This window comes from Aquimarina litoralis (genome assembly GCF_019295435.1).
GTDB classification, from domain to species: domain Bacteria; phylum Bacteroidota; class Bacteroidia; order Flavobacteriales; family Flavobacteriaceae; genus Aquimarina; species Aquimarina litoralis_A.
Genome location: NZ_WEKL01000023.1, coordinates 57,672 through 105,980, shown reverse-complemented (window position 1 = coordinate 105,980; position 48,309 = coordinate 57,672). Strand labels below are relative to the sequence as shown.

Annotated in this window: 47 protein-coding genes and 1 pseudogene (1 of these 48 cut by a window edge); 26 read left to right on the top strand and 22 right to left on the bottom strand. The window is 30.5% G+C overall.

The annotated features are described in order from the left end of the window. From GBO31_RS13650 to GBO31_RS13605, 10 genes and pseudogenes are all read left to right on the top strand, one after another. Positions 1-297 (top strand): annotated as a pseudogene (locus GBO31_RS13650) (CoF synthetase); the annotation flags it as partial. Between the two features lie 255 nt (positions 298-552). After that, the gene (locus tag GBO31_RS13645; protein ID WP_219008914.1) at positions 553-1,158 is read left to right on the top strand and encodes a sugar transferase; all 606 of its coding nucleotides are present in this window, start codon (positions 553-555) and stop codon (positions 1,156-1,158) included. 24 nt (positions 1,159-1,182) lie between these two features. Beyond that, complete coding sequence (locus GBO31_RS13640; RefSeq protein ID WP_219008913.1) at positions 1,183-2,280, top strand: hypothetical protein; 1,098 nt, start codon at positions 1,183-1,185, stop codon at positions 2,278-2,280. Positions 2,281-2,305: 25 nt separating this feature from the next. Then, complete coding sequence (locus GBO31_RS13635) at positions 2,306-3,802, top strand: AMP-binding protein (protein WP_219008912.1); 1,497 nt, start codon at positions 2,306-2,308, stop codon at positions 3,800-3,802. A gap of 19 nt (positions 3,803-3,821) precedes the next feature. Further along, positions 3,822-4,067: an acyl carrier protein gene (locus tag GBO31_RS13630; RefSeq protein ID WP_219008911.1), complete on the top strand. Its 246-nt coding sequence runs from the start codon at positions 3,822-3,824 to the stop codon at positions 4,065-4,067. Positions 4,068-4,072: 5 nt separating this feature from the next. After that, positions 4,073-4,678 (top strand): sugar transferase, encoded by a 606-nt coding sequence (locus GBO31_RS13625; protein WP_219008910.1) that lies wholly within the window; start codon positions 4,073-4,075, stop codon positions 4,676-4,678. Between the two features lie 41 nt (positions 4,679-4,719). Further along, on the top strand, positions 4,720-5,364 hold the full coding sequence (locus GBO31_RS27320; protein ID WP_219008909.1) for a sialic acid O-acetyltransferase: 645 nt from the start codon (positions 4,720-4,722) through the stop codon (positions 5,362-5,364). 3 nt (positions 5,365-5,367) lie between these two features. After that, on the top strand, positions 5,368-6,942 hold the full coding sequence (locus tag GBO31_RS13615; protein WP_219008908.1) for an FAD/NAD(P)-binding protein: 1,575 nt from the start codon (positions 5,368-5,370) through the stop codon (positions 6,940-6,942). Positions 6,943-7,022: 80 nt separating this feature from the next. Next, positions 7,023-8,111, top strand: a complete 1,089-nt coding sequence (locus GBO31_RS13610; RefSeq protein ID WP_219008907.1) for a GNAT family N-acetyltransferase — start codon at positions 7,023-7,025, stop codon at positions 8,109-8,111. A gap of 26 nt (positions 8,112-8,137) precedes the next feature. Then, a complete protein-coding gene (locus GBO31_RS13605; RefSeq protein WP_219008906.1) occupies positions 8,138-9,292 on the top strand; it encodes a GNAT family N-acetyltransferase in 1,155 nt (384 codons plus the stop codon). A 6-nt stretch (positions 9,293-9,298) separates the two neighbouring features. Here the strand turns inward: GBO31_RS13605 and GBO31_RS13600 are convergent, their stop codons facing one another. Both GBO31_RS13600 and GBO31_RS13595 read right to left on the bottom strand, forming a co-directional pair. Further along, positions 9,299-10,267 (bottom strand): hypothetical protein, encoded by a 969-nt coding sequence (locus GBO31_RS13600; RefSeq protein WP_219008905.1) that lies wholly within the window; start codon positions 10,265-10,267, stop codon positions 9,299-9,301. A 28-nt stretch (positions 10,268-10,295) separates the two neighbouring features. After that, positions 10,296-11,747, bottom strand: coding sequence for an MBOAT family O-acyltransferase (locus GBO31_RS13595; protein WP_219008904.1), 1,452 nt, complete (start codon positions 11,745-11,747; stop codon positions 10,296-10,298). 696 nt (positions 11,748-12,443) lie between these two features. On the opposite strand from GBO31_RS13595, the gene GBO31_RS13590 reads away from it, so the two are divergent. The 4 genes from GBO31_RS13590 (at position 12,444) to GBO31_RS13575 (ending at position 18,749) form a co-directional block, all read left to right on the top strand. Beyond that, positions 12,444-13,577: a DegT/DnrJ/EryC1/StrS family aminotransferase gene (locus GBO31_RS13590; RefSeq protein ID WP_219008903.1), complete on the top strand. Its 1,134-nt coding sequence runs from the start codon at positions 12,444-12,446 to the stop codon at positions 13,575-13,577. Continuing rightward, the gene (locus GBO31_RS13585; RefSeq protein WP_219008902.1) at positions 13,574-15,502 is read left to right on the top strand and encodes a polysaccharide biosynthesis protein; all 1,929 of its coding nucleotides are present in this window, start codon (positions 13,574-13,576) and stop codon (positions 15,500-15,502) included. Before GBO31_RS13590 ends, GBO31_RS13585 begins: the two co-directional genes overlap by 4 nt. Before the next feature lie 90 nt (positions 15,503-15,592). Then, positions 15,593-16,384 (top strand): polysaccharide biosynthesis/export family protein, encoded by a 792-nt coding sequence (locus tag GBO31_RS13580; RefSeq protein WP_219008901.1) that lies wholly within the window; start codon positions 15,593-15,595, stop codon positions 16,382-16,384. A 7-nt stretch (positions 16,385-16,391) separates the two neighbouring features. Further along, positions 16,392-18,749, top strand: coding sequence for a GumC family protein (locus GBO31_RS13575; RefSeq protein WP_219008900.1), 2,358 nt, complete (start codon positions 16,392-16,394; stop codon positions 18,747-18,749). Here the strand turns inward: GBO31_RS13575 and GBO31_RS13570 are convergent. The 5 genes from GBO31_RS13570 to GBO31_RS13550 form a co-directional block, all read right to left on the bottom strand. Next, positions 18,746-19,534 (bottom strand): tyrosine-protein phosphatase, encoded by a 789-nt coding sequence (locus GBO31_RS13570; RefSeq protein ID WP_219008899.1) that lies wholly within the window; start codon positions 19,532-19,534, stop codon positions 18,746-18,748. The two genes, GBO31_RS13575 and GBO31_RS13570, sit on opposite strands and share 4 nt — an antisense overlap. A 120-nt stretch (positions 19,535-19,654) precedes the next feature. After that, positions 19,655-20,389 (bottom strand): head GIN domain-containing protein, encoded by a 735-nt coding sequence (locus GBO31_RS13565; RefSeq protein WP_219008898.1) that lies wholly within the window; start codon positions 20,387-20,389, stop codon positions 19,655-19,657. Between the two features lie 22 nt (positions 20,390-20,411). Beyond that, positions 20,412-21,515, bottom strand: coding sequence for a DUF4097 family beta strand repeat-containing protein (locus GBO31_RS13560; protein ID WP_219008897.1), 1,104 nt, complete (start codon positions 21,513-21,515; stop codon positions 20,412-20,414). After that, positions 21,496-22,059 (bottom strand): hypothetical protein, encoded by a 564-nt coding sequence (locus GBO31_RS13555; protein ID WP_219008896.1) that lies wholly within the window; start codon positions 22,057-22,059, stop codon positions 21,496-21,498. Before GBO31_RS13555 ends, GBO31_RS13560 begins: the two co-directional genes overlap by 20 nt. Further along, complete coding sequence (locus GBO31_RS13550) at positions 22,056-22,538, bottom strand: RNA polymerase sigma factor (protein WP_219008895.1); 483 nt, start codon at positions 22,536-22,538, stop codon at positions 22,056-22,058. Before GBO31_RS13550 ends, GBO31_RS13555 begins: the two co-directional genes overlap by 4 nt. A gap of 102 nt (positions 22,539-22,640) precedes the next feature. On the opposite strand from GBO31_RS13550, the gene lon reads away from it, so the two are divergent. Continuing rightward, positions 22,641-25,091: an endopeptidase La gene (lon, locus tag GBO31_RS13545; RefSeq protein WP_219008894.1), complete on the top strand. Its 2,451-nt coding sequence runs from the start codon at positions 22,641-22,643 to the stop codon at positions 25,089-25,091. A gap of 726 nt (positions 25,092-25,817) precedes the next feature. Beyond that, entirely contained in the window at positions 25,818-27,032 is a 1,215-nt protein-coding gene (locus tag GBO31_RS13540; RefSeq protein WP_219008893.1) for a class I SAM-dependent rRNA methyltransferase, read from the top strand. Between the two features lie 76 nt (positions 27,033-27,108). On the opposite strand, the gene GBO31_RS13535 is transcribed toward GBO31_RS13540, so the two are convergent. From GBO31_RS13535 to GBO31_RS13525, 3 genes are all read right to left on the bottom strand, one after another. Beyond that, complete coding sequence (locus GBO31_RS13535; protein WP_219008892.1) at positions 27,109-27,507, bottom strand: DUF2541 family protein; 399 nt, start codon at positions 27,505-27,507, stop codon at positions 27,109-27,111. A gap of 129 nt (positions 27,508-27,636) precedes the next feature. Continuing rightward, a complete protein-coding gene (locus GBO31_RS13530; RefSeq protein WP_219008891.1) occupies positions 27,637-28,473 on the bottom strand; it encodes a M57 family metalloprotease in 837 nt (278 codons plus the stop codon). Positions 28,474-28,717: 244 nt separating this feature from the next. Further along, positions 28,718-29,164 carry a hypothetical protein gene (locus GBO31_RS13525; protein ID WP_219008890.1) on the bottom strand — a complete coding sequence of 149 codons (447 nt, stop codon included), beginning with the start codon at positions 29,162-29,164 and terminating at the stop codon, positions 28,718-28,720. A gap of 235 nt (positions 29,165-29,399) precedes the next feature. On the opposite strand from GBO31_RS13525, the gene GBO31_RS13520 reads away from it, so the two are divergent. Then, complete coding sequence (locus tag GBO31_RS13520; RefSeq protein ID WP_219008889.1) at positions 29,400-29,588, top strand: hypothetical protein; 189 nt, start codon at positions 29,400-29,402, stop codon at positions 29,586-29,588. 106 nt (positions 29,589-29,694) lie between these two features. Here the strand turns inward: GBO31_RS13520 and GBO31_RS13515 are convergent, their stop codons facing one another. Continuing rightward, complete coding sequence (locus GBO31_RS13515; RefSeq protein ID WP_219008888.1) at positions 29,695-30,528, bottom strand: OmpA/MotB family protein; 834 nt, start codon at positions 30,526-30,528, stop codon at positions 29,695-29,697. Between the two features lie 335 nt (positions 30,529-30,863). Between GBO31_RS13515 and GBO31_RS13510 the strand changes: the two genes are divergently transcribed. Beyond that, entirely contained in the window at positions 30,864-31,838 is a 975-nt protein-coding gene (locus tag GBO31_RS13510; RefSeq protein WP_219008887.1) for a peptidoglycan DD-metalloendopeptidase family protein, read from the top strand. 13 nt (positions 31,839-31,851) lie between these two features. Here the strand turns inward: GBO31_RS13510 and GBO31_RS13505 are convergent, their stop codons facing one another. After that, a complete protein-coding gene (locus GBO31_RS13505) occupies positions 31,852-33,081 on the bottom strand; it encodes a response regulator (RefSeq protein ID WP_219008886.1) in 1,230 nt (409 codons plus the stop codon). A 246-nt stretch (positions 33,082-33,327) separates the two neighbouring features. On the opposite strand from GBO31_RS13505, the gene GBO31_RS13500 reads away from it, so the two are divergent. From GBO31_RS13500 to GBO31_RS13490, 3 genes are all read left to right on the top strand, one after another. Beyond that, the gene (locus tag GBO31_RS13500; protein ID WP_219008885.1) at positions 33,328-33,924 is read left to right on the top strand and encodes a hypothetical protein; all 597 of its coding nucleotides are present in this window, start codon (positions 33,328-33,330) and stop codon (positions 33,922-33,924) included. A 177-nt stretch (positions 33,925-34,101) separates the two neighbouring features. After that, a complete protein-coding gene (locus GBO31_RS13495; RefSeq protein WP_219008884.1) occupies positions 34,102-34,590 on the top strand; it encodes an RNA polymerase sigma factor in 489 nt (162 codons plus the stop codon). 6 nt (positions 34,591-34,596) lie between these two features. After that, the gene (locus GBO31_RS13490; protein WP_219008883.1) at positions 34,597-35,202 is read left to right on the top strand and encodes a hypothetical protein; all 606 of its coding nucleotides are present in this window, start codon (positions 34,597-34,599) and stop codon (positions 35,200-35,202) included. Positions 35,203-35,267: 65 nt separating this feature from the next. On the opposite strand, the gene GBO31_RS13485 is transcribed toward GBO31_RS13490, so the two are convergent. Beyond that, positions 35,268-35,696, bottom strand: a complete 429-nt coding sequence (locus tag GBO31_RS13485; protein WP_219008882.1) for a hypothetical protein — start codon at positions 35,694-35,696, stop codon at positions 35,268-35,270. A gap of 193 nt (positions 35,697-35,889) precedes the next feature. On the opposite strand from GBO31_RS13485, the gene GBO31_RS13480 reads away from it, so the two are divergent. Beyond that, positions 35,890-36,285, top strand: coding sequence for a Dabb family protein (locus GBO31_RS13480; RefSeq protein WP_246615869.1), 396 nt, complete (start codon positions 35,890-35,892; stop codon positions 36,283-36,285). 21 nt (positions 36,286-36,306) lie between these two features. Here GBO31_RS13480 and GBO31_RS13475 read toward each other — a convergent pair whose 3' ends face one another. The 4 genes from GBO31_RS13475 to GBO31_RS13460 form a co-directional block, all read right to left on the bottom strand. After that, positions 36,307-36,630, bottom strand: coding sequence for an ArsR/SmtB family transcription factor (locus GBO31_RS13475; RefSeq protein ID WP_219008880.1), 324 nt, complete (start codon positions 36,628-36,630; stop codon positions 36,307-36,309). Next, positions 36,620-37,048 (bottom strand): SRPBCC family protein, encoded by a 429-nt coding sequence (locus tag GBO31_RS13470; RefSeq protein ID WP_219008879.1) that lies wholly within the window; start codon positions 37,046-37,048, stop codon positions 36,620-36,622. The genes GBO31_RS13475 and GBO31_RS13470 overlap by 11 nt, the downstream gene beginning before the upstream one ends. A gap of 568 nt (positions 37,049-37,616) precedes the next feature. Beyond that, positions 37,617-38,981: a glycoside hydrolase family 113 gene (locus GBO31_RS13465; RefSeq protein WP_219008878.1), complete on the bottom strand. Its 1,365-nt coding sequence runs from the start codon at positions 38,979-38,981 to the stop codon at positions 37,617-37,619. A 129-nt stretch (positions 38,982-39,110) separates the two neighbouring features. Next, positions 39,111-39,995 (bottom strand): winged helix-turn-helix domain-containing protein, encoded by an 885-nt coding sequence (locus GBO31_RS13460; RefSeq protein ID WP_219008877.1) that lies wholly within the window; start codon positions 39,993-39,995, stop codon positions 39,111-39,113. Positions 39,996-40,122: 127 nt separating this feature from the next. On the opposite strand from GBO31_RS13460, the gene GBO31_RS13455 reads away from it, so the two are divergent. Together GBO31_RS13455 and GBO31_RS13450 are read left to right on the top strand one after the other, a co-directional pair. Next, positions 40,123-41,115: a YceI family protein gene (locus tag GBO31_RS13455; protein WP_219008876.1), complete on the top strand. Its 993-nt coding sequence runs from the start codon at positions 40,123-40,125 to the stop codon at positions 41,113-41,115. Between the two features lie 128 nt (positions 41,116-41,243). After that, positions 41,244-42,794 (top strand): DEAD/DEAH box helicase, encoded by a 1,551-nt coding sequence (locus GBO31_RS13450; protein ID WP_219008875.1) that lies wholly within the window; start codon positions 41,244-41,246, stop codon positions 42,792-42,794. Here GBO31_RS13450 and rlmF read toward each other — a convergent pair whose 3' ends face one another. Next, complete coding sequence (gene rlmF / locus GBO31_RS13445) at positions 42,795-43,655, bottom strand: 23S rRNA (adenine(1618)-N(6))-methyltransferase RlmF (RefSeq protein WP_219008874.1); 861 nt, start codon at positions 43,653-43,655, stop codon at positions 42,795-42,797. 754 nt (positions 43,656-44,409) lie between these two features. Here rlmF and GBO31_RS13440 point away from each other — a divergent pair. Further along, entirely contained in the window at positions 44,410-45,018 is a 609-nt protein-coding gene (locus GBO31_RS13440; protein WP_219008873.1) for a matrixin family metalloprotease, read from the top strand. Between the two features lie 335 nt (positions 45,019-45,353). Here the strand turns inward: GBO31_RS13440 and GBO31_RS13435 are convergent, their stop codons facing one another. Both GBO31_RS13435 and GBO31_RS13430 read right to left on the bottom strand, forming a co-directional pair. Beyond that, complete coding sequence (locus GBO31_RS13435) at positions 45,354-45,773, bottom strand: DUF2147 domain-containing protein (RefSeq protein WP_219008872.1); 420 nt, start codon at positions 45,771-45,773, stop codon at positions 45,354-45,356. 161 nt (positions 45,774-45,934) lie between these two features. Next, a complete protein-coding gene (locus tag GBO31_RS13430) occupies positions 45,935-46,147 on the bottom strand; it encodes a hypothetical protein (RefSeq protein WP_219008871.1) in 213 nt (70 codons plus the stop codon). 114 nt (positions 46,148-46,261) lie between these two features. Between GBO31_RS13430 and GBO31_RS13425 the strand changes: the two genes are divergently transcribed. Then, positions 46,262-46,609, top strand: coding sequence for a hypothetical protein (locus GBO31_RS13425; protein ID WP_219008870.1), 348 nt, complete (start codon positions 46,262-46,264; stop codon positions 46,607-46,609). 236 nt (positions 46,610-46,845) lie between these two features. Here GBO31_RS13425 and GBO31_RS13420 read toward each other — a convergent pair whose 3' ends face one another. Continuing rightward, positions 46,846-47,955 (bottom strand): hypothetical protein, encoded by a 1,110-nt coding sequence (locus tag GBO31_RS13420; RefSeq protein WP_219008869.1) that lies wholly within the window; start codon positions 47,953-47,955, stop codon positions 46,846-46,848. Positions 47,956-48,110: 155 nt separating this feature from the next. Then, positions 48,111-48,309, bottom strand: partial view of a LytR/AlgR family response regulator transcription factor gene (locus tag GBO31_RS13415; RefSeq protein WP_219008868.1) — the final stretch only. The gene runs 473 nt beyond the window's last position; 199 of the gene's 672 nt are visible here — the last part of the coding sequence; its start codon lies off the right edge, out of view; its stop codon occupies positions 48,111-48,113.

Here is a 48,309-nt window from a genome sequence, read left to right as displayed (position 1 = left end):
GGGAGAAAAATGGATATGATTCGGAATACATCTGGAGAAATCTTATCGACTAGTATTTTGTTGGTTATCAATAAATATAAGCAAGTAAAACAACGACAAATTATTCAAAAAGCTGAAAAAGAATATCTTTTTAAATTAAAAACTGAAAGTAAGGTTTTTGATAAAGAATTTGAATTTATAAACGAATTCAAAGAATATTTAGGCGAGGATGCAGATATTAGAATTGAATACGTTTCTGAGATACCACTACTAAGTTCAGGAAAACAAAGAGCTATTGTTAATGAATTTACTGCTTAAATCTTCTTAAATTCTAGAGGTTAACTAAGAGTTCTTTTTGTTTAAAAAGAAGTTAATTTTAGTTAAAAAAATAAAATATAGATTGTATATTTGCCACCGATTCTAAACATAGAATTATAGATATGATGATCACTGCGTTCCCCTTGTCAGATATTAGTCATTTATCTATCTCGTTTCCCCTGTATTTTAAAAATAGAAGTATAGTCAGTTTTTACTGTGCTGTAAATTGTTGTTCGTCATTAAATAAAAGATAAAGTGTATAGACATTTTTTTAAAAGAATATTAGATTTTGGTGTAGCTTTTATGCTACTACTATTCATTTCTCCTTTATTTTTTATAGTAATTGTTTTTTTAGCTGTTGCAAATAATGGCAAACCTTTTTTTGTGCAAAGACGTCCAGGAAAAGATGAAAAAATCTTTAGTATCATTAAGTTCAAAACTATGAATGATCTAAAGGATCAAGAAGGGAACTTATTACCAGATAAAGATAGGATGACTCCTATTGGAACTTTTGTTAGAAAWACATCTCTTGATGAAATTCCGCAGCTGATCAATGTATTAAAAGGTGATATGAGTTTAATAGGCCCAAGGCCTCTGATCATAGAATATTTACCTGTCTATAATGAAACTCAGAAAAAAAGACATAATGTAAGACCTGGAATAACAGGATGGGCTCAGGTAAATGGTAGAAATTCTATTTCTTGGACAAAAAAGTTTGAGTATGATGTTTGGTATGTAAAGAACTGCAGTTTTTTGCTAGATCTGAAAATAATTGGCCTTACACTAAAAAAAGTAATAAAAAAAGAAGATGTGAATTTATCTAATGAGCTTACGTCAGAATGGTTCAACGGTACTAACTAATTAATCGAATTACAAGAATATAGAATGAGTAAAGATTTACAAGTTATAGGCTTAACAAAGAAAATGTTAAGAGAAGCTATTGATAAAAATACTTATTGGAAAAATGATCTTGCTCCTTTACCAAAAAGTAAAGCTATATGGTTAGTAGCAAATAATAGAATAGAAGATGACGACTATTGTGGAGTTTTAGGGTATGAAGGAGACAAAATGATTTCTTTTATTTTTATGTTTCCAGATTTATTAAACGCTAATGACGATCAGCCCAAAAAAGTATATTGGATGATATCTTGGTGGGTTCATAAATCCTATAAAGACACTGTTTTAGGGACATATATTTATAATGAAGCTGTTAATCTTACTGGAAAGCAAGTATTGATTAAATCATATGCAGAAAATGTAACTACGTTTTATGAAAAGCAACCTTTTAAAGTAATTGCATCTCGATTAAGGCATACAATATTCTTCAGTTTAGATGCATCTATGTTAATAGGCAGATTTAAATTTTTAAAATCATTTAAATTTATTTTAGATCGATTTGATAGTGTTGTTGGTTCTATGATTAGATTTTTTAATAGATCTAAATTAAAAAGTAGTGTAAAAGAACTTGCTTATGAGTATGTAAATCAATTAGATAATGATACTTGGCGATTTATAGCGCCATTATGCAAGAGTGATTTAATATATAAAACTAAAGAATATGTTGATTGGCAAATTGATGCTAGCCAATATTTACAGACACCAGTACCAGAAAGACACCCGTATAAATCATTGCAGACAGGAATAAGTAATAATATTTATCTGCACAATCTCAAGATTTTAAAAGATGATGAGATCATTGGATTTTTATCTTATGTCGTAAATTATAATGAATTTAATGTGAAATATTTCCTTGTAGAAAAAGAAGAGAATTACGATATCTGTGTGGATGCACTTATAGAAAATTTTATAAAGCAGGGAACTACTTTTATATTTACTGACGATACAAAATTGTCTGACAATATTACCAAAAGATTTAAGACTATTTTTACCCATAAAGTGACTAAAAAAGGCTTAGCACATAATGATACTAAAGTCGAAACAGAGCATTTTGAAATGTTAAATCGAGATGGACATTTTTATTAATTAATTGCATAACCAATCAAACCATATGGAATTTGTAAAAAGACTTCAGGAATCAATAGAAAAACATGCAGATCATAATGTGTTATGTATCAATAGTGTGTTTTATAATTATCAGAATTTTGCTCAGGAGATATCTAATATAAGAGCAGCAGTAGTTGATACAATTGATGATTCTGAAAAGCTAATCGGTTTGGTAACTAATGATGATATTCAGACTTATGCAAGTATTTTAGCATTATGGTTAGAAGGAAAAGCATATGTTCCGGTAAATCCTGAAGTTCCTTTTGAGCGTAATGCCAAAGTTTTTGAACAAACAGGAACACAATATGTTATCGATTCTTCTGAAAAATCTGTTTATACAGACTACACAGTAATTGCTTCAAAAGAATTATCAAATACTGAAATCAATTTAGTTCCGAAAGATTTTTCTGGTGATGAATTAGCATATATCTTGTTTACTTCAGGTACAACAGGTTTACCTAAAGGAGTTCCAATTACTTTTAATAATGTGCAAGCTCTAGTAGGTGCCATTGATGCCGAACCTACTTTTAATTTAGTTCCCGAAGATAGATGTTTGCAGATGTTCGAACTTACATTTGATTTTTCTGTGGTCACTTATTTATTTCCTTTATTAGCTGGATCATGTATGTATACAATTCCTAAAGGAGCTATCAAATATTTCTACATTTTTAAATTAATAAATGAAGAAAAGTTAACGGTTCTAACCATGGTACCATCAATTATTAACTACTTAAGACCTTATTTTGGAGAGATCAATGCACCAGATGTTAGATATTGTAGTTTTGGAGGAGGAGCTTTGCACAGTGATATAGCAAAAGAATGGAGTGACTGTTTGCCAAATTGCAAAATTTTCAACTACTATGGTCCAACTGAATTTACGGTGTATAGTGGTTTTTATCCATATCACAAAGAGACAGCAACAAAATCTCACAATGGTATCATCGCTATTGGTACACCACAAAAGGACACTTTGTATTTGGTTGTTAATGAAAATAATGAAGAAGTTCCAGTAGGAGAGACAGGTGAGTTGTGTTTAGGAGGACCACAAATTACACCTGGATATTGGAAAAATGAGGAAAGAAATGCAAAAAGCTTTTTCAATCGAGAAGTGAATGGGAAAAGCATAAGATATTACAAAACAGGAGATCTTTGTCTAAAAGATGAAGAAGGGGATTTTCTATATGTAGGTAGAGCAGATTTCCAGGTAAAAATAAGAGGATATAGAGTCGAATTAGCGGAAATAGAGTTTCATGCCAAATCAAAATCAGAAAAGAAAGTGAATATGGTGGCATTAGATATCACCAATGATCTTGGTAACGCAGAACTTGGATTAGCGATAGAGTCCGAAGAATTTGACACCGAATATATTTTCGATCATATGAAATCAATGATGCCTTCTTATATGATTCCAATGCATGTGAGGTTTGTAAAAGAATTTCCTCATAGCATTAATGGTAAAATAGATAGAAAAGAACTAAAGAAACACTTTAACTTAAAATAAAAACTAAAATAACCAATAGATGAACAGAGAAGAGATTTTATCTAAAGTAAGAACAGCATTTATTAGTGTATTAGAACACGAGAATTTCCAACTTTCTGATGAAACCACTGCAAACGATGTTGATGGCTGGGAATCAATAACACATATGATGATCATTACTGAAGTAGAAAAGAGTTTTGGTATTAAATTCAAATTAATGGATCTTATGAACATGAATAATGTTGGAGATTTACTTAATTGTATAGAATCAGAATTACAAGCATAAATGTTATGTATCAGTGGTTTATAAAACGTTTTATAGATTTTACGCTAAGTTTTTTAGGAATATTTTTTTTATCGCCAATTATTCTTTTGTTAATTGTTTTATTAGCAATAGCTAATGATGGAAAACCTTTCTTTTTTCAGAAAAGACCCGGTAAAAAAGAAAGAATTTTCAAAATCATTAAGTTCAAGAGTATGAATGACAAGAAAGATGAGAAAGGAGAATTATTACCCTTTGAACAAAGAATTACTAAAACAGGTAAATTTATAAGGAAATATTCATTAGATGAAATCCCACAATTATTTAATGTTTTGAAGGGTGATATGAGTTTAATTGGTCCGCGTCCTCTTTTAGTAAAGTATTTACCATTATATAACGACGTTCAGAAAAAAAGACATGATGTAAAACCTGGAATAACTGGATGGGCACAGGTAAATGGAAGAAATGCAATTTCTTGGGATGAAAAATTCAAGCTAGATGTGTGGTATACAGAACATATTAGCTTTAAACTAGATCTAAAAATTATCATCAAAACTATAAAGAAAGTTTTGTTTAAAGAAGACATTAATAGTGGCGAAAATGTAAATATGCCTACTTTTACGGGAAACAATTAACCAAACTAAATAAAAACAACTAAAAACTATATTATAAAGAAGTGAAAAATGCGGTAATCATTGGTGCAGGAACACAAGGACAAGTATATGCATCTTACCTAAAAGAAGCTGGGATAAATATCATTGGTTTTATAGATGATAATTCAGAATTAGTAGGTAAAGATGTTATTGGGATACCAGTAATAGGTATGTACAAGGATTTGTTTACAGACGAATTTAAAAATAAAATACAGGATGTATATTGTCCGATTGGTGTGAATGCCGTAAGAGTARAATACTTATCCACACTTAAAAAAGAAGGATATGGTATACCAGGTTTTTTACATCATACCGTTTCTATTGCTCCTGATGTAACAATCGGAGAAGCAGTGTATATGCTTGCAGGAAATATTGTAATGCCACATACAACTATAGGCAACTATATCATGATTAATATGGATAGTACCATTGCGCATCATGTAACTTTAGAAGATGGAGTTTTTATGTCTTCAGGAGTAAATATTGGAGCATTGATCAATGTTAGAAAAAATGCCTACATCGGTATGGGGGTTACGGCAATGACTGGAGTTAAAGAAATTGGAAAAGAAACATTAGTAGGGGCAGGGACAGTTATTATAAAGGACGTCCCAGAATACACTACAGTAGTTGGTAATCCAGCTCGTGTAATAAAAACCAAACAACCATAGGTTATGGATTTTAAAATTAACCACACAGATATCACTTTTATTGGATCAGGAATTTCATCCTCATTCTCTATTTTGAACTTTCTTGATCTTTTAGAAAAGAAACCAATTAAAAAGAAAATATCGCTAACCATTATCGATAAGTATCCGGAGTTTTATACAGGAATTCCCTATGGAATTAGATCTGGATATTCCGTTTTGTTGATTACCTCTTTGAAAAACTTTTTACCGGAACCTGAATTAAGTAAGTTCATAAAATGGCTTAATTCAAATAAAGAACAGCTGCTAGAAGAGTTTAGAAAAGAAGGAGGGCAACTGTCATCAGAATGGTTAGCAACACATAAAGATAGACTTAAGAATAATGAATGGGATGACCTTTTTATTCCACGTCGGTTTTTTGGATGTTATATCGAAGAAAAAGTTAAAAGCACTATTGAAAAATCCGAGAAGGAAAACCGAGTATCGGTGAATTTTATAAATTCTGAAGTAATTGATTTAGAACAAAATGATGGTATTTATAAGCTGTCACTTTGTGATGACAAATTTCTTACTTCCGAAAAAGTAATTGTTTCAGTAGGGTCGCTTCCTACTTTTAAACTATGGGAAGATGAAGATTTAATTGAAAAGGATAATCTAATGTTCATTAATAATCCTTATAAACCAAGTTTAAAAAAGGTATTAAAAGATTTAGAGATCTTCTTGGAACAAAAGAAAGATCATACAATCAATGCTCTAATTGTAGGAGCTAATGCTAGTGGTCTAGAAATGTTATATAAACTAAATGATTTAGATGCGATTTCCTCTAAAATCAATAAGTTTACAATGCTATCTACCCAAGGTCTTTCTCCTGATTCTATTATAGACGAAGAAGGTAAAAAGAAATATCAGCCAAAAAACCTATTGGCTCTTGCAGAGGCTGATCATCTTACAGCAAAGCAAATCGCAGATGCTACCTATAAAGATTTAGACTTGGCTGACGAGATGAAGTTAGGAGCAGCATCAACTGTAGATATTATATCGAAAGCCTTCGGTTCATTGTTGAAAAAATTGGACCAAAAGGAATTAAAAGAGTTTGCTTGTTTATATGGAAATGACATTGGAAGAAGACAACGTTGTGCTGGTTATCATTATTCGAAAACCATAGAATCCTTAAAAGAAGAAAATCGTTTTGAACATATCGCTGGTAGATTTGTAGACATAAACTTGGGTGCTAATGATGAATATTTCTTAAAATATTTAGATACAAAATCTAAAGAAAATGTAATTAGTGAAGATTCAGTTCATTTGGTGTTTAATTGTATTGGGAGTACAAATTTTAAAGCTACCGATATTCCTAAATTGTTGACTAATCTTATCGAAAAGAACCTATGTGTACCAAACGTATCTAATATTGGTTTTGATGTTAATGAATCTTTAGAAGCTAAGAATAACCTACATATAATGGGACCGCTATTGGCAGGTAATATCTTTGAAGGTAATGCTGTATGGCATGTAGAGCATTGTGGTAGAATTATTTGGCTTTCGAATGTGTTAGCCAGTAAGGTCTACGAATATTTTAAGTTATTAGAAACTGAGAAATGAGTTGACTAAAATAATTAAATCTATATACCCCTAGATTGAGAGTATAATAAACCGAAATATCCATACCAAATATTTTTGCATTGAACAACTATAAAATACAAATAAAAGAACTGAATGATTCTGTAGCAATACAGAGTTATAAAGATCTACTTACAAAAAAATGGGGAAATAATGTGTATTATTCGATAGAGCATATACGTTATTTTGGGAAAGAAACGGATCAGTTGAAATGTTTTTTGTTAGAAAAAGATAATGTTCCTATTATTTTGATGCCTTTTGTACTCCGGGAAATTAAGATTAATGAAGTAGATTACCCTTATTATGATGTGATAAGCCCCTATGGTTATAATGGACCATTGTTTAACGATGATGTGACTTCAGAAGATCTTTCTGAGTTTTGGAGATTAGTGGATATTTGGTATAAAGAAAATAATGTAATATCTGAGTTTATTAGGTTTAGTTTAAATTCAAACCATGAAAATTACTCTGGAACCTTAATCAAAACTTTGTCTAATGTAAAAGGTGGATTGCTAGATCAATTTGAAGATCAGTGGAATGCATTTCTTCCAAAGGTTCGAAATAATTATAGAAAAGCGATTAATTATGATCTGACTTTTAAGGTTTTTCATAAAAAGGAGATCAATAAAGACATTATAAAAATCTTCCATAGCATATATGAGGATACGATGACTAGAAATAATGCTGATAAGATTTATTTTTTCTCTAATAAATATTTTGAAGATTTGATTTTATCCAATCTTAATAACTTCTCTATCGTTGTTGTTTATTATAAGGAAATCCCGATTTCTGTAGAACTAATTATTAATTATAATGACATTATTTTCGCTTTTCTAGGAGGGACAAATGCAGAATACTTTAGTTATAGACCGAATGACTTTTTAAGAGTAAAAGTAATAGAATGGGCTATAAATAATGGTAAAAAGTATTATGTTCTTGGAGGAGGAATGAAAGATGGAGATGGATTGTATAAGAATAAAAAATCTCTTTTCCCTAAGGATGAGGATGTAATGTTTTATACAGGTAGAAAAGTTATTAATAAAGAGGTGTATAGCGAGTTATGTTTATCTTCTAGTAAGGAATATGCAGATTTAGATAAAGAGGATCTTGATAAATACTTTTTTCCATATTATAGGCTTAATAATAGATAGTAACAAGGATCCCGAAATTTTAAAGTGTGAAAAAACAGCATATAGATTATTTCTTCGAGCTTTTTGAAAAATGCTCAATACCTAAAATATTTTCAGGAGTACTATCTGAAGGCTCTAATGAGGTTTTAAAAAATCAGAATCATGATCCTTCTTTAATTGAAAGTCCAAGTACTATTTACTCGGTTTTCTTTATTCCAGATTATCTTAAACCAAATCTTGATGACACCAATTTTGTTGTTAAAAAAGTCCCTCAGTTTTTCAAAGGATATGCAATATTTTTGGATGGTTTTTCAAATGCAGATGCGTATATCAAGCATCGTTTTAGAAGTAATGCAAAAGGAATTAGAAGAAGAATTAAAAGATTAGAAAACTGTTTTAATATTTCCTACAAAACATATTACGGTAGTATAGATCAGAATGAGTATGATCAGTATATGGATCAGCTTGAGCAAATGCTAGTTCGTAGATTTGAACAACGTAATGATGTTAGTCAAAGTCTTTTGCGATGGGACTATTATAAGAAAATGTATTTCTCTTTAATTAATGAAAAAAAAGCGTCTATGTTTGTTGCTTTTGATGGAGATCAGCCAATAATAATCTCCTTAAATCATCATTTTGAGAATAGATTATTTAGTGCGATTTCTTCTTATGATATCGATTATTCTAAATTTAGTTTGGGTAGTGTTGAGATTTATAAAAAATTAGATTGGCTTATAGAGAATGATCATGTATCCTATGAAATGGGTATGGGTGATCTAAGTTATAAAAGAGAATGGTGTAATCATATTTATAATTTCGAACATCAAATTATATATCCCAAAAAATCTTTTATAGGAGCTATAAAAGGGAATATTGAATATTGCAAAGTGCTTCTTAAAGAATTCGTTTTTAAAATAGCTTATGTTCGTTATAAAAAGTATAAAGCTAAACGAAAAGAAGTATCTCAAACACCTTCAATACGATATGAAGTTTCCCCAATCGAAGATTTGAAGTATGATGAAAACCTTGAAATAATAGATTATAATTCTGTTGAATATAAGGAGTTAAGAAGAAAAGTCTTTGATTTTTTATATACTAGTATAGATAAGGTTTCAAATGTTAGGGTTGTAGCCCTGTCAGAACAAAAGAAATCATTTTTGATACTAGGTACATCAAAAATGCAAAAGGTAGATATTAGATAATATTGATTACTCCATAGTATCTAAACTCTTGATATAATCAGATATTGATTTTGCGATTAGTGTTCTTCCGTTATCATTCCAGTGCCTGTCATAAATTAGTGTAGTAGACTTCTTGCTTTTCTCAAAATAACTAGAAAAATCAATATATCTAAAACCTTCTTTATTTAGAAATGATAGGAAATAATCACTGGTGATTCTTGAATCTAATAATAAAGTAAATCGATTTTTATCATAACCATACTTAGCAACTAAACTTTGAAAATTTGCTAAATATTTTTTTTCTTTTTCTTTTTGTAAACGTGTTTTTTCTTGTTCATCTATTGTTTTGCTTGGGGCAGGAGGGTTAAGGATATTTTTTAAGCGATACAATAACCTCTGCGGAGGATCGAGAATACCTATACTTTTGCAATAAACAAGTAACTTACTTTTTTTGAGTAATCTATTCATTGGAGATTCTAAAGCTAATCTTCCAGTAACAACTTTGTATTCACCTCTGGTAAGGTCATTGGAGAATTTGATACCCAAAATAACATGATCTATAACTTCAAATTTTTCTTTGTACTCGTATATTAGATGCAATTGATCTGCAAAATCATATCCCGCATATCCATATTCGTAAACTTCAATACCTGGAATAGATGTTTCTATTTTTTTTCCAATAGAATTGTAATAATTTTGATGAAAACCTTCTATAAAAGAATCACCAACAAGAGCTACTTCATACTTGTCTTTTGTGGGAGTAAATTCTCGATAAGAATTAAAACCTGAATTGTTTATATGATATTCCGAAAAATTTTGCCTCCTATTTCCAGTAACTGAAAAACCTTGTTGATTTGGAAGCCATTTCTCTACTTTATGATCATCTAATATTCTGGTTGGAGTATCTTTTCCTAAATGAAACACGCGTACCAGCAATTCTAATGAAATGAGTATCATAAAAAAATACAAAGCACTTTTGAGAATAAGTTTTTTCATATGGTTTATAAAAGTTTAGATAATCATTTTAGAACTGAAAATAAATAAAAGATCGATCTATATTATCATCAAAGAATAACAACATAGCTAATATTATCAATGTATATGCAACAAACCGCACGATTTTCGACTTGAACTTGAAGGGTGACCTTTCATCTCTTCTAATTTGATATTCATAAAGTACAAAAAGCACTAACAAAACAAAATAATCTATCATTCTATATCCTAATGGATGTTCGTAAATCTCGAATCCAAAATTACTATATATCTGTTTGAGAAAACCAAGAGCATCTGTAATGGATTCTGATCTAAAAAACACTCTGGAAAATGTTATTAATGAAAATGTTAATAGGATTTGTAGTATTTCTTTGATAGAAGGGAACCAACTGTTTTCAGCAACTACCGTATTCATATAAATTCGATTACGCCCCATCAAAAAAACTGGAATATATAGAAGTGCATGGATAGCTCCCCAAATAACAAAAGTCCAATTAGCACCGTGCCAAAAACCACTCACTAAAAAAATGATGATAATATTTCTAACAGATTTTAATTTACTCACTCTGCTTCCTCCAAGAGGAATATATACATAGTGTCGAAACCATGTAGATAAAGAAACATGCCATCGCTGCCAATATTCTGCCACATTTCTGGAAAAGTTTGGAAACTTAAAATTTGACATTAATTCTATTCCAAAAAGTTTAGATGTTCCAATGGCAATATCAGAATAACCACTAAAATCTCCATATACTTGAAAACTAAAAAGAGTTACTCCTAATACAAGGGTAGAAGCCGAATACTCGGTATAATTTGCAAAAATATCGTCCACAATGGGAGCAATGGCATCGGCTATTACTACTTTCTTAAAAAGACCCCAAATAATAAGTTTAAGCCCTTCTTTGCATTGAGAATAACTAAAGCTTCTCTTTGTTGTTATTTGTGAAAGTAAATTAGAAGCTCTTTCTATAGGACCTGCTACTAATTGAGGGAAAAAACTAACAAACGTCGCAAAAGATATAAAATCTTTAGTAGGGGCAAGTCTCTTATAATAGATGTCTAACGAATATGACATAGTTTGAAAAGTGTAGAATGATATTCCAACAGGTAATATAATCTGAAGCGTCCAAGAACTATTCATTTCATAACCGAAGATATTGACGAAATCAATCCAAGAATCAATAAAGAAGTTATAATATTTAAAGAATCCTAAAAGCCCAATATTGAAAATAACACTTATCCACAACCATCTTTTTCTTAATGAATCCGATGTAGAACTGTGTATGAGTTGTCCAGTAAAAAAATCTACCGTTGTACTCGCTATAATAAGGAACAAAAAGCGCCAATCCCACATAGCATAAAAAAAATAACTAGCAATAAGAATAAAAATATTCTGGAGTTGTAAGTTTTTTTTGAAAAATAGCCAATATGTAACGAATACAATTGGAAGAAAAATAAAGAAATCTAAAGAATTAAATAACATGAATACTCATTAATATGAAATTCGGGGAAGGTTAGTTTATAATTACTACAGTTGTTATACTGATGCATTTTGAAGGATATAAATTTTGTGCAATTAATTCAATAAATCAAGGATAATCCTATTTTTTTTTATAAAATCCTGTAAATGTGTGGTTTCGATTAGGAGTTTGTAGCATAACAGGGGCAAAACCCCTACATAGAAATAGTTCATTTCCTTGATTGTCGTGCAAAAAAATCTAATATTATTGCAAAACAGTTCTATGAAATTTTGTAGGTAGGAAATTACGGGTAAAACTTTTTGTAATTTTTGGTTAAAAAACGTTAAAAAATGAATTTGAGCATCCATAAATGAATAGTCAACTTAATTTTGTAGGTAAATACTTGAAGTCTATGTAAGAATATATAGTAATTTTCTTACGGTATTTCCCTTGTTTTAATTGCTATTTCGAAATAGTTATGCTGTTAAACGCTTTTTTTACGTATTCTATCTAAAATATTAATTTTTCTAATGATATTAACTCTAACTAAACTATTTTAGCATTGGTTAAAGCAAGTAAGAGTAAAATACAAAATTGGAAGTACTACCCCCTTCTTCCTTACATTTTATTAGATTGTCATGAAAAAGAATCTGGCATTTGTTTCAGTTTGGAGCAATTGTTGAGGATAAATTATTGTTCAATAATTAATGGGGAAAATTATGAATGCAGTAGAATCCAAAAAGATATGGCTTTCTTCACCGCACATGGGGGGAACAGAGCAGGATTATGTCAAACAAGCATTTGACACAAATTGGGTAGCACCGTTAGGGCCAAACGTAGATGGTTTTGAAAATGATATTGAAAACTATCTTGGAAACAATAGTCACGTAGCGGCTATAAGTTCTGGAACAGCAGGGTTACATTTAGGTCTTCAACTTTTAGGCGTTTCACATGGGGATGAAGTGTTATGCCAAAGCTTGACTTTTGCAGCTTCTGCAAATCCAATTACATACTTAGGTGCAAAACCGGTTTTTATTGATAGTGAAAGAGAAACATGGAATATATGTCCAGAGCAATTGGAAATTGCAATAAAGGATAGAATTTCAAAAGGAAAAACGCCAAAAGCTATCATTGCAGTTCACTTATATGGTATGCCATATTTAGTTGAAAAAATTCACAAGGTTGCATCTGATTATAACATTCCTATTTTAGAAGATAGTGCAGAATCTCTAGGAAGTTCTTATCATGGAATTAAGTGTGGAACTTTTGGAGATATCGCAATTTTATCTTTCAACGGAAATAAGATTATAACGACTTCTGGAGGAGGTGCTTTAATAGCTAAAAGCTCAGAATTAAAAGAAAAAGCAATTTTTCTATCTACTCAAGCTAGAGATAACGCTCCACATTATCAACATTCTGAAATCGGTTATAACTATAGAATGAGTAATATCATTGCTGGTATAGGACGAGGGCAGATGGAAGTATTAGAAAAACATGTAGGTTACAGGCGTAATAATTTTGATTATTATAAAAAGAATCTAAGCGATTTGTCAGAAGTAAAATTCTTGGAAGAGCCAAAAGGGTTTTATTCTAACAGATGGCTAACTTGTATAGAGACCACTTCTTACGAAGTTAGAGAAAAATTAAGATTAGCATTAGCTAAGGAAAATATTGAATCACGACCACTATGGAAACCCATGCATCTTCAACCTGTTTTTGCAGATTGTGATGCTTACCTCAATGGAATTTCCGATGATCTATTTGATCGTGGACTTTGCCTACCCAGCGGGTCCAATCTTGAAGAAGAAGATTTATTTAGAATTGTATCGGTAATTAAAAACGAATTGAGATGATAAAGGATTACATAATAAATAACTCACATAAGCATGCATCTAAATGGCTTGTATTATCTATTGATATTGCAATTACCATTTTTAATTTCTTTTTAGCTTATGTAGTTAGATTTGGTATTACCTTCGATTTTGATCTGACCAATTTCGTATACCAAATACCGGTCATGACAGTGTTAGCAGGAATTAGTTTTTTGCTTATAGGTTCTTATAAAGGTGTAGTTAGACACACAGGTATGAGAGATGCCTATAATTTATTTTTGGCGGTGACTGTTTTAATAGCACTAAGTGGTGCATTAATGGTTTCAAGTAGACTGTCATTAATTCCTGAACTATTAAATATACCTGTATCTATAATATGTGTGCATTATTTACTTAATATCATTACACTAACTACTAGTCGTTTGATTTTTAAGTATTGCTACCTTTATGTAAAATCAAAATTAGGTGATTCTTCAAGAGTGATGATTTATGGTGCTGGTGATTCAGGATTAATTACACTAGCTGCTATTACCAATGATTCTCATAAATCTGTTACCGTAGTTGGTTTTATTGATGATAATCCGCAGAAAACAGGAAAAACAATAAACGGAATTAAGGTATATCGTTCTCAAGCGATTACTCAAAATTACATAGCAAAACATAACATAACTGAAATAATTGTTTCAATTCCTCATATTGATAAACAACGTTTGTCTGAGATATCAGACAACCTACTTAAATTATCTGTTAAAGTTAAGATTATACCAGCTATTAATGATTGGATTGATGGAAAGTTAAATGTTTCGCAAATTAAGCAAATTCAAATTGAAGATTTGTTAGATAGAGCGCCAATAGCCCTGGAGAATCAAAATATAAAAAGAGAATTACATGATAAAGTAATCATGATTACTGGTGCTGCTGGATCTATTGGAAGCGAGATAGTTAGACAAGCTTCTTTCTATAGTTATAGACATTTGGTTTTGGTGGATCAGGCTGAGTCTCCTTTATACGATTTACAACAAGAATTATTAAGTAAGGGAGTAAGTAATTTTACACCTATTGTTGCGGATATTAGAGATCATCAACGTATCGAAACTATTTTCGAAAGGTTTAGACCAAATATGGTTTTTCATGCAGCAGCCTACAAACATGTTCCGTTGATGGAAAATAATCCTTGTGAGGCTATTAAAATTAATGTTTTAGGAACAAGAAAACTTGCTGATTTATCTTCTGAATTTGGAGTAGATAAGTTTGTGTTTGTTTCTACGGATAAAGCTGTGAACCCTACTAACGTAATGGGAGCTACCAAAAGAGTAGCAGAAATGTATATAAAGTGCCTTCATAGAACTAGCAAGACTAAATTTATAACTACCAGATTTGGAAATGTCCTTGGTTCAAACGGTTCTGTGATTCCACTATTCAAAAAGCAGATTGAAAAAGGAGGGCCGCTTACAGTAACACATAAAGATGTTACACGTTTCTTTATGACAATACCAGAGGCTTCTCAACTAGTTATTGAAGCAGGTACAATGGGTAACGGAGGAGAGATTTTTATATTCGATATGGGCGAGTCTGTTAAAATATTTGATCTAGCTAAAAAGATGATAAGATTATCAGGATTGAACTATCCAAATGATATTGATATCGAAATAACTGGTTTGAGACCAGGCGAGAAGTTATATGAGGAACTTTTAGCTGATACGGAAAATACATTACCAACTTATCATAAAAAAATAATGATAAGTAAGCATGATGAAGATGATTGTCCACTTATTATGGACAAAATAGATGATTTATGTATTATGAATCTATTGAATCAGGATCATAAAATTGTAGGTAAGCTTAAAGAAATCGTTCCAGAATTTATTTCTAAGAATTCTACATTCGAAAGTATAGACATTAAAAACAAAGAAACTGATAAAAAAAATCAGAAAGTTTTAGTTTAGTCTTCTTGCTAAAATAATTGTATTAAACAAGAATATTATTCTATTTTTGTTTAACGATAGAAATGCCCTAAAGAAAAAGAACTTAAAAATATGCGTTCATACAACATTTTACTATTATTAGTAATAACAGCCTTTACTTTTTCTTGTAAAACACCAACAAATGTTGTGTATTTTCAGGAATCACAAGATTTGGAAAAAATTAAATCTGCCAATTCATTTACACCGGTTTTTAAAGTTGATGATGTGGTAAGTATTATGGTTTCAGCAACAGATATGGATGCTGCCAGACCATTTAATTTAATGCAAGGATCAAGTTTGCCAGTAGCTGGTGATGCCTCTGGTGCAGGGTCTGCAGCTAATGGTGGAGGAGAGCCAACTTATTTGATTGATGAAGAAGGAAATATAGATTTTCCGGTTTTGGGTAAATTAAAAATTTCTGGTTTAACTAGGGTTCAGATAAAGGATATGATTAAGGAAAAACTTAAGGTATATATCAAAGATCCAATAGTAAATGTTAGACTGAAAAATTTTAAAATTACGGTGATAGGAGAAGTAGGCCAGCCTGGATCTTTTACAATTCCAAATGAAAGAATTACTATTATAGAAGCAATTGGCTTAGCGGGAGATTTAACAATTATGGGAAAACGCGGTAATGTAATGGTAATCCGTGAAAATGATGGTGTGAACACATATCATAGAGTGGATCTTACTTCTAAATCTATTTTTGACTCTCCTGTTTATTATCTTGCACAGAATGATGTGTTGTATGTAGAGCCAAATGAGGCTAGGGTGAAAAATTCCAAAGGTAACGATAATACTGTAGGAGTTGTGTTAAGTATTATAAGTGTTGGGCTCGCTGCATTAGCACTTATTTTAAGATAGATAGCGTATGATTTCAAATAATAGTACTGATAGCAACAACACTTTTGCTAATAATGCTCCTAAATCTAGCTTTAATTTTAGAGATGAGATCCTAAAGTATGTAAGAAAGTGGTATTGGTTTTTGATTAGTGTTGTCATTTTTGGAACACTTGCCTATGTACATATTCGCTACACAATTCCTCAATACAATGTTTCAGGGACTATTTTAATTTCTCAGGAAGAAAGCGTAAGCGAATCCGAATTATCAGCATTTAAAGATCTTGGATTATTGGATGATTCTCAAAATAAGATCGAAAATGAGATTCAGATTATGAAATCTAGGACACTACTAACCAATGTAGTGAATAATCTAAAGCTTAACGTACAGTATTTTACTAAAGGTAGAGTATTAGAAACGGAAAACTATCCTAAATCATTAGTAGAGATCAACTTTTTATCGGCAGATTCTATTGTTCATACAAAATCTAAAGATTTCCGAGTATTAATCAACTCAGAAACCTCTTTCTCTTTTGTAGATAAAGAAGGTCAAAAATTAAGTGATCATTCTTTTGGAAAAACAATTAATACAAGTGTAGGTGATATTGTTATCACACCTAGTATTGAAGATATAGAAACTAATAAGGGCGATGTTATTCATATAAAGATTACTCCGGTAAATATCGTAGCACAGAGCTATCGAAATAAGTTATCTATTATTACGATTGGTAAAGGATCATCTATAGTTAAACTTTCTTTGAATGATCCTGTAAAAGAAAAGGCTAAAGATATTATCAATAATCTTGTAGAAGAATATAATAAGTCTACTATCGAAAATAAAAAGATAACTTCTGCTCGTACAGCTGGATTTATTAATGAGCGATTAGAACTTATTTCTGGAGATTTATCTGCGGTTGATGATGAAGCAGCAGGATATAAATCCAAATTTGGATTAACGAATGATGTATCTGCTCAAACGCAAAGAGTAGCGGATATAGATTCTAGAAATATTCAGGAAATCAATCGGTTAGAAACTCAATTAAGACAAATTGAATCCACTAGGCGTTTTGTGTTAAGTCAGGATGGGAAATATGACATACTTCCGTCTACACTTGGATTTGATGATCCTTCTATTACTTCTACCGTAGCTCGTTACAATCAATTAATTAGTCAACGAAAACGATTATTAAAATCATCTAGTGAACAAAACCCAGTAGTTGTAAATATTGTAGAACAGATTAATTCACTAAGACAAGGCTTAATTGCTAGTTTAAATGGAGCTAAAAGCTCCATCAATATAAATTTAAATAGTTTACGTACGCAGGATAAGTATTTTAGTGGACAACTATACAATGCTCCTTTAAGACAAAAAGAACTTACTGCAATTGGTAGAGAACAAGGAATTAAAGAGCAATTGTATTTATATTTATTACAAAAGCGGGAAGAGGCAGAAATCACAAGTCATATAACTTTATCTAATGCTCGTGTTATCGATAAAGCTTCTACATTGGGATCTTATCCAGTATCTCCAAATAAGAAAATGATTTATTTTGGAGCGATATTTTTCGGTTTTGCGCTTCCATTTTTGACAATTTATTTATTAGATCTGTTTAATACCAAAGTAAACTCTAGAGAAGATTTAGAAAGATCGTTGTCAATGCCTATTTTAGGAGCGATACCTAAAACAAAAAATAAGAAAAGTAAAATTATTGTTTCTAGAAACAGTAGATCCTCAGTGGCAGAGGCATTTAGAATTTTAAGAACGAATCTTGGATTCTTAATGGCTGGTACAAATAAGGAAACTGGCAAAGTAATCTTTGTTACTTCTACAATTTCTGGAGAAGGAAAGACTCTTGTCTCATCTAATCTTGCAAAAACATTAGCAATATCAGGAAAAAAAATCGCGTATTTGGGAACAGATTTTAGAGATCCTAAATTCCATAATTTTTTCGAGCTTCCTAAAGGTAAGGATACACCTGGATTTACAAATTTTATAATGAATTCAGATATTAAACCAGAAGATGTGATTTATGAACAAGGAGAGCATGATCCTTTGTTTGTAGTTCCTTCTGGAGCAATCCCTCCAAACCCTGCAGAATTACTTATGAATGATAGGGTTAAGGAAATGTTTGAATACTTAGGAGAGCACTATGATTATATAGTCGTGGATACTGCACCAGTAAGCCTTGTAACAGATACTTTGTTAATTGGGCATTTTTCAGATTTAAGTATCTATATAGTTCGTGAAAACTACTCTGACAAACGAATCTTACAAGTTCCTGAGAACTTCTATAGAGAAAAGCGCTTGCCAAATATGGCTGTATTATTAAATGCTGCTGGTGATAAAGTAGGATACGGTTATGGATATGGATACGGTGCCAAAGATTAATGAAAAACTGAATTGTTTTGCATTAACTGATTGACTTTATCTGCATGTTTTGGTAAAAACCCTTTTTCTAAAGCTTCATATTGTTGATAGTTATGCACATCAGAACCAGCAAAATCAAAAAGATGCTCTGAAAGAAGTTTAATAGCTGTATTTTTTACTTTTTCTCCATAATATCCAGACATGGAAAGCAAATTGAGTTGAAATAAAAATCCAGACTCCTTCAATTCTTGAAATTTAGTAAGGTCATTTTGATAATAACTATATCTTTCTGGATGAGCCAAAATAGGAGTGAAGCCTTTTAATTTAATTTCAAAAAGAAGTTCGTTAAGGTTAATTGGTGGATTAAACGTTGACATCTCAACTAAAATGTAGTTCGTATGCAAAGGAAGAATATCTTCTTTTTGTATTCTGTTATAAAATAAATCATCTAGCATATATTCTGCACTAGTCTCCAACTGTATTTCAATATCTAATGAAGATAGTACGCGCTTCATTTCCATATGCTTGTTTTGTATGACATCACTTGTATTGGGCCATACTTCATTCATGATATGCGGAGTGGTAATGATTTTTGTAAGTCCTAATTTTTGAAACTGCTCGATAATATAGGCGGATTGATAAACGGTTTTTACACCATCATCGATACCTGGTAGTAAATGAGAATGTATATCCACATAACCTTTAGGTAGGATATCTTTAAGATGAATTTCTTTTTTTGATAAAAAATGCAACGTGTTCGTTATAGTTTTGGGGTTATTAAAGTGATATACTTTAATATAGCTCATAAGTTTCCCTTATTAACTTATATCAAGCTACTTACAAAAGTAAAAATTATTATATAAAAAAAACTGCTCAAGAAGTAAAACTTCTATAAGCAGTTTTCGGATTATTGAAATATGCTTCGTTTAGTGTCTAGTTATATCACCAGATCCTGACACTTTTTTATCTTCTTTTTCTGGATTTCCTTGATAATCAATATCTCCAGATCCTGTTACTCTTGCTTTTAAATACGAAGTAGAAGTCACTTTGATATCACCGGATCCCGTAACAGATGCAACTACATCTTTAGCTTTTAAATCATAAGCTTTTAAATCACCAGATCCTGTAACGGTACATTCAAGATTATCTGCAGTTCCTTTTAAAACTAAATCTCCACTTCCTGAAACTGAGCTTTCTATGGTATTAGCTTCTACTGCCAATCTCACATCACCAGATCCTGAGACGCTTGTCTTAAAATTGGAAGCTTTGATAACATCTTCACTGTATACATCTCCTGAACCAGTAAGACTTACTTTACTTAGATCTTTAAAAGGTACTGTGATAACTAACTTTTTGTTTCTACTTACTTTAAGATAATACCCTTTTTCTACATAAATTTTGAGAGCATCTCCGTCAACTTCTGTCACTACATATGGAATAAGATTACTTTCTCCTTCAACTGTGATTTTTCCTTCAGTGCCAGATATAAGAGAAACATCAAGACTTCCTTTTACTTTTACCTGATCATAATCTGATAGATTTCTTGTTTTGGTAACCATATTACCATCACCTACTACTTTTTTGCCGTTTCCCCACCATTGTGCGTTAACTGTAGTAATACTGCACAAGGCTAAACTTAAAATGATTGTTACTGTTCTCATAATTGATTGAATATTTGAATAATTAATTTTTTCTTAGTTTGACACTACCATAACTAGTAGAAATATCGATTGAATTTCCACTATTTTTCTGACCATTATAACCACTGTAATTTTTATCGGTATTTTCTTTATTCTTTTTCATGATATTTATATCATCATCTAGGCTTATTCCTCCGTATGAAGTTCTAATAGAGAAATCAAAATTGAAATTTGGATTATACCTTATACCAACACCAGTATAGTCGGTTCTGATAGTGACACTTTTTGTAGTTGGTTCTAAATTATCTATAGATATGGATCCGTAATCAGAATTAATACTAACACTTGTACTTACATTGCCAATTTTAGTGTCAAGATAGTCTCCATTTCCTTTAAATACTCCAACGTTTTCTACTTTTAAACTACCATAATCACAATTGTAATTTAATTCTTTGATCGCTTTTATTTTAGATTTGGTATAATCTGCATTAAGAAGTATGTTTTCACCATTTTCTAATGTAAAATCCGAATAATCAGCACTAATTTTTCCAGCTTTCATATATTTAATAGTGCTATTGTGTGTATAGTCGAAACTTAAATAGTTTTCATCACCCATTAATTCACCAACAATCACTTGACCATAATCACAACTTAGTTTAGCATTTCCTTTAATTTTATCAAGAGTAATACTACCATAATCATTGCTTAATTGCACATTATTAGTGGTTGGAACTTTAACATTATAATTAATCTCCATTTTCAGATTATTTCCATTCCAGCCATCAGAAAACTTAGACCACCATGATTTTCCTTCTTTATTAAATGTAGTTTTAGCACTTACTAACGAGGCACTTGATTCAAAATCTACATCAATACTTTCTAGTTTTTTGATAACTTTTTCTTCATCGTTACCATTAACTTTAATGGTAATCTCCATTACAACTTTATTTTGATCCCAAGAAGTAATATCTAGATTTCCGTAATCATTACTAATTTTTAATAAGGCATCGCTATTTACGGAAAATTCCTTCTTTAACGATTTTTCCTTTGTATACTTTCCTTTTCTTCCATTAACACCATTATTTGCTAGTACCAGAGTCGGAATAAGAAACAAAAAGCATAAAATTTTATAGTATGTTGGTTTCATTTTCAGTTAATTTTAATTTGTTGATATTGTTCATTTTTTCAAGTACATTTTCTAAAAGAGAAGCACGTTGTTGAAAATTCTTAATCATCGCACTAATAACTCTTTTATCATTATTACTTTCTACCAGATCTTTTTTCAAGATTTCATAGCTAGCTTCTAATTTTTCTAATTGCTCCATTGCATCTGCAACCAATGCTTTTGTTTCTGCTGATGAATTGTTATCAATTTCTTCTAATTGTGCCTGGATGGCTACTGTAAAGAAATTTTGGGTTTCCTCCATTTGAGGAGAAACACTTGCTAATTCAGCTTTGTCATTAGTTTGAAAGATAGGAGCAATCGACATCACGCCAACCAATATTGCTATAGATGCAGCAATAGCTAGTGGTTTTATCCAATTTCGTTTTTTAGGTTTCAAAGCAATCACTTGATTTTGTGCTTGTAATTTTTCTAAGAAACGAAGTCTATGATCAGCTGATGGTTCATATACATCAAGTTGATTTTCCATACGTTCAAATAATTTGTCGATTTCATCTTCAGTATTCATGCAACTACTAATTTTTTTCGTAAACTTTCTTTTGCGCGGGAAATTAGTGTACGACAGTTAGAATAAGATATATTCAATATTTCGCAAATTTCCTCGTAATCATACCCTTCAATTAAGTGCAATGACAACGCTGTGCTATAGCTTTCTTTTAATTCTTTCAATGTTTGTAAGACCGCATTTGCTTTTACACTTGTTAAATCTTCTCTTACAACCCCTTCTGTTTCATCTGTAAGTGCATACGATACGGCTTCTAAAGGGACCTCACCATAGGTAGTACGCTTACGAGATATTGTAAGACTAGAATTAACCACTATTTTTTTTAACCAAGAACCAAATAATTTACTATCCTCTAACATAGATAATTTGGTAAAAGCAGTTAGAAATGCTTCTTGCATAATATCTTCGGCTTCTGCAGAATCTTTTATAATCCTAAAAGCAGTATTGTACATAGCTTTATAATAGCGATTATAAATTTCCATCTGCGCTCCTTGATCTTGTTTTTAGATTTGATAGTTAGATTTAATTAATTTTTACAATAATGTCATTTTGTTCAAATGACAAAATGACTTTGATATATACTTATGACAAAATCCAAATTAACAACTCTTGACAGTTTGTCATGTCAAGGAATAAATGAAGATGCAGAATTAATTCCTTTAATGACACCAGAAGATGAAGAGGAAATTGACAAAGAAGATTTACCGGAAGTCCTTCCAATATTGCCTTTAAGGAATACTGTTTTATTTCCTGGAGTGGTAATTCCTATAACTGCGGGTAGAGATAAATCCATTAAACTTTTAAATGAAGCAAATAATGKAAATAAAACGATCGGGGTCGTTTCCCAAAAAGAAGAAGATGTAGAAAACCCAGGTTCGAAAGATATAAATGATATTGGTGTTGTTGCGAGAATCTTAAGAGTTCTTAAAATGCCTGATGGTAATACTACGGTTATTTTACAAGGAAAAAAGAGATTTAAGATCGATAACATTATAGAAGAAGATCCTTATATCAAAGCAAAGGTTATCGAGGTTCCTGAAACGAGACCAGCGAAAGAAAATCAAGAATTTAATACGATTATTGATTCTATTAAGGACCTAGCTTTGGAGATTATTAAGGAAAGTCCAAATATTCCTTCTGAAGCATCTTTTGCTATAAAAAATATTGAGAGTAATTCTTTTCTGATCAATTTTGTTTCTTCAAATCTTAATTTGCCAGTAGAGGAAAAACAAAAAATATTAGAAATTGATAGTATTAAGGATAGAGCGCTTGCCACTTTGAAATATATGAATCTTGAGTTCCAAAAGTTAGAACTAAGGAATGATATTCAAAACAAAGTGCAACATGACATGAGTCAGCAACAACGTGAATACTTCCTTCATCAACAGATGAAAACTATTCAAGAGGAGCTTGGAGGTGTATCGCATGAGGATGAAATTGAGGAGATGCAAGCCCGTAGTAAGAATAAGAAATGGGACGATAAAGTACAAAAGCATTTTGACAAAGAATTGGCTAAAATGCGACGTATGAACCCTCAGGTTGCAGAGTATTCTATACAGCGCAATTATCTAGATTTATTTCTGGATCTTCCTTGGAATGAATTTAGTCAGGATCAGTTTGATCTAAAGCGTGCAAAGAAAATTTTGGATAGAGATCATTATGGATTAGATGAAGTAAAGAAACGTATCATTGAATATTTAGCAGTGCTAAAGCTTAGAAATGATATGAAATCTCCTATCTTATGTTTGTATGGACCTCCAGGAGTTGGAAAAACTTCATTAGGTAAATCTATTGCTGAAGCATTGGGTAGGGAATATGTACGAATTTCTTTAGGAGGATTAAGAGATGAAGCCGAGATACGTGGACACAGAAAGACATATATCGGAGCCATGCCAGGTAGAATAATTCAGAGTCTTAAAAAAGCAGGTACTAGTAATCCAGTGTTTGTTTTGGATGAGATTGATAAACTATCTGTAGGAAATCAGGGAGATCCCTCTTCGGCTTTGTTAGAAGTGTTAGATCCGGAACAAAACTCTGAATTCCATGACAATTTCTTAGAAATGGGATTTGATCTTTCCAAAGTAATGTTTATTGCTACATCTAATAGTTTAAATACTATCCAGCCAGCACTACGTGATCGTATGGAAATTATAAATGTTACGGGATATACAATCGAAGAGAAAGTAGAAATAGCAAAACAGCATTTATTACCAAAACAATTAGTAGAACATGGATTGGATAAATCCCATCTTAAGATCGGAAAAGTTCAATTAGAAAAAATTGTTGAAGGATATACAAGAGAATCTGGTGTTCGAGGATTAGAAAAACAAATTGCTAAAATGGTTCGTTATGCAGCTAAAAACATAGCAATGGAAGAATCATATAATGTAAAAGTGAATAATGATGATGTTTTAGAAGTTCTTGGAGTTCCTAGATTAGAAAGAGATAAGTATGAAAATAATGAGGTAGCTGGAGTAGTAACTGGTTTGGCTTGGACCAGCGTTGGTGGTGATATACTATTTATAGAATCAATCTTATCAAAAGGTAAAGGAAATCTCACTATTACTGGTAATCTTGGTAAGGTGATGAAAGAATCTGCAACGATTGCAATGGAATATATCAAAGCAAATGCAGATGTTTTAGGAATTAATCCTGAAATTTTCAGTAACTATAATGTCCATATTCATGTTCCTGAAGGAGCAACTCCAAAAGATGGTCCTAGTGCAGGAATTACGATGCTTACATCTTTAGTTTCTTTATTTACTCAAAGAAAAGTAAAAAAGAGTATTGCAATGACTGGTGAAATTACCTTAAGAGGAAAAGTATTACCAGTAGGAGGAATTAAAGAAAAAATACTTGCCGCCAAAAGAGCTCACATTAAAGAAATTTTACTTTGTGAAGACAACAAAAGAGATATTGATGAAATAAAACAGGAGTATCTCAAAGGATTAAAATTTCATTATGTAAAAGAGATGAGCGAGGTTTTAGATTTAGCATTGACTAAGACAAAGGTTAAAAACGCTAAAAAGCTATAAATCAAATAATAAAAAACTATTACAATCATTTCCTTTTCTTAAGGAAATGATTTTTTTATACTTTTTTTGAACTGAAAGATGTTGATTTTACTGGGGTTTTAAATTTTTAGTGCTTTTTTTATGAAAATTTTAATAAAAGAGTGTAACAAATTTTAATTACATACGTCATATAAGTGTAAGCAGTAGAGAAATCAACAAAATCTATTACTAGATAAAACGGAAGTTGAATTGAATACTATAAAGAGGGTAGATCCTGATACTTCTTGGGATGTATGCTTTTTAGAAATAGGCAGGATTCAACCAACAATCAAAAAGCGAGATTTGCTTTACTAGATATTTACAAGTTCGAACAATACTTTTTTGGGCGTTTATCCTGATACTTCTTGGGATGAGCGCTTTCTTTTTTTGAGCCAATAATTAACTTTTTCTTCCACTTTTTTTGAGGTTTAGACGCAATAATAAATGGTTTAATTGTCTTACTTTTATAAATAATAAACCAGACTTTGATTAACATTCGTGTTAATTATTAACCAACAAATATATTATACGCGAAATACTCTTAAATCTAAATGTAAGATGTCACACCTATTACACGTCTAATCTGACTTTTCCGATATAGGTTACACTTTAAAAAGTTTTGGTTAAAACGGGATTGTTAGCACATGCAGTCCCGTTTTTCTATATAAAACTCTTATAAACTAAAAAATATTGTTATTCTTGCAGAATATGAATTTTATTCCAGATATCAATTTTCAACGAATCGCAATAAAGCTAAGACCAGCCGCCGAGAAAATGGTAAAAAAAGGGCATCCTTGGATTTTTGAAAATAGTATTATTAAACAAAGCGCTAAGGGTAATGCTGGGGATTTAGCTATCGTTTACGATAATAAGAAGAATAAAATATTGGCAATAGGATTATATGATCCATATTCACCTATTCGAATAAAACTGATTCAATATAAAAAAGCAGCTCAAATAAATAGTGACTGGTTTTTTACTAGAATTCAACAAGCATATCAGTTAAGAAAACCGTTACTGGAGACTGATACTGATAGTTATCGATTCATATTTGGTGAAAATGATCAGATGCCTGGTTTTATTTCGGATGTATATGATAATGTTTTAGTAATAAAATTGTATTCTCATATTTGGTTTCCTTACCTAAATTGGGTTATTCCACATTTAATAGAACAATCAGGATGTAAAACCGTGGTATTACGATTAAGTAGATCTTTACAAAATACTGGTGAAACGTATAATTTATATGATGGTCAAGTTATCTATGGAGATTTAAAAAATGAAGTTGTTGTATTTAAAGAACATGGTGTTCTTTTTTCTGCAAATGTTATAAAAGGGCATAAAACCGGATATTTTCTTGATCATCGACATAATCGAAAGAGAGTAGGGGAATTGGCAGAAAATAAAACGGTTCTAGATGTGTTTTCGTATGCTGGTGGTTTTTCGGTTCATGCTTTAGCAGGAAACGCAACTGAAGTTACCAGTTTAGATATTAGCAGGCATGCCTTAGAAATGGCAAAGGAAAACGCATTGTTAAATATACATTCTGGAAATCATACTATTATGGCGGTTGACGCTTTTGATGGTCTACAAACATTGATTTCTGACAAAAAGAAGTTTGATATTGTGGTGATTGATCCTCCATCTTTTGCGAAAAGAGAAAGTGAAATTTCAAAAGCAAACAATAGTTATGCAAGATTAGCAAGACTTGGAGCACAGTTGGTTGTAAAAAAAGGGATTCTGGTATTGGCATCTTGTTCCTCTAGAGTACAATCAGACGATTTTTTTCGAATCTGTGAAGAAAATATCTCCAATAGCGGAAGGATTTTTAAAGTGTTAGAAAAAACATTTCATGATATAGATCATCCAATTGCATTTCCAGAAGGAGCATATTTGAAATGTGGATATTATCGATTGAATTAGAAGATTGAAAACAATAAACTTGGCCGAGTATTTTAGAATTCATTAGTAAGCATTTCGACCAAGTTTGTTAGTATATTTAGTGTTTACCAAATACATGTACTTTTGCTCGTTTTCTAGAGAAATTTTTCGTGTCGTAGAAGAAAGTAATATCCCTAATAATTCTTTTATTACCTTTTAAATCAATAAGTCTGGTTGCTCCACCTTTAGCAAAATTCTTTTTTACTTTAATCTCTTGTTTATCCCCATTACCATATTGGACAACAACTCTATGCATATTTAGTGAGCCATTGGTAACCTTAATTTTTAATTTCTTAAATCTTCCATCTTTAGCAGTTACTTTAATAACATCTCTATCTATTTTGTAATTTACTGTTCTAGCTCCTAGATGTTCCCATTTAAGAGGCGTAATCGTAAAACTACTTCCTACTAAAAAGATAATAATTAAGAATGGTAATGCTATTTTTGAAGTTTTCATAGTATCAAATTTTAATGTTCAATGATAAGACTAGTTGAATTTTAAAAGGTTTAATTTAAAATCCCTTTTTTATAAAAAAGCTATGTACATCAAAGTACATAGCTTTTAGGTTTTAAGGTAATTAGCTGATTAATAGAGTATATTTAATGCTGTTCTGTCTGTATCAGTAAATTCTCCGTCTTCACTATTCCCAAAACAAGCTAGCATAATGGAATCGGCATTAGGAGAAGTTGGAGTACCAGGGATCCAAATTGCTGGTGGTTCTGCTGGTACAAGTCCTACATTTCCACAACTTTGACGGTTAAACCAGTCTTGGTGTCTTAGACCAATACAATGACCAATTTCATGTGTTATTATATGTTCATTTACGTTGGTACTAAAAGCTTCTGTTCCAGAATTAATTCTAATCCATGGATAAGGTTCTCCTAAAAAATTAGGAAACCCTGCACTTCCACCACCGTTTGGTTCGTTAATACGAAATACAACAATATCTGCAGCTCCTATATTGGCTCCAAATGAAAGATTGAAATTAAGACTGTTAGAAAGTGCATTATAGTTGTTTACAGCCCATCTAAGTGCAGTTTGCATTTTTGAAGTTAATCCTGCACTACCTCCAGTAAATCCAAGAATATTAATATTTCTGTTTGGAGAAGAAACAATATTGATATCACGATACTGCTTATTACCATTTTCTAACGATTCTAGTACTGCATAAGAATCTAACTGTGACATGGGTACCATAATGTCTCCGGAAACTAAGTAAGTGTCAGTTTTTCCATCAAGCATAGTAATTTGTTGAACAGAAACCTCTTCAATATTTATTCCCATGTTGTATAATTTGTCGAGTTGTTCTTTGGTAGGTTCCTGAACTATTTCCTGCACTTCTTCAGTGATCTCTTTTCGCTTACAAGAAAAAACAGTAAGTAAAATGACAGTACATAATGTTGAAAATCTGATAGTTTTCATAAAAATATATTTAGTTTAGTTATCTAATTGTTTATCATTTACATTACTATAATGGGGAATTATTTCAGGGAAACTCAACTATTTTTAAGGTATATGTAAAATAGTTAATTGGAAAAGGGGAAGAGTTTGTATGTTATTGATTCGATGGCAAATATATTTTTAAATGGCTCATAAAAAAAGGGGATTATAACCCAATTAAATAAGTTATAATCCCTTTTGCGAATTTTAAGTAAGACAGATAAGTTTATTCTACTTTAATATAATTCTCAGACTGTAAATAGTGCCCGTTTTCATCAATTGCAATTTGTTGGTATGATTTTTTATCCATAACCAATTCGAATTTAAAAACCTGTGTGGTGTCAACTATTTTCATCATTGGTCCAGAAGCATATTCTAATCTTTCTTCTAAAATATTACCTTTTATCGTATACGTACCATAACCAAACCATTCGTTGCTATCAGAAGGGTCAAATCGGGTCCACATTACTTTCCCTTTGCTATACATTTTTACCTGTCTATATCCATTAATATTGGTAATAGTATCAGAGATTTCATTCTGATCGTATAAAAATTGATGTTTTAGATCCCAAACACCTTCAAGATTGTAGGTTTCAATTAATTTATTAGAAGTATTATTATGAATTGTATTTGTGGAGAATAAGCCGAGTATAATTAAAAAGAAGAGTTTCATGATGGAGTAATTTAATGTTTGAACATCAATAAGTTACGAAAAAAACTCGACTTTTTTTAATTAAAAATGCACTAATAATATTGTTTAGAGAGAATTGTGAATAAGAATTTAATAACAAAAGCAGTCCACTAATAAAAGTACAGAAGTTAAAAGGTAAATTTGAGCAATGAATAAGAAATAGTGTAGTTTGTTTGATGATAAAACTATCTACTATTATCTAAAATAAGAACGTGATATGACGGAGTATGTTTTACTAACTGATGAACAAACCTATTTTGTTGAATATCTAATAGGTGAGTTAGTATTATCTAATAGTATAAGCGAAGCGATGAAATTTGATGACGAACATTTAGCTTTAAAATTCAAGAAAATGCTGCATAGTTCCTGTAAGCTAACAACAAGCGTGAATACGTATATTGAATAGTAGTAGGAATTTTATCATAGTTCAAGGATAGCATTATAATAACAAAGTACAAATAAAAAAAAGGGATGTTTTGAACATCCCTTTTTTATTAAATTACTTTAATTTCTTAGTTAGAAGATAACATCGCAAAGAATTTGTCAAGATTTGGTAATAAAACGATTCTTGTACGTCTGTTAATTGCCATATTCTCTTCAGAATCATTCTCTACTAATGGCTGATAGCTACTTCTTCCTGAGGCGATTAACTTAGCAGGATCTACATCATATTTGTTCTGTAATAATCTAGTAATCGAAGTTGCTCTTTTTACACTTAAATCCCAGTTATCCTCTAAAGCAGGAGTGCTAATTGTTCTAGGATCTGTATGTCCTTCAATCATAACATCAAGACTTGGCTCAGAATTAATTACTTGCGCAAGTTTTTCTAGGATATCATTAGCTTTATTACTTACTCTATAACTTCCACTGTTAAATAACATTTTATCAGATATAGAAATCATAACTACAGTATTATCGATATCAATAGAAATATCATCGTCTTCTTTCAAACTATCATCTAATGAACTTTTCAAATTATGAGAAACAGCAAGGTTCATTGAGTCTTGAAGAGTTCTAGCTCCTTGTAGTTTTTCAGGGCTAACTTGAGCTAGCGTTTCATTCATTTTCTTTTTGGTATTGTTAGAGATTACTGCAAGATCATCTACCATTACCATTTTTTCATTATTAGAATCTCTCAATGAGTTGATTTTTGCGTTGTAATCAGCGACTCTAGCTTCAATTTTTGCAAATTTAGACTCTAATTCCTCTTTTTCTACTGTAGTTTTTTGTAATGTACTACGCGTATTGTTTAGGTCTTGTTCTAAAGCCAAATACTTCTTCTTTGATACACAAGAGGTAGTCATCAAGGCTCCTGATAATGCGATTAGTGTGAATACTTTTTTCATGGTTATTTAATTAATCTTTTATGTTACCTAAAACTACTCGTTGTCTGTTTTATTATAATTTTACCTACTAAACTTTTCACATTAAAATCTTAAAAATTGTTAAAAAAATATTTATTTAAAAGTATCCCGTACCCTTTTTACGGTAAATATATCAAGGATTTTTTTTTAATATTTTGACTTTCATTGGTTTGTGTATTTTAACATTTTAAAAAATGAATACTTGTTATTATGTGAATAATTAATAATATTGTAACGCCTAAATCAAAATATCGTCTTACTACTAAATGCAATGCTTTGGATAAACTTTACTTTAAAATTTATAATTTTTAAAATTTATGTTCTTACATAAAGGAAGACTAACATTTTTAGTAATTCTAATCGGAATATCGACTTCTAGGTTATTAGCACAACAGTCCAAGCAAGATGAAACTAAAACACTACTGGATTTTAAAGAGTTAGTACTAGATGGGAAAATCACTTACTTACCTATATATAAGTTAAACAAACAGAACATTTATATTCAAGATACTGAGGAAGATGTTTTGGAAGAAGAGACTGTGACCAGTGTATATAATGAAAATTGGAATACCACTGTTTTTAATACCTTCATAAAAAAGAAATTTCAAAAACAACCTTTTTTATTACATTTTAAGGATTCGGTATTTTCTTCTCCTGTAGAACATAAAATGGTGGTTACTTCAAGATATGGATGGAGAAGAGGAAGAGCACATCAAGGTATTGATATTGATCTTCAAACTGGAGATAATGTTAAAGCTATGCTTAGTGGTAAAGTTAGATATGTAAGACGACATTCTGGTCATGGAAAAACTATTGTCATAAGACATGATAATGGCTTAGAAACAGTATATGCCCATCTTTCTAAGTATTTGGTCAAAGAAAATGATGTGGTAGAAAAAGGCCAGATAATTGGTAAAGGAGGAGTTTCAGGAAATGCCAGAGGAAGTCATTTACATCTAGAAGTTCGTTACGAAGGTAAAAGTATCCACCCAGAATATCTTTTTGATTTTTCAGAAAATACTAAAGTGAGATCTAAACAAATCGTGGTAACTAAAAAATGGATGACACCAAGATCTCATCGTTCTACCCGTAAAAGTAAGATTGTAGTTCAAAAAACATTAGAAAATGCAATTGATGAAACACCTACAAGAAGTATTTATATAGTTAAAAAAGGAGATACGCTATATGGTATCGCAAGAAAACACGATATCGCAGTATCAGAAATATGCAAAATCAACGAAATAAGACATAATTCGGTATTAAATATTGGACAAGAAATCGTTATTTACTAACAACTTAATTTGTTTAATTCTGAATATGCTTATGTATCATTTCCAACAAAATACTTTTATCGTAAGGTTTCAGTATATAATCATTTAAACCAGCTTGCATAATTTGCCTATTTAACTGAGTGACATCAACTGCTGTTAAAGCAATTATAGGAGTTTTAGGATCAAATTCTCGAATTCTTTTGGTAGTACCTATCCCGTTTAACTTAGGCATATTTATATCCATTAGGATAATGTCATAAGAATTATCCTTAGCAAGTTCTATAGCATCAAATCCATTGTCAATAGTAGTACATTCAAAATTTTCCTTGGATAAAATTTTGTTGGCGACTAACAAATTAAGTTTATTATCATCAACAATTAACGCTTTCTGCTTTTCGTTTCCAGAAATTTCATTACTCCCAGTATTTTTATGATTTACCGTTTCCAGATCTACAACAAAAGCATATTCGGATCCTGCTTGTGAATTATTCTGTAATATAATTTCTCCTTCAATAGATTTGGCTAATCTTTTTACAATTGTAGAATTAAGACCTGTTCCCAAGTAGGAATTCTTAACCTTTTCAATATCGATAAATTCTTGATAGATGGATCTTTCATCTTCTTTAGAAATCTCGTTTCCATCATGTTTAATTTTAAACGAAATATTATTGATACTCCCTTTTTTATGAATCAAATTAACAGAAAAAACAATATTTCCGTTTTTAGTGAATCGTAATGCATTACTAATTAGATTCATCAATATTTGCGACAGTATAGAAGAATTTCCAACTAATATTTCGGGTATTTCATCGTCAAATTCTAGATCTAAGGTATTACCACTATTCTCTGTAGCATAACTAAAAGAATTCACAATGTTTTGTGTAAGTTCCTTTAATTGAAATTGTTTTTTATCAAACTCTATAGTTTCTGAATCCAATATATTCACTTGTAAAACATTATTTATTAAGGTCAATAAATAATCACCTGAGAACTTAAGAGACTTAATATTTTTATTACCTTCTAATTCTGGATGTTCATTTGCAAGAATGTTAGTCAATCCCATAATACCATATAGAGGAGTTCTTAGTTCTTGACTTAGAGAAGAGATAAATTCTTGATTTTTTTGAACTTTAAGTTCCGTAGAGTTTTGTAAATCTTGTAATTCACTATTCTTATTTTTTAGTTTTTTGGATACTACAAAATATCGATAACCTAAAAAGATAACTACGGCTAATAGTAAAATTATTATAGGGGAATAATACATTGGATGTTTTTTTATAACAAAATAAGAGATATCGGATTTATCTTACAAATTTAACTCGTTGTTTTTTTCGTAAATCATCATTTTTTTCTGATTTAATTATGTTATCTATAGTTTGGTAGAGTTTTTGAATCTAATTTGTAGAAAAAAGTAAGGGATTAGTTATCTTTAACGACTATATACGATAAAGGAAGGATGAAGACGAAATCAACGGTTATATCTATATTATTTATAATGTTTGTGTGTTTTATGAACGCACAAATAGAGAAACCTATTTCATCTTTAAAAGTTGATGATAATAGTAAGTTAAACACAAGTACTTATAAGCTTACTCCTGGTTTAACTAAACCTAAAAATGACTTTTCTCTTTATAGTAGTTTAGAAGATTCTATAAGATTTAATAGAACACAAAAGCCTTTTGACATGACTGGGGATAATGGTCTTTTAAAACCAAATTTTAAAGTTGTTCCGAAATGGTTTCAAAAGGATAATGAAATAAAAGAAGAATACAAATCAGATCAGTACTTAGGAGATTTTAAAAGTAATTCTGAATTTGTTTATTTGATATATCGAGACCATCAATCTGTAGATGGTGATTTGGTGCGAATCTTTTTAAATGATGATGTTATAAGATCTAGTGTTTATTTAGATGCTACTTTTCAAGGTTTTCAAATTGATCTTATAAAAGGATTCAATAAAATTGATATTCAAGCACTTAATCAGGGAACTTCTGGACCTAACACTGCTGAATTTCAACTTCATGATGACCAGGGAAATGTTATTACCGCTAATGAATGGAATCTTACTACAGGTGTAAAAGCAACTTTGATTGTAGTCAAAGAATAAATAATCCTTAATCCATTCTTATTTTTCTTGTTGCTTATTAAGTAATTGTTTTTGAATTAACTATGTGCTATTTTTTGTAGTTTCTACAAAGGTTTTTTCATCGTTAGTATATTTTTTTGTCAAAAAATGTGATTTTTTGATAACATGGAATACTAATAATAAAAATTATAGTACAACATGAGTAAGGAAGAAGAATTTACTCACATTATAAAAGAAAATGAAGGTGTTATTTTTAAAATAACCACCGTGTATACTGATCACTCTGAAGATCAACAAGACCTATATCAGGAAATAGTTTATCAATTATGGAAAGCCTATGATAATTTTAGAGGAGATGCTAAGATCAGTACTTGGATGTATAGAGTGGCGCTAAATACAGCAATAACCAGATTAAAAAAAGAAAAAAGAAAAGGGAACAAGGTAGGAATTGATCAGGTTATACTAAAGCAAACAGAAAACTATGATACACTGTTCGAAGAAAGGTTGAAAGTTGTATATGCGCATATCAAAATGCTCAATGATTTAGAAAAGGGACTTATCCTTTTAGTTTTGGAAGGTAAAAAATATGAAGAGATAGCAACGATTACCGGATTGTCGGCTTCTAATGTAGGAACTAGAATATCAAGGATAAAACAAAAATTGAAAACGCAAATAATTAAAAAATAAATGGGGATGGAAATAGAAGAAATGCAAGCAGTATGGTCTGAAATTAGTGGCCAATTAGAAAAACAAAAAAAGTTAACCGATAAAATGATAATTATGATGACACAAGAACAATATAGAAGAAAATGGAATAAAATCGCTTACCCTGAAATATTAGGTACTATAATCTGTTACGGAATGGCAATACTAATTTTTGTCAAATTAAATACGTTGGAAACCTGGTATAATATAGCATTAGGAATAGCCTGTGCCTTAATATTGTTAATCTTACCTGTTTTATCCTTAAGATCTATCAGTAAGATGAGCGGAATTAATTTTTATGAGAACAGTTATAAGGATACCTTGATTACATATACCAAACACAAAAAACAGTTTCAGTCACTTCAAAAGGCATCTTATTATTTGAGTTTCTTATTAATTTTTTTAATTCTACCTGTTACTTCAAAGATAATAGGAGGGAAAGACTTATTTGTGAATATGAATTACCTATGGTCATTAGTTATTTTCATACCTTTTGGGATTCTATTTTTTGTGTTTTTTGCCAGATGGGTTAAAAAATGCTATAACAGAAACATAGAACAAGCAGAAAATATTCTAAAGGACCTACAAGAATAAAATGAAGATCTATAAAAAAGCAGTATTTTTTTAAATACTGCTTTTACAACTTAGTTAAATGAGTTTTAAGAAATCCATCCTTTATCTTTTGCCGATTTAGAAAACCATATCAGAGAAAACCCAAATATGACTATAATCACTGGCATGTAAACTCTCTGTCCCGTTAATTCAACAAAATCTTGAATAAAGAAATTATAATATTGCTGAGCAAAAACTGCCAACATAGAAATAATAAACAACAGTATTGCCCATTTTTTTCTTAGAAGTAATGCAATACATCCTAAAGTTCCTGAAAATACAGCTATAGCAAAAACTGCTGTTACCCAAGCGGGAAAATTATTGTAAAAATTTTGTTCTGATTGGGGCATTGCTTTGACCATTTCATCAGTCATGTAGGCTTGCGCCAAATAAGCTATAACTCCCATGATATTCCATATTAGCGCGAGAATACTAATTACCCAATACCATTTTGGTACTTTAGTTAATGTGTTCATAATTAATTGATAGTTAGATTGTTTATGTTGAAACAATTTAGACATTACCTATGTAAATCACAAATTTTCAAAATCTCTCAGGGAAAATAAAAAGTTATTTGTTTCACTACTTCTGAAAAGAGTAATAAGGTTTTTGTAAATTTAGAACCAACTAACTTTTTGATATATGATTCTCTTAAAACGATATAAAAGATTGAATAAACTAATATATTTATTGATTATAAGTATCTTTATTTTTTCTGCATCATCTTGTAAAAATAGGGATGATGTTTTTGATAAACACTTCGTGCATTCCGTGTATATTTGGCTTAAAAACCCTGATAATAAAGAAGATCGAAAAAAGTTCGAAGTAGCTCTAGATAAATTTTTGAAAACATCTAAGTATGCAAAAACTAATTTTGTAGGAATTCCAGCTGGAACTGATAGGGAAGTGGTAGATAATACCTATACATATGCTATCATAGTTACTTTCTCTTCTAAAGAAGAACAAGACTTATACCAAAAAGAAGACGCTCATCTTTTGTTTATAGAGGAGGCATCTTCCCTTTGGAATAAAGTACAGATATATGATACGATAAAAGTGGAATAATATGTTATCTGCCTTTCTGAATTATGGGTTCTGATCTAGATATGATCCTAGATTACTAAGAGTATCATCCCAGAATTTTTCGTAGAATTTAAGCCATTTGCTAATTTCTAATAAAGGTGTAGCATCTGCTGTACAAAAACGCTCTCTGCCCTTACTACTAATTTGTATTAAACCTGCATTTTCTAAGGTTTTTAAATGTTTAGTAACTCCTTGTCTGCTAATATCAAATTGACTGGAAACCTGAGTAATAGGAAGCGCTGTGGCTGCAATTACCAAGGCATGAAATATTTCACGCCTTGTAGGATCTGCAATTGCTTTTAATATTTCTGTTATTTTATCCTGCATGAACTTCTTGTTTTAAGTAATTGGAAAGTCCATCTATACAGTTATCCCATCCACCACTAAAATTATTAAACATTTCAATGGCTGTTGTACCAGAATAGTTAGAAATTCCAGAATGTTCTAATAGTAATTTCGTTCCGTCTGTAGTTTCTTCAAGCTCCCATTTTACGGTAGTCTCAACATTAGTTCCTTTAATGATCCAAGTATAAACTAGGGTGTAAGGGTCTGCCTTTTGAATAACTCCTATAATAGGTTCGCAGTGTTCTTTGTCTGGAGAATTGAAGGTGTATTGATAACCAACTTCGGCTTTGAAATCAGCAGGGAGAAACCAATTAGATATTTCATTTTGTTGAGTGATAGCATTCCAAACTCTACTTATGGAATGATTAAAAAACTGTTCTTTTTTGATTTGATCTTTCATGAATTTTGTTTTATGATTAATAAAATGCAACTATATGGTTGCAAATATAATGATTTTATACAAATACGCAACTATAAGGTTGCTTATTTGTATAAAATCACTTTGTGAAGTTAGGTTTGAAAGTATTTTATGTTTTAGTATCTAACTGATTTTATTAATTTAACAGTTTATTTTTTACTCTCTTTTTTTAATTGAAATCTCCGATGGAAAATTATAGCCTTTTACCATTTTTTTRAATACCTCTTGTTTTTTGATATAAATATAGAATAAGAACATTAGTACTCGATTATATATAATATTGTCTTAGTGCATGATAGTATATGTGCAGAAGTCAGTTATATTCTGCAAAATGAACAAATTTTTGAGTTATTACACCAAACTATTACAAGTCAAAAATTTGGTGCTGGAGTTTTATTTGGAACAGGTTTTTATATAGTACAAAACCATAAAGTAAAAAAATAATGGTATTTACATTTCGAAATTTATAAGAATCAGATTTTGATAAGGTTACTTGTGATAATTTGGTTCAGTATTTAGAAACTAAGTAAAATATATTCAAGATCAGGTTTTATTCATCAGCCACTTGGTTGTACCATTTTGCAATAGTATTTTCAGCAGGCTTAAAGCGTGGAGAGAAGTCTAAATTAGTAGGAGCGTTTTCTTTTTTGGTTTGGGTATTCCATTGCCAGATATAAGTACCTGCAAACCAATTTTTATCCCAAAATTCTTCATAAAGAGCTTGATAAGCAAGTTGCTGTGTTTTATCTGATTTCTGTTTGGATAAAATGCTAAGTGAAGATCCCCATTCCCAAGGTTTTATGGTACCAGATGATTCACTTTTATACCCAATTTCTGTGAATAGAATAGGTTTACCATGTTTTTTTGATAGGTTAGATAGCATAGTAGTATGTTTCTTCCAACCTTGTTTAATTTGTTGTAAATCTGGGTTTGGTTTATTAGTTAATGGAAAATATGCCTGTATACCAATATAATCCATTTCATTCCAAAATTCGACAAAATCATACTCACCATCCCAATTTGCTGCATAGGTAAGCTTTCCGTGATAAAGGGTTTTTATTTCCTGTACTAGTAAAAGCCATTTTTTTGGTTGTTTTTCTAAAGAGCTTCGTAGTTCAGTTCCAATACAAAATAACTCTACATCGGTTTCTGCGGCCATTCTTGCATAGTGCAACATATTTTTACGATAAGACTCAAACCAAATATCCCAATTTTCATGGTTAGTATGCTTTACATTGGATCTCCAACCAGAACCTAACCAAAGATGGGGCTTCAACATTACGTGTATTTTTTTTTCTCTAAGAGCGGAAATAGTTTTGATATGAAGACTATCTCTTCGCGACCATTTGCCAAACTCTCTTGGAGTACGCATTTCCAAAGATTCCTCATTTTCTTGATCTAAAAAAGGTATTACGGCCACCCATTCTGTATTCGTTTTTATAAGATCATCAATAGCTGAAAAATCTCTATTAAACCAACCAAATACACTCATACCACGATGTTTTCCATCAATTTGATATAAGTCATTAGAAATTCCTGTTCTGTTTTCAACTGTTTGAATCCAATTGTACTCAAAATGCTCAAAGCTATTTTTGAAAACTAGTAATTTATAAATACCAAAAATGAGCAATACGGGCATTAAAAATCGTAATGATAACTGCTTAGACATAATTTTAAAGCCTCTTTTTCTATAGGTTCTTAAAAAGTATCTTACTACTAAAAAGATTAGGTATAATAAAACGAAGAAAATATGTATTGCTACTGCAAAGTTTGTACTGGTTAATGCTTTTCCAAAAAAGCTCAAAGATTCTGAAAAAGAAAGTCCTTGACTCATAGCTCCAATTAAGACAAGCACTAGACTAAGAAGCCAAGAGAATATATATACTATGAAAGCTGGAAAAAACTCTTTTTTCATTTCTATTAGAACATGGTAGTAATATTAGAAGAATTTTGAGAGTAAATGTTACAAATAATTGATTAAAATATATGTTAATAGGTTATTTAGATATCAAAGGATAGGATACTTCTACTTTCGTAAAGGATACTATTTGGTTGTATTTGTTTCTAACTTATACCCAACACCATGGATATTTACAATTTTTACATCCGAATTGTTATCCAACTTTTTACGAAGTTTGGAAATAAACATGTCTAGACTTCTTCCGACAATTACACCATTATCTTCCCAAACCTTTTTAATAAGTTCCTCTCTTTTAATAATTTCATTCGGATGATTTGCAAAAATGCTTAATAGCTCACATTCTTTAGCTGTTAATCCAATTTCTTTTCCATCTTTCATTAATTTCTGTTGATTAGGAAAAAACAAAAAACTTCCTAAAACCATATGATCAGTAATAACTTGCGTTCGTTGTTCTTTTGATTTTTGTTTAAAAAAAGTCAAACTATATATAAAAATTAGAAACAATAATAAGAAAGAGAATGTGTAGATGTTACCAAAGCTTCCATAGAGTGGAGCTGCTTCTGTTTCTAGCATAATAACTTTAATAGTATAACAATTTTCAGGTAAATTTCTACCTATACATGAAATCTTACTTTCTTCAAGAGGTCCTAACATTTCATAACTATAAGAAACCTCATTTGTTTTACAATTTACCAATTCTGTAATGTAATTATTCGGTAATCCTATAGTGGTAAGTTCGGTATCCATGAATTGTACTAAATCCTCAGGATTAATTGCAATTTCTTTTTGAAAAGATAATTCAAATACTTGATCTGATATTTCTCTAACAGGTAACACTAAGGAAGTAGTATCATTATTCTTTAACAATAATTGATTGCCAACTGACCTTAACGCCACTTTTACCTTTTCAGGATAAAAGGAAATTTGTTTCGCAGAAAAACTATAAATAGATAAACAACCTATTATAAGTATCAGGATAACAGTAATTATTTTGATGTTATTTCTCATAAGTTGAATGTCTTATTTAGAATTTAAGTAAAATTTACAATTGAGATACACTTTTTTACAATTCATTTAGCCATACAATATAGCTCCTAAACTACTTTAGCTCAAAGAAATTAAAATAAAGATATCTATGAAAACTAAAGTAAGAATTCAAGGGTATACATCGATTAACAAAATTGTTAAAATATATGTAATTGCTCTTGTGTCAAGTTCCATTTTTGCTTGTTCTCCAAAAACTGATTTTATAACTACTGATTCTGGATTAAGATATAAAATCATTAAAAATGGGAATGGTCCAAAAGTAATAAGTGGTCAAGAGGTATTAATTCATGAAACAACAAAATACCCAAATGATTCTTTGGTTTATACGTCAAGAAACAGACCAAATCCTTTAAAAATTTTAGTTGGCGGAAACCAAGTTATTAAAGGAGTAGATGAAGGATTACTTGGTATGCAAAAAGGAGAAATTAGAAAATTAATCGTTCCGCCTGCGTTAAGTAAAAGAACTGGAAATATTACTTTTCCTCATCCTGATTCTATATTACACTACGATATTGAACTCATAGACATTGTCGATAAAAATAAAGTACTACCCAAAAGTGATACAAGTGTTTTAAAAATAGATCTTGAAGCAAGTACATTGCGATGGGAAGGGTTTAATAAGCTCCATACAGGTGGTCATTATGGTACAGTTAAGTTTTATAGCGGAGAATTTTATCAAAAAAAAGAAAAAGTAGTAGGAGGAGAGTTCATTGTAAACATGGAAACCATAGCCAATATAGATGGTGGATATAATGAAGGATTGGTGGATCATTTAAAGAATGAAGATTTTTTTGATACCAACAAATACCCTATTGCAAGGCTTTACATACAAAATGTATCCTATAAAAATGAATCTGATGCAATCATTAAAGCCGATTTAATGATTAAAGATATAACACAACCTATTGAATTTGATGCTACTATTTCTGAAGTTGAAGGAAAAATACAATTTCAAACCAAATTTTCGATAGATAGAACCATCTGGGGAATAACGCATGCTTCGGGGAGTATTTTTGGCGGTGTAGCGGATAATCTGTTATCTGATGAAGTACAATTTGAAGTCACTATTTTAACAGAATAAAATCACCTAAATACAATTCTATCTGTAATTACTTACAACTTGTGAAAAAATCAAGGCATATTTTATGATAAATAATCTGCATAAATCCATAAAAGGAGTTAGTTTTGCAGCCCTAGAAATAAGAAAATATGTCGGATTCAACTACAGAGTTTCAAGAAAAGAAAACAGGTAAGGATTTATATAGTTACCAGAAAGGAGCAATAAATAAGATCTTTAAATGCTTTGAAGATGCTAGAGAAGATTACCATTTATTATATCAATTACCAACCGGTGGTGGTAAAACAGTTATTTTTTCTGAAATTGTTAGACAATATCTAAAGCATCATAATAAAAAGGTACTTGTTATGACGCACCGAATAGAATTATGTAAGCAAACATCTAGTATGCTTACCGGTTTTGGTGTAGTCAATAAAGTAGTTGATAGTAAGGCGAACTTGGATGACCAAAGTAATTATAGCTGCTTTGTAGCAATGGTAGAGACCTTAAATAACAGGTTGAATGAAGATAAATTAGATATTTCGGATATAGGACTAGTAATTATTGATGAAGCTCACTATAATTCATTTACTAAACTTTTTAAGTTTTTTGAAAGATCTTTTATTTTAGGAGTAACAGCTACGCCTCTAAGTTCTAATATCAAGTTACCAATGAAAGATAACTATGATGAACTAATTGTAGGGGAAACCATAGAATCACTTATTGAAAATGAATTTTTGGCTAGGGCAGAGGTATTTGCCTATAATATGGGACTTACATCATTAGAGGTAGGATCCAACGGTGATTATACTGTTAAATCTTCAGAAGATTTATATACAAATAGCTCCATGCTTAGTCAATTACTGCAGTCATATGAAAAGCATTCTAAGGGTAAGAAAACGTTGATCTTTAATAATGGAATTAATACTTCTTTGCATGTATATGATACCTTTAGATCTGCTGGTTATGCAATTGCACATTTAGACAATACTGCTACAAAAAAACAACGAAAGCAAATTTTACAGTGGTTTAAAGAAACTCCTGATGCTATTCTAACGTCAGTAAGTATCTTAACCACTGGTTTTGATGAGCCTACTGTAGATACCATTATATTGAATCGAGCTACAAAATCACTAACATTATATTATCAAATGATTGGTAGAGGATCTCGTATCTTAAAAAATAAATCTACTTTTAATGTAATCGATCTTGGAAATAATTACCATCGTTTTGGTCCTTGGGGTGCAGACTTAGATTGGCAAAAAATATTCAATTCGCCTGATTACTATATGGATAGGCTTCTTAATGATGAAGAAATTGAAAGTAAGTTTAAGCATGAAATGCCCGAAGAGCTGAGAGCTGAATTTGCTAACTCAGAAGAAGTTTATTTTGATATAAAAGAAACCTATAAAGATTCTGTTAGAAAAGGAGAATCTTCTAAAGTGGTTTTGGAGAGGTCAATAGCACAGCATGCCAAAATATGTATAGAGAATAGTGAAGATGTATATGATGCTTTGGCTTTAGCAAAAATGTTAGGAGATGATATTGATCACAGAATTCAAAGCTATGCTAAATGTATCAGTAGGAGTACACATAATTTTTTATCATGGTTGAAAGATGACTATCGAAAAAAATTGAATGCCTATTTACGAGAAAATTTTGATACCAAGTTTGAGGAAATACATGGTAGACCTCCAGAATAATTAAGAATCATTAAATTTCCAGGCAACGAATCGACTTTGCTTATTTCCTTGTGACATTTTTATGGTTTTATGAGTAGCGTCTAATTTTTGCAATTGCTTGTGTATTTTAGGAAGATTATCTTTTTTGGAAACCAAAGAGGTAAACCAACCTACTTGTTTTTTAAAATTTATACTTTGTTTGATCATTCGTTTGATAAACAAAGCTTCACCACCATTGCACCACAATTCGTTAGCTTGTCCACCAAAATTTAGATCTTTAGATTTAATCCTAAGATTTGTTAATTTCTTTAATGTGCCTTTCATGGCATCTTTTTCAGAAGCATGAAATGGTGGGTTACATATGGTGAAATCGTAATATTCATTTGGTCTAAGGATATTCTGAAAAATAAAAGCATTATCCGTTTGATGTCTAATTTCAATATTATTTTCTAAACCAGGATTTAGTGCAATATTGTTTTTAGCACTAGCAATAGCGGTTTCATTAATATCAGTTCCAACCATTTTCCAATTATAAATCTGAGAGGCAAGTATAGAGTAAATACAGTTAGCTCCAACACCGATATCTAAACCAACAATTTGTTTAGTACTATTTTTTTGTTGTAATAAATCTGCTATATGATGTATATAATCTGCTCTTCCTGGAATAGGAGGACATAGATAACCTTCAGGGATATCCCAATGTTTAAGTTCATAATGATATATGAGAATAGACCTGTTTAGTTCTAATACAGCTCTAGCATCTGAAAAGTCAATACTAAGATTTCCTTGTGGATTATGTTTTACATATTTTGAAAGCTCTTTATTAGCTTCACAAAGCTTGTCAAAATTATAAGGTGAATGATGTTTGTTTTTAGAATGCAATGTAAAGGTGGTTATGTTAAAAATGAATATAGTAATAATATTTTTAAAGTTATTAATGATAATTACAAGTATTATACAATAAAACGAATTGATTTTATACTGTCAGAATTAAAAAAACGACGATAATTTCAATCATTTTTAGATGCAAATCTGTAATTATGTATGCTTTTTGGAGGGAAAATTGAAGTTTTAGTAGGTGAAATACGTACTTGTTTCGATGAAATACACATTAATATCGTTGAAATACAATGTTAAATTTGTTAAAGTTTGCATTTTAACGTGTTAAAATCATTTTTAAGTCACTGTAATGAGTGATTTATTTAAACTGTAAGCCTATTATGGTTAAACCGTAATGCTAAAATTTTAACATTTAAGTGTTAAAATCCCAAACCCTTTTGTTTACTTGCCCTATGGTATAAAACCCTATTAAAAACAACATTTTTTATTTAACAATTAAATTTTGTTAAAAAATCAATTAACAAATTACTAATCAACTAGTTTGTAAATACATACAGGGGAAAATACCCCCTTTTGAATTTACTTTATTTTCTATCTTTGAATCGATCGATCGACACAATTATTGTCACACAAATTATAAACAGTTTTATTGTATTATGAGCAAATACTAATAAAATCTTGATTAAGGCTTATTTATAAAGAGGGAAATCTCTCTTATTAAAACTAAATAGGTTAGGTAAGTTAAAACTTACATACCGTAACAATTTAGTATATCAATAAACAACAACAACGAGCCATGAGATTTTTAAGAATATTAGTAGTGTTATCGATTTTTGCATCCTGTACAACCGAAGATGATTATGTTCCATATCAAGTAGAACAAGTTTTTTCAGATAATTTAGAAAAAACAATTAAGGTTGATATTATTTATGTACAACCATCAAATAAAGCGAGCAAAGTTTCATATGGATTAAATGAAACGCATTTTATAGATAATTTGAATGGAAGTTTTTTTCATAGGTATGGAATTGGATTAGAAATGGGAGACATTAAGACACTAAATAACGACGAATTATATGATTTGAAAGATAACAGAGGACAAGAAGCTAGTGTGTTTTTGCAACAAACACAGGATTCTTATAGAGAAGATAGAATTAGCGTATATGTTATGAAACGATCAAATACTATTGCAATTGCAGGTATAGGAAAGGATAAAAGAGCATTGATTACAGATGAGTTTCTATATACATCAACAGCTCCTCATGAGATAGGTCATGCATTAGGATTGCATCATTATCACGAAGAAGGGAATATAATGAGTCAGATTAGACCATACTTAAGAAAAGATTTTACAGATGAACAAATAGCAGTGTTAAAAGAGACTTTAGAAAAAATTGAGAACTAAATTTAGGTATAACAATCTTAAACAACAACAACAACGACAACAACATGCCCCAACCAAGGCCCCATTTCTTTCGAACTAGTCCCTTTAGTGAATGTGAATCATTCCTAGCATTATTGCTTAGATAAAGTGATTTTGTTTAAAAATAAATCAAACAGATTGTATTGTTTTTCAATCTGTTTGATTTAAAAAAAAAGAAATAATAAAGTTATACTATAAAATTTTTAGATAATCTCGACTTAAAAATCTGTGTTTACCGGTAGTAATACTACATTTATTCAATTACAAAAAACACCCTAACATAAGGGTGTTTTTTTATTTCAAAACTGAATCACCTTTTAGTTTTTAGTTCTTGTAGCTTTAAAAGTCTTAAATAAAATACCTTTATATGCTCTTATAAAACAGGTGTTCTTATTTTCGGATTCGATCCAAACTTTTACATCATAGGTTTTTCCGCTATCTGCGTTGTAAATAGTTCCTCCAGTAAGTTCACCTTTTTCATATTTCAAATTAGTAAGAATGTCCATTCCTAACAAAGAACGATTTCTCAAGGCTGGATCAGGATTCTTATTATCTAAACCATTAAAATTTGATATGGGATTCTCTGCGCGTTTATTGATTTTGCCAGCAAACACATCACCTTCTTTATAAATTTCTATGATAGATCCTCCTTCAATTTGCCAGGTTCCAATATATGTTTCAGGAGTAACGGGTTGAGTAAATAAATATATGATAAAGAGGAAGAACAAAAATCTCATTAATCGATAATATAATAGGTCGTTTAGTTGTCCTAATATAAGTATAAAAGTTGAATTCGAATTTTTAGTAAGCTAATCAGATAAAAATGAGAGACATAAGAAGCTTCATCTCATAAAGTTTATAGAATGAATAAAAAGAAATGATCTATAGATTCTAAGGTCTATTTTTTCTTATCAATATCGATGATATCCTTTATTTCCACTTCCATATAGTCTGCTATTTTTTGAAGTCTTTCAAAATCCTTAGCAAGATTTTTACGCTTTACCACATAATCCCCTGCTTGTGGGCTTACTCCTAATGTTTTGGAAATACCGTATACCGTTTTAGCTCCTTTACTTTTTTTCAGAAGCCTTTTCAAATTCTTATTTATCATAATTCAAACATACAGTTATTTTTTTAATATTCAAATAAAATTTTATTAAAAAAATATTTGATTAATAAAAATATATATGTATATTCGTGGAAACTAATCCAAAAATCATCACCTATGAAATACTCACTTATTGCTGCGTTCTTAATAGTTTCTTTAGGATATTCTGCTACGAATCCTATTAATGAGAAAGAGAAAAACAAAAAGGAGAAGAAGGAGAAAAAAGAAGAAAATGTATTAGCATCTAGAAATTTTCATTCTGTAAAAAGATGGAAAATCAACATAGAATATATTAATGGAGAGGTTATCAGTAAAACGATTACTTTAAACAGTAACCGATCGTTAAGTCCATTAGAAAATGCTTTTTATGAAGCAGAAAAATATATGAAGACCTTAAAAAATGTAAAAAGTTATCACGTGTCACCAGTTTCACGTAATTCTTTCGTGTTATTAGCTGGAAACTAATAATCTAATAGTAGTCCCAAAACTACTATGGAATCTTATATACCTACTATTTTGAAAAGAGACAGCTTTTGCTGTCTCTTTTAAATTAAAATATATTTTGGATTTGATCCATGTTTTCGTTTCTATTAATATGTATGATATATTCAAGTAGAAAAGAAAGATAATTATTGAAGAATAAAAAAAGATATTTAATACCTAATAATTTCTAGGCATGAAATATAGAAACGGTAACAAGATTATTGTACCCACCAGCTGTTTCCTGTTTTTAAAACAAGACTACCATTAGATTCTCGTTGTATTATGATAAAACCATTATTTCCAATTTTATCAAGTTGCTGCACATTCACGTAGGGAAGATTAACATAATCAACACCTTCGGCAGCACCTTTTTTAACTACTGGGTTTGTTAATTCACCTTGAAAAGATTCCAAATCTTTAAAATCCATTTTCATTAGTGGTCTATTCGTATTTGCAATTAATAAAAAGCGGTTTCCTTCGTTAGAAATTTCTACCATATCCACTGGCGAGTTACCACTTCCCAATTCTGCTACAGTTTTACCTTTGTGGTGATTACCATGTTTTATTTCATTCATAGGAAAAACTACTAATGGTGTACAAGTATAACTAGCAACGATTTGCAAAGTTCCATTAACGGTTGTAGGAATAAATGTCTTAATAGGAGCGTGTGTTTCATACTTTCCATGAGCGGCATGATAAATTTCTAAAGAAGTAGATTCTTGAGTATCATTAAAAGGAAAATCGATTGATCTAAAAGTTGAAGCAAATTCTTGGTTACTTAATCCCGATAATAATACTTTTCCATCTGTATACTTAATATCTGCAATTGCCCATCTTCTCAAACTACGTCCACGTCTGTCTTTAGCATCTTTTCCAATTGGGTTTACTAATGAAGACTTACTGTAAGAAACGTTATCTAAAGGCACTTGCTTCAGTACATTGTCTTCGACTCTTAGTAAAATTGGAATACCTGAACTATGATTAATAGAAAGGTAAACATTGTCATTCATAGGATTTACGACCATATCAGTTATTTGGACTTGATCTATTGTAGTTCCCATCATATCAGCTACTAACTTATCAATATTGTCTAATTTAAGCTTTGAGTTATCTAGTTTAGGATGTTCACTGAGGTCTATAGCTATAATTTGTGCTGCATCGCTATCACCAATAAATAAGATACCTTCTGGGCCAAATGTCATTTTATGAATGGAAGAAATTTCTGGATTTCCCATCTTAAAATCTGCTTTTAGAAATGAATTAGCATATGTTTTATTGATGAAAAAAGAAAAAATCAATGAAATTATAAAAGTGATGAGTGTTTTCATGAGAAGTGATTTATATGGATGTTTTCATTGATTTTAAAGGTACTAAAAATGGAGTGCGACAAGCGTTAAAGATATCCCAATACTATTTTATCACACATATGTATGTGCATGATATTTGGTATACAATCGCTAATATTAATGAAAATGAAAGTGAACTAATTAAAAATAGATTCTTTTACCAACTCATAATAAGTAGCGCTTACTGGTATTTTAATGTTATTAAGTAGAAGATCTTTTCCTTTTAAAGTAGTTGCATAGTTCTTATTGACTATAAATGACCGATGAACTCTCATAAAAAAATGTGGAAGTTCATTTTCCAAAGATTTTAAAGTTTGATGGCTCATTATTTTACCA

What these genes read in the sequence shown, in the direction of transcription:
- GBO31_RS13640 (WP_219008913.1), top strand. Translation starts at nt 1,183, where the DNA reads ATGAGTAAAGATTTACAAGTTATAGGCTTAACAAAGAAAATGTTAAGA.
- GBO31_RS13635 (WP_219008912.1), top strand. Translation starts at nt 2,306, where the DNA reads ATGGAATTTGTAAAAAGACTTCAGGAATCAATAGAAAAACATGCAGAT.
- GBO31_RS13630 (WP_219008911.1), top strand. Translation starts at nt 3,822, where the DNA reads ATGAACAGAGAAGAGATTTTATCTAAAGTAAGAACAGCATTTATTAGT.
- GBO31_RS13625 (WP_219008910.1), top strand. Translation starts at nt 4,073, where the DNA reads ATGTATCAGTGGTTTATAAAACGTTTTATAGATTTTACGCTAAGTTTT.
- GBO31_RS13615 (WP_219008908.1), top strand. Translation starts at nt 5,368, where the DNA reads ATGGATTTTAAAATTAACCACACAGATATCACTTTTATTGGATCAGGA.
- GBO31_RS13600 (WP_219008905.1), bottom strand. Translation starts at nt 10,267, where the DNA reads ATGAAAAAACTTATTCTCAAAAGTGCTTTGTATTTTTTTATGATACTC.
- GBO31_RS13595 (WP_219008904.1), bottom strand. Translation starts at nt 11,747, where the DNA reads ATGTTATTTAATTCTTTAGATTTCTTTATTTTTCTTCCAATTGTATTC.
- GBO31_RS13590 (WP_219008903.1), top strand. Translation starts at nt 12,444, where the DNA reads ATGAATGCAGTAGAATCCAAAAAGATATGGCTTTCTTCACCGCACATG.
- GBO31_RS13585 (WP_219008902.1), top strand. Translation starts at nt 13,574, where the DNA reads ATGATAAAGGATTACATAATAAATAACTCACATAAGCATGCATCTAAA.
- GBO31_RS13580 (WP_219008901.1), top strand. Translation starts at nt 15,593, where the DNA reads ATGCGTTCATACAACATTTTACTATTATTAGTAATAACAGCCTTTACT.
- GBO31_RS13575 (WP_219008900.1), top strand. Translation starts at nt 16,392, where the DNA reads ATGATTTCAAATAATAGTACTGATAGCAACAACACTTTTGCTAATAAT.
- GBO31_RS13570 (WP_219008899.1), bottom strand. Translation starts at nt 19,534, where the DNA reads ATGAGCTATATTAAAGTATATCACTTTAATAACCCCAAAACTATAACG.
- GBO31_RS13565 (WP_219008898.1), bottom strand. Translation starts at nt 20,389, where the DNA reads ATGAGAACAGTAACAATCATTTTAAGTTTAGCCTTGTGCAGTATTACT.
- GBO31_RS13560 (WP_219008897.1), bottom strand. Translation starts at nt 21,515, where the DNA reads ATGAAACCAACATACTATAAAATTTTATGCTTTTTGTTTCTTATTCCG.
- GBO31_RS13555 (WP_219008896.1), bottom strand. Translation starts at nt 22,059, where the DNA reads ATGAATACTGAAGATGAAATCGACAAATTATTTGAACGTATGGAAAAT.
- GBO31_RS13550 (WP_219008895.1), bottom strand. Translation starts at nt 22,538, where the DNA reads ATGGAAATTTATAATCGCTATTATAAAGCTATGTACAATACTGCTTTT.
- GBO31_RS13540 (WP_219008893.1), top strand. Translation starts at nt 25,818, where the DNA reads ATGAATTTTATTCCAGATATCAATTTTCAACGAATCGCAATAAAGCTA.
- GBO31_RS13535 (WP_219008892.1), bottom strand. Translation starts at nt 27,507, where the DNA reads ATGAAAACTTCAAAAATAGCATTACCATTCTTAATTATTATCTTTTTA.
- GBO31_RS13530 (WP_219008891.1), bottom strand. Translation starts at nt 28,473, where the DNA reads ATGAAAACTATCAGATTTTCAACATTATGTACTGTCATTTTACTTACT.
- GBO31_RS13525 (WP_219008890.1), bottom strand. Translation starts at nt 29,164, where the DNA reads ATGAAACTCTTCTTTTTAATTATACTCGGCTTATTCTCCACAAATACA.
- GBO31_RS13520 (WP_219008889.1), top strand. Translation starts at nt 29,400, where the DNA reads ATGACGGAGTATGTTTTACTAACTGATGAACAAACCTATTTTGTTGAA.
- GBO31_RS13515 (WP_219008888.1), bottom strand. Translation starts at nt 30,528, where the DNA reads ATGAAAAAAGTATTCACACTAATCGCATTATCAGGAGCCTTGATGACT.
- GBO31_RS13510 (WP_219008887.1), top strand. Translation starts at nt 30,864, where the DNA reads ATGTTCTTACATAAAGGAAGACTAACATTTTTAGTAATTCTAATCGGA.
- GBO31_RS13505 (WP_219008886.1), bottom strand. Translation starts at nt 33,081, where the DNA reads ATGTATTATTCCCCTATAATAATTTTACTATTAGCCGTAGTTATCTTT.
- GBO31_RS13500 (WP_219008885.1), top strand. Translation starts at nt 33,328, where the DNA reads ATGAACGCACAAATAGAGAAACCTATTTCATCTTTAAAAGTTGATGAT.
- GBO31_RS13495 (WP_219008884.1), top strand. Translation starts at nt 34,102, where the DNA reads ATGAGTAAGGAAGAAGAATTTACTCACATTATAAAAGAAAATGAAGGT.
- GBO31_RS13490 (WP_219008883.1), top strand. Translation starts at nt 34,597, where the DNA reads ATGGAAATAGAAGAAATGCAAGCAGTATGGTCTGAAATTAGTGGCCAA.
- GBO31_RS13485 (WP_219008882.1), bottom strand. Translation starts at nt 35,696, where the DNA reads ATGAACACATTAACTAAAGTACCAAAATGGTATTGGGTAATTAGTATT.
- GBO31_RS13475 (WP_219008880.1), bottom strand. Translation starts at nt 36,630, where the DNA reads ATGCAGGATAAAATAACAGAAATATTAAAAGCAATTGCAGATCCTACA.
- GBO31_RS13470 (WP_219008879.1), bottom strand. Translation starts at nt 37,048, where the DNA reads ATGAAAGATCAAATCAAAAAAGAACAGTTTTTTAATCATTCCATAAGT.
- GBO31_RS13465 (WP_219008878.1), bottom strand. Translation starts at nt 38,981, where the DNA reads ATGAAAAAAGAGTTTTTTCCAGCTTTCATAGTATATATATTCTCTTGG.
- GBO31_RS13460 (WP_219008877.1), bottom strand. Translation starts at nt 39,995, where the DNA reads ATGAGAAATAACATCAAAATAATTACTGTTATCCTGATACTTATAATA.
- GBO31_RS13455 (WP_219008876.1), top strand. Translation starts at nt 40,123, where the DNA reads ATGAAAACTAAAGTAAGAATTCAAGGGTATACATCGATTAACAAAATT.
- GBO31_RS13450 (WP_219008875.1), top strand. Translation starts at nt 41,244, where the DNA reads ATGTCGGATTCAACTACAGAGTTTCAAGAAAAGAAAACAGGTAAGGAT.
- GBO31_RS13440 (WP_219008873.1), top strand. Translation starts at nt 44,410, where the DNA reads ATGAGATTTTTAAGAATATTAGTAGTGTTATCGATTTTTGCATCCTGT.
- GBO31_RS13435 (WP_219008872.1), bottom strand. Translation starts at nt 45,773, where the DNA reads ATGAGATTTTTGTTCTTCCTCTTTATCATATATTTATTTACTCAACCC.
- GBO31_RS13430 (WP_219008871.1), bottom strand. Translation starts at nt 46,147, where the DNA reads ATGATAAATAAGAATTTGAAAAGGCTTCTGAAAAAAAGTAAAGGAGCT.
- GBO31_RS13425 (WP_219008870.1), top strand. Translation starts at nt 46,262, where the DNA reads ATGAAATACTCACTTATTGCTGCGTTCTTAATAGTTTCTTTAGGATAT.
- GBO31_RS13420 (WP_219008869.1), bottom strand. Translation starts at nt 47,955, where the DNA reads ATGAAAACACTCATCACTTTTATAATTTCATTGATTTTTTCTTTTTTC.